53 protein-coding genes, 10 tRNA genes and 3 rRNA genes are annotated in these 53,713 nt (G+C 52.1%); 1 reads left to right on the top strand and 65 read right to left on the bottom strand.

Features of this window, described 5'->3' with window-relative positions:
- Positions 1-353: 353 nt before the first annotated feature.
- From JCR24_RS14430 to metG, 55 genes are all read right to left on the bottom strand, one after another.
- Positions 354-426 (bottom strand) — tRNA-Ala (locus JCR24_RS14430).
- Positions 427-438: 12 nt separating this feature from the next.
- Positions 439-512, bottom strand: a tRNA-Pro gene (locus JCR24_RS14425).
- Between the two features lie 4 nt (positions 513-516).
- Positions 517-590 (bottom strand) — tRNA-Arg (locus JCR24_RS14420).
- A gap of 3 nt (positions 591-593) precedes the next feature.
- Positions 594-679 (bottom strand) — tRNA-Leu (locus tag JCR24_RS14415).
- 16 nt (positions 680-695) lie between these two features.
- Positions 696-770 (bottom strand) — tRNA-Gly (locus tag JCR24_RS14410).
- Positions 771-781: 11 nt separating this feature from the next.
- A tRNA-Leu gene (locus JCR24_RS14405) sits at positions 782-866 on the bottom strand.
- Between the two features lie 10 nt (positions 867-876).
- Positions 877-952, bottom strand: a tRNA-Lys gene (locus JCR24_RS14400).
- Positions 953-1,365: 413 nt separating this feature from the next.
- Positions 1,366-1,441, bottom strand: a tRNA-Val gene (locus JCR24_RS14395).
- Positions 1,442-1,449: 8 nt separating this feature from the next.
- Positions 1,450-1,566 (bottom strand): 5S ribosomal RNA (gene rrf, locus JCR24_RS14390).
- 220 nt (positions 1,567-1,786) lie between these two features.
- A complete protein-coding gene (gene lysS, locus JCR24_RS14385) occupies positions 1,787-3,271 on the bottom strand; it encodes a lysine--tRNA ligase (protein WP_238980853.1) in 1,485 nt (494 codons plus the stop codon).
- Positions 3,272-3,361: 90 nt separating this feature from the next.
- Positions 3,362-4,363 carry a tRNA dihydrouridine synthase DusB gene (gene dusB, locus JCR24_RS14380; protein WP_011229588.1) on the bottom strand — a complete coding sequence of 334 codons (1,002 nt, stop codon included), beginning with the start codon at positions 4,361-4,363 and terminating at the stop codon, positions 3,362-3,364.
- A gap of 16 nt (positions 4,364-4,379) precedes the next feature.
- Complete coding sequence (locus JCR24_RS14375; RefSeq protein ID WP_011229587.1) at positions 4,380-4,601, bottom strand: helix-turn-helix domain-containing protein; 222 nt, start codon at positions 4,599-4,601, stop codon at positions 4,380-4,382.
- Positions 4,553-5,080, bottom strand: a complete 528-nt coding sequence (folK, locus tag JCR24_RS14370; protein WP_238980852.1) for a 2-amino-4-hydroxy-6-hydroxymethyldihydropteridine diphosphokinase — start codon at positions 5,078-5,080, stop codon at positions 4,553-4,555. The genes JCR24_RS14375 and folK overlap by 49 nt, the downstream gene beginning before the upstream one ends.
- Positions 5,081-5,470: a dihydroneopterin aldolase gene (gene folB / locus JCR24_RS14365; protein ID WP_238980851.1), complete on the bottom strand. Its 390-nt coding sequence runs from the start codon at positions 5,468-5,470 to the stop codon at positions 5,081-5,083.
- A complete protein-coding gene (gene folP / locus JCR24_RS14360) occupies positions 5,433-6,284 on the bottom strand; it encodes a dihydropteroate synthase (protein WP_238980850.1) in 852 nt (283 codons plus the stop codon). Before folP ends, folB begins: the two co-directional genes overlap by 38 nt.
- Positions 6,284-7,159: an aminodeoxychorismate lyase gene (pabC, locus tag JCR24_RS14355; RefSeq protein ID WP_238980849.1), complete on the bottom strand. Its 876-nt coding sequence runs from the start codon at positions 7,157-7,159 to the stop codon at positions 6,284-6,286. The genes folP and pabC overlap by 1 nt, the downstream gene beginning before the upstream one ends.
- Before the next feature lie 5 nt (positions 7,160-7,164).
- Positions 7,165-7,740, bottom strand: coding sequence for an aminodeoxychorismate/anthranilate synthase component II (gene pabA / locus JCR24_RS14350; protein ID WP_023634495.1), 576 nt, complete (start codon positions 7,738-7,740; stop codon positions 7,165-7,167).
- Between the two features lie 5 nt (positions 7,741-7,745).
- Complete coding sequence (gene pabB / locus JCR24_RS14345) at positions 7,746-9,167, bottom strand: aminodeoxychorismate synthase component I (RefSeq protein WP_011229581.1); 1,422 nt, start codon at positions 9,165-9,167, stop codon at positions 7,746-7,748.
- Between the two features lie 114 nt (positions 9,168-9,281).
- A complete protein-coding gene (gene cysK / locus JCR24_RS14340) occupies positions 9,282-10,208 on the bottom strand; it encodes a cysteine synthase A (RefSeq protein WP_011229580.1) in 927 nt (308 codons plus the stop codon).
- 86 nt (positions 10,209-10,294) lie between these two features.
- A complete protein-coding gene (hslO, locus tag JCR24_RS14335; protein ID WP_025039044.1) occupies positions 10,295-11,179 on the bottom strand; it encodes an Hsp33 family molecular chaperone HslO in 885 nt (294 codons plus the stop codon).
- A gap of 14 nt (positions 11,180-11,193) precedes the next feature.
- Positions 11,194-11,970: a type III pantothenate kinase gene (locus tag JCR24_RS14330; protein WP_238980848.1), complete on the bottom strand. Its 777-nt coding sequence runs from the start codon at positions 11,968-11,970 to the stop codon at positions 11,194-11,196.
- Between the two features lie 127 nt (positions 11,971-12,097).
- Complete coding sequence (gene ftsH, locus JCR24_RS14325; protein WP_012820459.1) at positions 12,098-13,996, bottom strand: ATP-dependent zinc metalloprotease FtsH; 1,899 nt, start codon at positions 13,994-13,996, stop codon at positions 12,098-12,100.
- A gap of 94 nt (positions 13,997-14,090) precedes the next feature.
- A complete protein-coding gene (hpt, locus tag JCR24_RS14320; RefSeq protein ID WP_012820458.1) occupies positions 14,091-14,636 on the bottom strand; it encodes a hypoxanthine phosphoribosyltransferase in 546 nt (181 codons plus the stop codon).
- Positions 14,637-14,649: 13 nt separating this feature from the next.
- On the bottom strand, positions 14,650-16,044 hold the full coding sequence (gene tilS, locus JCR24_RS14315) for a tRNA lysidine(34) synthetase TilS (RefSeq protein ID WP_238980847.1): 1,395 nt from the start codon (positions 16,042-16,044) through the stop codon (positions 14,650-14,652).
- Positions 16,045-16,112: 68 nt separating this feature from the next.
- Complete coding sequence (locus JCR24_RS14310) at positions 16,113-17,087, bottom strand: serine/threonine protein kinase (protein ID WP_238980846.1); 975 nt, start codon at positions 17,085-17,087, stop codon at positions 16,113-16,115.
- Positions 17,050-17,826, bottom strand: a complete 777-nt coding sequence (locus tag JCR24_RS14305; protein WP_020754013.1) for a vWA domain-containing protein — start codon at positions 17,824-17,826, stop codon at positions 17,050-17,052. The genes JCR24_RS14310 and JCR24_RS14305 overlap by 38 nt, the downstream gene beginning before the upstream one ends.
- A 29-nt stretch (positions 17,827-17,855) precedes the next feature.
- Positions 17,856-20,336 carry a stage II sporulation protein E gene (spoIIE, locus tag JCR24_RS14300; RefSeq protein ID WP_238980845.1) on the bottom strand — a complete coding sequence of 827 codons (2,481 nt, stop codon included), beginning with the start codon at positions 20,334-20,336 and terminating at the stop codon, positions 17,856-17,858.
- Between the two features lie 197 nt (positions 20,337-20,533).
- Positions 20,534-20,605, bottom strand: a tRNA-Glu gene (locus JCR24_RS14295).
- 12 nt (positions 20,606-20,617) lie between these two features.
- Positions 20,618-20,694, bottom strand: a tRNA-Met gene (locus JCR24_RS14290).
- A gap of 173 nt (positions 20,695-20,867) precedes the next feature.
- A complete protein-coding gene (locus tag JCR24_RS14285) occupies positions 20,868-21,266 on the bottom strand; it encodes a S1 domain-containing RNA-binding protein (protein ID WP_011229571.1) in 399 nt (132 codons plus the stop codon).
- Between the two features lie 118 nt (positions 21,267-21,384).
- Positions 21,385-21,756, bottom strand: coding sequence for an FtsB family cell division protein (locus JCR24_RS14280; RefSeq protein WP_012820454.1), 372 nt, complete (start codon positions 21,754-21,756; stop codon positions 21,385-21,387).
- A 16-nt stretch (positions 21,757-21,772) separates the two neighbouring features.
- On the bottom strand, positions 21,773-22,405 hold the full coding sequence (gene yabQ, locus JCR24_RS14275; RefSeq protein ID WP_238980844.1) for a spore cortex biosynthesis protein YabQ: 633 nt from the start codon (positions 22,403-22,405) through the stop codon (positions 21,773-21,775).
- Positions 22,402-22,707, bottom strand: a complete 306-nt coding sequence (gene yabP, locus JCR24_RS14270) for a sporulation protein YabP (RefSeq protein ID WP_012820452.1) — start codon at positions 22,705-22,707, stop codon at positions 22,402-22,404. The genes yabQ and yabP overlap by 4 nt, the downstream gene beginning before the upstream one ends.
- Positions 22,708-22,829: 122 nt before the next feature.
- Positions 22,830-23,111: an RNA-binding S4 domain-containing protein gene (locus tag JCR24_RS14265; protein ID WP_012820451.1), complete on the bottom strand. Its 282-nt coding sequence runs from the start codon at positions 23,109-23,111 to the stop codon at positions 22,830-22,832.
- 13 nt (positions 23,112-23,124) lie between these two features.
- Positions 23,125-24,585, bottom strand: a complete 1,461-nt coding sequence (gene yabN, locus JCR24_RS14260; RefSeq protein ID WP_011229566.1) for a bifunctional methyltransferase/pyrophosphohydrolase YabN — start codon at positions 24,583-24,585, stop codon at positions 23,125-23,127.
- A gap of 6 nt (positions 24,586-24,591) precedes the next feature.
- Positions 24,592-26,142: a putative polysaccharide biosynthesis protein gene (locus JCR24_RS14255; RefSeq protein WP_015373705.1), complete on the bottom strand. Its 1,551-nt coding sequence runs from the start codon at positions 26,140-26,142 to the stop codon at positions 24,592-24,594.
- 275 nt (positions 26,143-26,417) lie between these two features.
- On the bottom strand, positions 26,418-26,954 hold the full coding sequence (spoVT, locus tag JCR24_RS14250; RefSeq protein WP_011229564.1) for a stage V sporulation protein T: 537 nt from the start codon (positions 26,952-26,954) through the stop codon (positions 26,418-26,420).
- 208 nt (positions 26,955-27,162) lie between these two features.
- Complete coding sequence (gene mfd / locus JCR24_RS14245; protein WP_238980843.1) at positions 27,163-30,696, bottom strand: transcription-repair coupling factor; 3,534 nt, start codon at positions 30,694-30,696, stop codon at positions 27,163-27,165.
- A gap of 89 nt (positions 30,697-30,785) precedes the next feature.
- Positions 30,786-31,016, bottom strand: coding sequence for an anti-sigma-F factor Fin (gene fin, locus JCR24_RS14240; RefSeq protein WP_011229562.1), 231 nt, complete (start codon positions 31,014-31,016; stop codon positions 30,786-30,788).
- A gap of 110 nt (positions 31,017-31,126) precedes the next feature.
- The gene (gene pth / locus JCR24_RS14235; RefSeq protein ID WP_238980842.1) at positions 31,127-31,687 is read right to left on the bottom strand and encodes an aminoacyl-tRNA hydrolase; all 561 of its coding nucleotides are present in this window, start codon (positions 31,685-31,687) and stop codon (positions 31,127-31,129) included.
- A 60-nt stretch (positions 31,688-31,747) separates the two neighbouring features.
- Entirely contained in the window at positions 31,748-32,380 is a 633-nt protein-coding gene (locus tag JCR24_RS14230) for a 50S ribosomal protein L25/general stress protein Ctc (protein ID WP_011229560.1), read from the bottom strand.
- 77 nt (positions 32,381-32,457) lie between these two features.
- Positions 32,458-33,405: a ribose-phosphate diphosphokinase gene (locus JCR24_RS14225; protein ID WP_238980841.1), complete on the bottom strand. Its 948-nt coding sequence runs from the start codon at positions 33,403-33,405 to the stop codon at positions 32,458-32,460.
- Positions 33,406-33,417: 12 nt separating this feature from the next.
- Entirely contained in the window at positions 33,418-34,794 is a 1,377-nt protein-coding gene (glmU, locus tag JCR24_RS14220) for a bifunctional UDP-N-acetylglucosamine diphosphorylase/glucosamine-1-phosphate N-acetyltransferase GlmU (protein ID WP_023634490.1), read from the bottom strand.
- 132 nt (positions 34,795-34,926) lie between these two features.
- Positions 34,927-35,217, bottom strand: a complete 291-nt coding sequence (gene spoVG / locus JCR24_RS14215; RefSeq protein WP_003247437.1) for a septation regulator SpoVG — start codon at positions 35,215-35,217, stop codon at positions 34,927-34,929.
- Positions 35,218-35,342: 125 nt separating this feature from the next.
- Positions 35,343-35,717 (bottom strand): RidA family protein, encoded by a 375-nt coding sequence (locus tag JCR24_RS14210; protein WP_011229557.1) that lies wholly within the window; start codon positions 35,715-35,717, stop codon positions 35,343-35,345.
- A gap of 42 nt (positions 35,718-35,759) precedes the next feature.
- Positions 35,760-36,581: a pur operon repressor gene (gene purR / locus JCR24_RS14205; RefSeq protein ID WP_014194574.1), complete on the bottom strand. Its 822-nt coding sequence runs from the start codon at positions 36,579-36,581 to the stop codon at positions 35,760-35,762.
- A gap of 55 nt (positions 36,582-36,636) precedes the next feature.
- Complete coding sequence (gene ispE / locus JCR24_RS14200) at positions 36,637-37,509, bottom strand: 4-(cytidine 5'-diphospho)-2-C-methyl-D-erythritol kinase (protein ID WP_013143962.1); 873 nt, start codon at positions 37,507-37,509, stop codon at positions 36,637-36,639.
- A 219-nt stretch (positions 37,510-37,728) separates the two neighbouring features.
- Positions 37,729-37,908: a small, acid-soluble spore protein, alpha/beta type gene (locus tag JCR24_RS14195; protein ID WP_013143961.1), complete on the bottom strand. Its 180-nt coding sequence runs from the start codon at positions 37,906-37,908 to the stop codon at positions 37,729-37,731.
- 250 nt (positions 37,909-38,158) lie between these two features.
- Positions 38,159-38,416: a biofilm formation stimulator Veg gene (gene veg / locus JCR24_RS14190; RefSeq protein WP_011229553.1), complete on the bottom strand. Its 258-nt coding sequence runs from the start codon at positions 38,414-38,416 to the stop codon at positions 38,159-38,161.
- A 183-nt stretch (positions 38,417-38,599) separates the two neighbouring features.
- Positions 38,600-39,499, bottom strand: coding sequence for a sporulation peptidase YabG (gene yabG / locus JCR24_RS14185; RefSeq protein WP_014194570.1), 900 nt, complete (start codon positions 39,497-39,499; stop codon positions 38,600-38,602).
- 139 nt (positions 39,500-39,638) lie between these two features.
- A complete protein-coding gene (gene rsmA, locus JCR24_RS14180; protein WP_096225976.1) occupies positions 39,639-40,520 on the bottom strand; it encodes a 16S rRNA (adenine(1518)-N(6)/adenine(1519)-N(6))-dimethyltransferase RsmA in 882 nt (293 codons plus the stop codon).
- A complete protein-coding gene (gene rnmV / locus JCR24_RS14175; RefSeq protein WP_014194568.1) occupies positions 40,513-41,076 on the bottom strand; it encodes a ribonuclease M5 in 564 nt (187 codons plus the stop codon). Before rnmV ends, rsmA begins: the two co-directional genes overlap by 8 nt.
- 257 nt (positions 41,077-41,333) lie before the next feature.
- Positions 41,334-42,539 (bottom strand): G5 and 3D domain-containing protein, encoded by a 1,206-nt coding sequence (locus tag JCR24_RS14170; protein WP_238980840.1) that lies wholly within the window; start codon positions 42,537-42,539, stop codon positions 41,334-41,336.
- Between the two features lie 200 nt (positions 42,540-42,739).
- Complete coding sequence (locus tag JCR24_RS14165) at positions 42,740-43,510, bottom strand: TatD family hydrolase (RefSeq protein ID WP_013143959.1); 771 nt, start codon at positions 43,508-43,510, stop codon at positions 42,740-42,742.
- Positions 43,511-43,646: 136 nt separating this feature from the next.
- A complete protein-coding gene (gene metG, locus JCR24_RS14160; protein ID WP_238980839.1) occupies positions 43,647-45,599 on the bottom strand; it encodes a methionine--tRNA ligase in 1,953 nt (650 codons plus the stop codon).
- A 395-nt stretch (positions 45,600-45,994) separates the two neighbouring features.
- Here metG and JCR24_RS14155 point away from each other — a divergent pair, with 395 nt between their 5' ends.
- Positions 45,995-46,294 carry a transition state genes transcriptional regulator AbrB gene (locus JCR24_RS14155; RefSeq protein WP_011229546.1) on the top strand — a complete coding sequence of 100 codons (300 nt, stop codon included), beginning with the start codon at positions 45,995-45,997 and terminating at the stop codon, positions 46,292-46,294.
- A gap of 16 nt (positions 46,295-46,310) precedes the next feature.
- On the opposite strand, the gene rsmI is transcribed toward JCR24_RS14155, so the two are convergent.
- The 10 genes from rsmI to JCR24_RS14105 all read right to left on the bottom strand — a co-directional run.
- Complete coding sequence (gene rsmI / locus JCR24_RS14150) at positions 46,311-47,222, bottom strand: 16S rRNA (cytidine(1402)-2'-O)-methyltransferase (protein WP_014194563.1); 912 nt, start codon at positions 47,220-47,222, stop codon at positions 46,311-46,313.
- Positions 47,223-47,237: 15 nt separating this feature from the next.
- Positions 47,238-47,987, bottom strand: a complete 750-nt coding sequence (locus tag JCR24_RS14145) for a tRNA1(Val) (adenine(37)-N6)-methyltransferase (protein WP_014194562.1) — start codon at positions 47,985-47,987, stop codon at positions 47,238-47,240.
- 60 nt (positions 47,988-48,047) lie between these two features.
- Entirely contained in the window at positions 48,048-48,410 is a 363-nt protein-coding gene (gene yabA, locus JCR24_RS14140; protein WP_011229543.1) for a DNA replication initiation control protein YabA, read from the bottom strand.
- Positions 48,411-48,425: 15 nt separating this feature from the next.
- The gene (locus JCR24_RS14135) at positions 48,426-49,253 is read right to left on the bottom strand and encodes a PSP1 domain-containing protein (protein WP_012820432.1); all 828 of its coding nucleotides are present in this window, start codon (positions 49,251-49,253) and stop codon (positions 48,426-48,428) included.
- A gap of 14 nt (positions 49,254-49,267) precedes the next feature.
- Entirely contained in the window at positions 49,268-50,260 is a 993-nt protein-coding gene (gene holB / locus JCR24_RS14130) for a DNA polymerase III subunit delta' (RefSeq protein WP_021322628.1), read from the bottom strand.
- Positions 50,261-50,339: 79 nt separating this feature from the next.
- A complete protein-coding gene (gene tmk / locus JCR24_RS14125) occupies positions 50,340-50,972 on the bottom strand; it encodes a dTMP kinase (protein ID WP_014194560.1) in 633 nt (210 codons plus the stop codon).
- Between the two features lie 26 nt (positions 50,973-50,998).
- Complete coding sequence (locus JCR24_RS14120) at positions 50,999-52,432, bottom strand: aminotransferase class I/II-fold pyridoxal phosphate-dependent enzyme (protein ID WP_025039043.1); 1,434 nt, start codon at positions 52,430-52,432, stop codon at positions 50,999-51,001.
- A gap of 170 nt (positions 52,433-52,602) precedes the next feature.
- Positions 52,603-52,809 (bottom strand): sigma factor G inhibitor Gin, encoded by a 207-nt coding sequence (locus JCR24_RS14115; protein ID WP_238980838.1) that lies wholly within the window; start codon positions 52,807-52,809, stop codon positions 52,603-52,605.
- 152 nt (positions 52,810-52,961) lie between these two features.
- Positions 52,962-53,078 (bottom strand): 5S ribosomal RNA (gene rrf / locus JCR24_RS14110).
- 535 nt (positions 53,079-53,613) lie between these two features.
- Positions 53,614-53,713: ribosomal RNA gene (locus JCR24_RS14105) — 23S ribosomal RNA — on the bottom strand; the annotation flags it as partial.

Raw genomic sequence — 53,713 nt, 5'->3', positions numbered from 1 at the left:
GAAAGTTGATTGGCTTTTTGCTTCAGCCGCAGCACCAAAGGCGCTAAACGACCTCCGCTTTTCGTCGCGCTTCGTTTCGTTCAGTTTTCAAGGAACGAGACCTCTTCTTGAACTTGCTTCGTTGCAGTCTTGCGCCGAGGAACCCAATTCCCCCGAATTCACTAGAAGACACAGGCGCAAAGTTGCTGCATTGAAACAACTTCTCTGCTGGTTTTCGTCGAAGAATCCCGCTTCTCTCCATTCACTTGCAGGACACAAGGTTGCTACTTTAGTTTGCTTCTCTGTAATCCTACCGAGGAACCTCACGTCTTCAAATTCCCTTGCAAGCGGCAGGCACAGACATAAAGCAACAGTGGAGCCTATCGGGATCGAACCGATGACCTCCTGCGTGCAAAGCAGGCGCTCTCCCAGCTGAGCTAAGGCCCCATATATCCGCTATCGGGAAGACAGGATTTGAACCTGCGACCCCATGGTCCCAAACCATGTGCTCTGCCAAACTGAGCTACTTCCCGCCAACGCGCTCGAGAGGATTCGAACCCCTAACCTTCTGATCCGTAGTCAGATGCTCTATCCAATTGAGCTACGAGCGCAAGTGCCGAGGGCCGGACTCGAACCGGCACGGTAGTGACCTACCCCAGGATTTTAAGTCCTGTGCGTCTGCCAATTCCGCCACCCCGGCTAAATGGGCAAATAAATGGAGCGGAAGACGGGACTCGAACCCGCGACCCCCACCTTGGCAAGGTGGTGTTCTACCGCTGAACTACTTCCGCTCGAATCAACATGCGGGTGAAGGGACTCGAACCCCCACGCCCGTAAAGGGCACTAGACCCTGAATCTAGCGCGTCTGCCAATTCCGCCACACCCGCAAATCAATTGTGGTGAGCCATGGAGGACTCGAACCTCCGACCCTCTGATTAAAAGTCAGATGCTCTACCTACTGAGCTAATGGCTCATGAGTTGGGTATACACTCACAGTGAACGATGTCCCTTCCTCTACTAGCATATTCGAAGATGCAGGATGCGTCGGGACAACTCGCAGCAAACTCAATGATGCAAAGCTCGTTGCTCTACCTACTGAGCTAATGGCTCATGGTTAGGATAACACTCTACAGCTTCGTTTCACTCTACCTGCCTCTTCCTCTCCCAGCCGATTCAAAGATGCCAAGTGCGTCGAGGCAACTCGAAGCAAACTCGAAGATGCAGCGCTCGTTACTGAGCTAATGGCTCATAGTCAAGTATACACTCACAATGAACGATGTCCCTTCCTCTGCTAGCATATTCGAAGATGTTGGATGCGTCGGGACAACTCGAAGTAGATTCAAAGATGTAATACTCGTCACTGAACTAATGGCTCATAATAGGTGATGGTGGAGGATGACGGGATCGAACCGCCGACCCCTTGCTTGTAAGGCAAGTGCTCTCCCAGCTGAGCTAATCCTCCACGGGATTGCCTAGCGACGACCTACTCTTGCAGGGGCGCTGGCCCCAACTACCATCGGCGCTGGAGGGCTTAACTTCCGTGTTCGGGATGGGAACGGGTGTTTCCCCTCCGCTATCATCACTAGACAATCAACAGACAAGTCATATTATAATTAAATTTATTTATTTGTCAATAGGCCCTTGTTTTTGATTAGTGCTGTCATTTCAACGTGCTATCATAATATAACACGTTGGGAGTGGTTTGTCAACTCGACTTCCTGTGTTTGTTTTTCAACAAAACAACGACAACTATTTTTACATAAATGAAAAGCCCCCTGCTGCTTGTCTTTGCAGGGAGCGATCAAATTTATTTATGACGCATTTGCGGGAAAAGCAACACGTCGCGGATCGACGGCGAGTTCGTCAGCAGCATGACCAGACGGTCGACGCCGATGCCAAGCCCGCCTGTTGGCGGCATGCCGTACTCGAGCGCTTCAAGGAAGTCTTCGTCCATTTCATGTGCTTCATCGTTTCCTTGTTCACGCTCTTTCAGCTGCGCCTCAAAGCGTTGGCGCTGATCGATCGGATCATTCAATTCGGTAAAGGCGTTGGCATGTTCGCGCCCGACGATAAACAGCTCAAATCGGTCGGTAAAACGCGGGTCGTCCGGATTTTTCTTGGCCAACGGTGAAATTTCAACCGGATGGCCATAAATGAACGTCGGCTGAATGAGGTGAGACTCGACTTTTTGTTCAAAAAATTCGTTGACAATATGGCCAAACGTCATATGTGGAGCAACTTCCACTCCATGTTCTTTCGCCAGCTCCCGCGCCTCTTCGTCGCTCATCTGCCGCCAGAAGTCGACGCCGACATATTCCTTGATCGCATCGACCATATGGAGGCGCCGCCATTCAGGCGTCAAGTCGACAAGATGTTCGCCGTACTGGATTTTTGTTGTGCCAAGCACTTCCGTGGCAATATGAGCGATCAAGTTCTCCGTTAATTTCATGATATCGCGGAAGTCGGCATACGCCTCGTACAATTCGAGCATCGTAAACTCCGGGTTATGGCGGGTGGAAATGCCTTCATTCCGGAAAACGCGCCCGATTTCATACACTTTTTCCAAGCCGCCGACGATGAGCCGTTTCAAATGCAGCTCGATGGCGATTCGCATATAAAGGGGCATATCCAATGCGTTATGATGCGTAATGAACGGGCGCGCCGCAGCGCCGCCAGCAACGGCGTGCATCATCGGCGTTTCAACTTCCAAATAGCCGTGGCTGTCGAGATACCGCCGCATCGATTGGATGATGAAACTGCGGGTGATGAACGTCTTTTTGCTCTCCGGATTCATAATTAAATCGAGATAACGCTGGCGATAGCGTTGCTCTATGTCTTTCAAACCATGGTATTTTTCCGGCAGCGGACGCAGCGCTTTCGTCAAAAATTCGTACGACGACACTTTGATGGAAAGTTCACCAACTTTTGTTTTAAACATTGTGCCGCGCACGCCGACGATATCGCCAAGGTCAGAGATTTTAAACAGTTCGTACTGCTGTTCGCCAACATCGTCTTGACGGACGTAAATTTGAATCTGCCCGGTGACATCCTGGATATGGGCGAACCCGGCTTTTCCTTTGCCGCGCTTTGTCATGATGCGGCCGGCGACGGCGACTTCAATTTGCTTTTCTTCAAGTTCCTCTTTCGACAAATCGCCGTACAGTTCGAACAGTTCTTGCGCTTTATGAGTGCGCTCGAACCGTTTGCCAAACGGGTCGACACCCAATTCCTCAATTTTTTTCAGCTTTTCCCTGCGGACGCGCAGTTGGTCGTTCAATTCTTCATGGCTCATACCTCATTCACTCCATTTAGCGATTTTTTACGAAAAATACTGCCAGCACCCGCTGGCAGTCTTCCGCTGCATGAACGTCATCTCCGTTGTTTAAACGGCTTCGGCGTTCGCCGCTGCTTGGACTTCCGCTTCCTCCGCCACGCGAAGCAACAGTGCGGCCAGTTCGTCCCGCGTTTCACATTCATTGATGGCGTTCCGGATTTTCGCTGCGCCGCGAATGCCTTTTAAATACCAAGCAGCGTGTTTACGCATTTCTTTGACGGCGATATACTCGCCTTTTAAGGCAATTAATCGGTCTAAATGCAGCAGGCAGACATCGATTTTTTCCCTCGGCGTTGGTTCCGGGATGAGCTCTCCAGTTTCTAAATAACGGACAGTGCGATAGATCATCCAAGGGTTTCCAAGCGCCGCCCGTCCGATCATGACGCCGTCGACCCCTGTTTCTTCAAGCATCCGCTTTGCATCTTGAGGCGTTTTGACATCTCCGTTGCCGATAACCGGGATGTTGACGGCTTCTTTCACTTGCTTGATGATGTTCCAGTCCGCTTTTCCTTCATACATTTGCACCCTTGTCCGTCCGTGGACGGCGACGGCCTTCCCGCCGGCGCGCTCAACGGCTTGAGCGTTTTCGACGGCGTAAATGTGCTTTTCATCCCAACCGATCCGCATTTTCACCGTGACCGGTTTTTCAACGGCATCGACGATCGCGGCAACGACATCATAGATTTTATTCGGGTCAAGCAGCCATTTCGCTCCAGCGTCGCAATTCGTAATTTTCGGCACTGGGCAACCCATGTTGATGTCGATGATATCTGCATTCGTATTTTTATCGACAAATTTCGCCGCTTTGACGAGCGTTTCTTTCTCGCCGCCGAAAATTTGCAAGCTGATCGGCTTTTCCCGTTCATCAATATATAACATGTTTAACGTCTTTTCGTTGTTGTATACGATTCCTTTGTCGCTTACCATCTCGGCGCATACAAGCCCGGCGCCGAATTCTTTGACGGTCAGGCGGAACGCGGAGTTGCATACGCCTGCCATCGGAGCGAGCACGACGCGGTTTTTAATTTCGACATCGCCAATGCGAAACATCGCAGATGCCTCCTTTCTACTTGTTCGATTCGAGTTTCGGCGGCGCCAGTTCTTCCACCGATATATTCAGCCGTTCGGCGATTTGTCCAACGAGCGAATCGGACGGCATCCGGTTCCCCCGTTCAATTTCACCAAGGATCGATACGGAAATGCCTAGTTCTTTCGCCAGTCTTTCTTGCGTATATCCTTTCAACTTTCGAAAAGCGCGAATACGTCTTCCCCATCTTTCCGCTTCCATACATGAACTCCTTTTTTGTCAGGTAGTCGGCCAATGATGTCGATTAACGGCTCGGAAAGGTTCGGTATTGCCACGTGGGAGTTGACTTCAAACAACGGGATGAGCACGAACGCCCGCTCCGCCATGCGCGGATGCGGGATCGTCAGCTGCTCTGTTTCAATATTTTCATGATTATACAGCAAAATGTCAAGGTCTAACGTCCGTGGTCCCCAGCGAATTTCCCTTTTTCTTCCAAGTTGTCGTTCGATTTGCTGGGTCACGTCAAGCAAGGCAAACGGCGACAACGTGGTCGCCACCTCGATCACCATGTTTAAAAACTTGCCTTGGTTGACATAGCCGACCGGATCGGTTTCATAAATCGATGAGCTCGATGTGATCAAAATTTCCTGATGATGATGGAGCGCTTCAATGGCAGAACGCAAATAGGAAACACGATCTCCGAGGTTGGAGCCTAAAGCGAGATATGCGATGTTTTCCATTTAACGACCCCTATTAATTTCGACTGCGACATGTTGATAATGGCCGCGAATCGGCGGATTCGGCTTCGTCACTTTGACAATGCAGCGCTCGACAACAGGAAAGGCAGCGAGCAAGTCGGCGGCGATCGCTTCAGCGACCGCCTCGATCAAGGCGAACGTCCGCTCCTCAACGATCGCCCGGCAGCGCTCGTACACATCGGCGTAGTTGACGGTATACTCAAGACAATCGCTCCGCCCGGCGGGCTGCAAGTCGAGCTCCAACGTCACATCGACCAAAAATCGCTGGCCAAGGATGTTTTCTTCGCGAAACACCCCGTGGTAGCCGTAAAACTCCATGCCTTGCACATAAATTTTATCGATGACCGCTCTCTCCCTTCCCAAGCATAGCATCCATCATTTTGGCCATGCGGGCAATCGGCAATACATCATGGACTCGGACGATGTGCACCCCTTTCATGATGCCGAGACAAACGGTCGCCCCCGTTCCTTCGACCCGCTCCTCAACCGGCACATCGAGCACATGGCCGATAAACCGTTTGCGCGATGTGCCAAGCAAAAGTGGGTATCCCAAAGCAGCAAACTCATCGAGACGCCGCATCACTTCCAGGTTATGTTCAACCGTTTTGGCAAATCCGATCCCCGGATCTACAATAATGTTTTCCTCTTTTACTCCCGCCTGTTTGACAATACGGATGCTCTCCTTCAAGTCGGCGATCATGTCGGAAATGAGATCGCGGTATGCCATATCGTGACGGTTGTGCATTAAAATGATCGGCACTCCGTACGAAGCGGCGACGTGGGCCATATCCGGATCGGCTTTGGCGCCCCAAACGTCGTTGATGATATGCGCTCCCGCTTCAATGGCCTGCCTTGCGACCTCGGCTTTATACGTGTCGACGGAAATCGGCACGTCCACCGCATCGGCGATCGCTTTGACTGCCGGAATGACGCGCCGTAGCTCTTCATCAAGCGGCACTGGATCCGCCCCCGGACGAGTTGATTCACCGCCGATGTCAATGATGTCTGCTCCTTCCGCCACGAGCCGCTTCGCGTGCTTGACCGCGTTTTCCACGTCGTAAAACCGGCCGCCGTCGGAAAACGAATCGGGCGTGACGTTGACAATGCCCATGATCAACGTTTTTTTGTTTAAGTCAAGCTCATGCCCGCGGCATTGAAGCCGAAGAGGGCGCATCGATGTTGTCATCAGTCGTTCATCCTTTCTGCCAATTCGTTCCTCGTCCATAACCGATGGGTCAAGCGTCGGTAATGGTGCTGCAAGGCCCGGACCACCGGACCATTTTTTCCTTGGTAAACGCAATGGCCAATGCGGCAAAGGGGTACAATTTCCTGCACAGAGTTGGTGATAAATGCTTCATCAGCCTGCAACAAATGGGACAGCGGATATACCCCTTCTTCAACTGGGATGCGCAACTGCTTGAGCAAAGCAATGATGAATTGTCTTGTGATGCCGTTTAATATGCCGACAGCCGGCGCTGGCGTGTAGACGATGCCGTCTTTCACCCAAAAAATATTGGAAACGATCCCCTCCGCTACCGCACCATCTGAATTCAAAAAAATTCCTTCCGCATGTGGTCGATGTCCGAGCTCCCATTTCCCAATCATATTGTTTAAATAATGGTGCGACTTTAGTCGCTCATTGCCTTCCGGGCTGTTTCGCCTTGCCGCGAGCACCACCCCTTCTTTTCCTTCCGGAGGGACGAGCGGCGGAAGCGGCTTCATATAGACGATGACGGTCGGGTTTCGGTAACGTTCGATCGGCAAGCCGAGATCGCCGACCCCGGCCGATACATTGAAGCGCACATAAGCGTCGCGCAAGCCATTGGCCTCGAGCAACTGCTCGATGATCGCCACCGCTTCGGCGCGGCCGAACTGCCTTTCGATGTGAAGCTCAGACAGCCCTTTGTTCAATCGGGCCAAATGATCGTCAAGCAAAAAAGGGTGGCCGCTATACGTGCGGAATGTTTCAAATAAGCCGAGCCCATATAAAAAGCCGTGATCAAACGCTGATAACTGCGCTTCTTCGCGCGGAACGACCGCGCCGTTGATATACACGTACATGACTGTCACGCCTTTTTATACGTGTTGATAAAGTTTTTCAACAGTTGCATCCCATGGCTTGTCATAATCGATTCCGGGTGAAACTGCACGCCTTCCACCGGCAGCGTTTTATGGCGAATCGCCATCACTTCATCCTCTTTCGTCCAAGCCGACACGACGAAACAGTCCGGAAGCGTCTCTTTCTCGACGATAAGGGAATGGTAGCGCGTTGCCGTAAACGGGTTCGGCACGCCGCAGAAAATCGTCTCCCCATCATGGTAGACGGACGATGTTTTCCCGTGCATCAGCCTTGGAGCGCGGACAACGCGGCCGCCGAACGCCTGGGCGATGGCTTGATGCCCGAGGCAGACGCCGAAAATCGGAATTTGGCCGGCAAAGCGATCGATGACTTCCAGGCTGACCCCTGCCTCATTCGGTGTGCATGGACCAGGGGAAATCATAATAAAATCAGGGCGGAGTCGTTCGATTTCAGCCACCGTAATTTCATCATTCCGTTTGACAATCAGCTCTTCTCCCAACACGCCCAAATATTGCACCAAATTGTACGTAAATGAATCGTAGTTATCAATCATGACGATCATCATTCTCACCTCATGCTCGGAAATAATGCCTCTGCTTCGCTCAGCTCTTTCGCTTTCCAAAGGGCAGCCGCTTTCTTTACACATTCCTTGTACTCATGCTCTGGGTTGGAATCGATGACGATGCCCGCTCCTGCCTGTACATGCGCCAATCCGTCTTTGACGACCATCGTTCGAATGGCGATGTTTAGCTCCATGTTTCCTTGAAAATCGATCCAACCGATCGAGCCCGTGTACAAGCCGCGGCGGACCGGTTCCAACTCTTCAATAATTTCCATTGTTCGCACTTTCGGGGCGCCGGTGATCGTCCCGCCGGGAAACATGGCGCGAATGACGGAAAACGCATCGTGCTCCATCGTCATGGTGCCGGATACGTGAGAAACGATATGCATCACATGAGAATACTTTTCGACGGTCATCCATTCGTCAACTCGAACCGTCCCGTATGCACAGACGCGCCCAAGGTCATTCCGTTCAAGATCAACGAGCATGGCGTGCTCGGCCCGCTCCTTTTCACTCGCAAGCAACTTGCGAGCAATTTGTTCATCCTCTGCCGCCGTCCGACCGCGCGAACGTGTGCCGGCAATCGGCCGCGTCTCAAGACGCCATCCCCGCTTGCGGACGAGCAACTCCGGCGAGCCGCTGACGACTTGAAATTCCGGGGTATGCAAATACGCCATGTAAGGGGACGGATTCAGCATCCGCAACTGCTTGTAGACGGCAAATGGATGCGTCACCAGCGGCTGCGACTGACGCACCGATAAGTTGACTTGAAACACATCGCCCGCCGCAATATAGCGTTGTACGCGGCGAACCGCATCCATAAACCTCTCTTTTGTCATTGAAACAGACGGCGCAGCTGTCGAGGCAGCAAGCGGCCAGACCAGCGCTTCATTCCGATCCTCGAGCCACATCCGTGCATGCCGCGCAAGCCGCCGGTTTGCTTCGCTTTCCTCCCCTTCATTCGCGTAGGCAAGCAAATGAAGCTGTTCAGTTTGGTGATCATAAATCGCTACGTCGTCAAAGAGGAAAAAATACATGAGCGGCAGCCGCAAATCATCTTGCGCGAGCACCGGGAGCCGTTCCATATAGCGAACCGCATCATAGCTAATGAAACCGATCAGCCCGCCTTGGCAAGGCAACGACTCCCCCTCATCCGGCACGGCGAAACACCGAAGCCATTGCCGGAGCCCTTCGAGCGGCGAGCCATCCAGCACCGTTTCAACCCCGCGCTGCTTGATGATGAGCCGCCGCTCGTCAGCGCGGATCACTCCGATCGGGTCAAGGCCGATAATGCTGTACCTTCCCCCTTGGCCGCTCTCAAGCAACACATGATGAGGCCGGCTATAGGCCAGCTGTTCGTACTGGCGGAACCAATCCCGTCCGCGATAATCGATAGTTCGTTTCAGTCGCCTGCGCCGCTGTTCCATCCTCGTCAGCTCCTTACGATGTCCATAGTTACTTTTATTGTACAATGATTGTCCGTCTGGGTCACCATCCTCGTAAAAAAATTCGACAGGGTTGCCCCTGCCGAAAAAGTCTGCTTAGTCTTCAAATTGGTAAAGAGGCGTGCTCAAATAACGTTCGCCGTTGCTCGGGATGATGGCGAGCACTTTTTTCCCTTTGCCGAGCTCTTTCGCCACTTTCAATGCCGCATGAATCGCAGCGCCGGACGAAATGCCGCCGAGAATGCCTTCCTCGCGAGCCGCGCGGCGGGCCGCCGCAAACGCTTCTTCCGTCGTTACCGTAATAACCCCATCGTAAATGCTCGTATCCAAAATATCTGGAACAAAGCCAGCGCCGATCCCTTGGATTTTGTGCGGGCCCGGTTTTCCTCCCGACAAGACTGGGGAATCGGCCGGTTCAACGGCGTAAATTTTAATGTTTGGGTAAGCTTCGCGCAACACTTTGCCTGCTCCGGTGATCGTTCCGCCCGTGCCAACGCCGGCAACAAACGCATCAAGCTGGTCGCCCATTTGCTCCACGATCTCTTTCCCGGTCGTCAAGCGATGGATTTCCGGGTTCGCCTCGTTTTTAAATTGCTGTGGCATAAAGTAGCCGTGCTCGCGGACGAGCTCTTCCGCCTTTGCGATTGCTCCGCGCATCCCTTGTGCACCCGGTGTGAGCACAAGCTCGGCTCCATACGCCCGCAGCAGGTTGCGGCGCTCCAAGCTCATCGTATCCGGCATGACTAATACCGCCTTATATCCTTTCGCCGCCGCGACCATCGCCAATCCGATCCCAGTGTTGCCGCTTGTCGGCTCAACGATCGTGTCGCCCGGCTTCAGCTTGCCCGCTTTTTCCGCCGCTTCAATCATCGCCAACGCAATCCGGTCTTTGACGCTGCTGCCCGGGTTCATAAATTCCAGTTTCAAATACACATCCGCGCTGTCTTCATCAACGATGCGGTTCAGTTTCACGGCCGGCGTATCGCCGATCAATTCGGTTATCGAGTTGACTGTGCGTGCCATTGTTCCACCTCTAATCCCCATTAATTTTATCGACTTTGTCTCCAATGTATCAACTATTGGCGTAATTGTCAATCATTTTACTGTTTTCATTCTTTTTTTGCGAGTTGTTTCAACTGTTCCAGCTCCGCTTTGTCGAAATGGTACGTTTCATTGCAAAAATGGCACGAAGCTTCCGCCTGCCCTTCTTTGTCGATGATGTCTTGGATTTCCTCGGGCCCTAGGCTGATAAGGGCATCAGCGATCCGCTCGCGCGAACAGCGGCAGACGAATGACACCGGCATCGTCTCGAGCACACGGACGCCTCCATCTCCCAACAGTTGTTCGAGCAGCTGTTCCGGGCTGAGCCCTCTTTCGATCATGCGCGACACGGGCGGAATTTGTTTCAGCCGCTCTTCAATGCGAGTGATCGTGTTCTCCTCCGTCCCGGGCATCAACTGGATAATAAATCCTCCGGCGGCTCGGATGGTATGGTCGGGATTGACGAGCACCCCGACGCCAACCGATGACGGAATTTGTTCGGACGAAGCAAAATAATACGTAAAATCATCGCCAAGCTCCCCGGAGATAAGCGGCACTTGTCCGGTGAAAAAGTCGCGCAGCCCAAGATCCTTCACAACCGTCAACATCCCATTTTTGCCAACCGCCCGTGCCACATCAAGTTTCCCGTGCTCGTTCAGCTCAAAATGCACATGCGGATTCGTTACATAGCCACGCACTTCCCCTCTGGCGTTGCTGTCGACTAAAATGACGCCGATCGGGCCGCCGCCGTCAATTTTAATCGTCAACGTTTCCTCGCCTTTCAGCATCGCTCCCATCATAACACCGGCGGTCAACGCCCGGCCGAGAGCCGCTGAGGCGGTCGGCCATGTTTGGTGGCGGCGTTGCGCCTCGGCGACAGTTTCCGTCGTTCTTGCGGCATACGCTCTCACTTGTCCATTGTAAGCGAGTGCTTTGACTAAGTAGTCTCCCATCTTCATCAAGCCTTTCATCCTTTTTTCTCGGTGTTTTTCTCGTACAACAATTTTAAGCCAGTCAGCGTCAAAAACGGATCAACGACATCGATGATGTCCGATTCGCTGGCAATGAGCGGAGCCAAACCGCCAGTCGCAATCACCTTCGGCAGGATTTTGCTTTTCGCCTTCATTCGCGACACGATGCCTTCCACTTGTCCGACATAACCGTATAAAATACCGGCTTGCATGGCGCTGACCGTATTTTTGCCGATGATATCATCCGGGCGGGCGATTTCAATGCGCGGCAATTTCGCCGCCCGCGCAAACAGAGCCTCTGTCGAGATCATAATTCCCGGGGCAATGGCCCCTCCCATATATTGTTTATGTTCATTAATATAACAATACGTCGTCGCCGTGCCAAAATCGACGATAATCAGCGGACTGCCGTACAAATGGATGCCGGCGACCGCGTTGACAATCCGGTCGGCGCCCACCTCACGCGGATTGTCATATTTGATGTCGAGCCCGGTTTTAATGCCCGGACCGACGATGAGCGGTTTGATATGGAAATATTTTAGACACATGCGTTCAAGAGCAAACATAATCGGCGGCACGACCGAGGAAATGATGATGCCTCGAATGTCGGAAAACTGCAAGCCGACATGGTTCAAGAGCGCTTTGATCATCATGCCGTATTCGTCTTCCGTTTTCGAGCGGCTTGTTTCAATGCGCCAATGATGTTTCAGTTCGTCCCCGTCATACACCCCTAACACCGTGTTTGTATTGCCGACGTCCAATACAAAAATCATCGCTTCATTCCTCGCTTTTCCTCGATAAATTCCCATTCTTTATCATATCATACTTACGGGAAAAAAACTGTCCTTCTTTCCCTGGGCCGCCGGCAAAAAAAAAGATGCCTCCGAACAGAGACATCGATTACTCCTCTTTCTTTTGGATGTTGATTTTCACATCGCCGTCGCTTTTGCCGGCCTCCTCGCGCCCGTTCCGGTCTTTGGGCAGCGTGCCATGTTCGAACAAATGTTTAATTTGCTCCGCATCGAGCGTCTCGACTTCCAACAGCGTGTTGGCGATCAAATCCAATTTGTCCCGATGTTGGGTCAAAATTTGTTTCGCTTTTTCATAGCACTCTTTAATGATGCGCTGAATCTCTAAGTCAATTTCATAGGCGATTTTGTCGCTGTAGTTTTGCTCGTTGTGTAAGTCACGTCCTAAAAACACTTGCCCGCTCGGTTGGCCGAATTGAAGCGGACCAAGCTTTTCGCTCATGCCAAACTCCGTCACCATCCGGCGCGCGATGTTTGTCGCCCGCTGAAAATCGTTGTGGGCCCCTGTACTCACTTCATTGAACACGATTTCCTCGGCAACGCGCCCGCCGAGCAGTCCGGTGATTTTATCCATCAGTTCGGCTTTCGTCATAAAGTAGCGGTCTTCTTTCGGCAGCATGACCGCATAGCCTCCGGCTTGGCCGCGCGGCACAATCGTCACTTTATGCACCATTTCCGCATCGGCGAGCACCATGCCGATGACCGTATGCCCAGCTTCGTGAAACGCGACGATGCGCCGTTCTTTTTCCGAAATGACGCGGCTTTTTTTCGCCGGTCCGGCAATCACCCGGTCCGTCGCCTCGTCGATGTCGCTCATATCAATTTTCTTTTTGTTGCGGCGCGCTGCAACGAGCGCCGCCTCATTCAGCAAGTTTTCCAAGTCGGCGCCGGAAAATCCAGGCGTCCGCATCGCGATCGTCTTCAAGTCAACCGATTCATCGAGCGGCTTGTTGCGGGCATGCACGCGCAGCACCGCTTCGCGCCCTTTGACGTCCGGGCGGTCGACGGTAATCTGCCGGTCGAAGCGACCCGGGCGCAACAGCGCCGGGTCTAAAATGTCCGGCCGGTTGGTGGCCGCGATAATAATGATCCCTTCGTTGCCGTTAAAGCCGTCCATTTCGACAAGCAGTTGGTTGAGCGTCTGCTCACGCTCGTCATGGCCGCCGCCAAGGCCGGCGCCGCGCTGGCGGCCGACGGCGTCGATCTCATCAATGAAGATAATGCACGGGGCATTTTTTTTCGCCGTCTCAAACAAGTCGCGCACCCGCGATGCCCCGACCCCGACGAACATTTCCACGAAATCCGACCCGCTGATCGAGAAAAACGGCACGCCCGCTTCTCCGGCAACCGCGCGCGCCAACAGCGTTTTCCCGGTTCCGGGCGGCCCAACGAGCAATACCCCTTTCGGAATGCGGGCGCCAAGTTCCGCAAACTTGCGCGGATCTTTTAAAAACTCGACGATTTCCACCAACTCTTCCTTTTCCTCATCTGCCCCAGCCACATCGCGGAAGCGGACTTTCCGCTTGTCATCCGTATACAGCCGCGCCCGGCTTTTGCCGAAATTCATCACCCGGCTGCCGCCGCCCTGTGCCTGGTTCAAAAGGAAGAAGAACAAAATAAAAATAATCACAAATGGGATGATGGAAGTGAAAAACGTCACCCATCCGCTCGTTTCGTCCGCTGGCACGACTTCCACCCGCGTCCGCGCCGCCGCCGCATCGATGCGGTCAAGCACTTTGTCACTGTTCATGACGTAGGTGGAAAAGTACTGCCCTTCGCTATATGTTTTCAACTGGCCTTTGATTTCATATACGCCGCGCTCCGGCTTAATGGAAAACGACTTGACATCCCCGTTTTCCAGATGAGTGATGAACGCATCGTACGTCATCGGCTCCGTTCGCTGGTTCGTGCCGTTAAAAAAGCTGACGACGCCGATCACGACGAGGAAAATCAGCAAATAAAAGATGGTATTGCGGAAAATCCGGTTCATTTCTTGCCTCCTCCCATATGAAACACACTATACTCAATACTATCATAGAAATTTGTTTCAATACAAACAATTCGGCCGTCGCCCAGCAACCGTTCTACTTTTGGTACACTTCCGGCTTTAAGACGCCGATAAACGGGAGGTTGCGGTATTTTTCCGCGTAATCGAGCCCATAGCCGACGACGAATTCATCCGGGACGGTAAATCCGGTGTAATCGGCTTGAATGTCCGCCTTCCGTCCAGACGGCTTGTCAAGAAGCGTGACGATTTTGATCGAATTCGCCTTCCGGTAGCGAAACAAGTCGACCAAATAGCTGAGCGTCAGCCCACTGTCAATAATATCCTCAATGATCAAAATATCCCGTCCTTCGACGGAGGTGTTCAAGTCTTTGACGATTTTCACTTCGCCGGATGAAACGGTCGCATTGCCATAGCTTGATACGTCCATAAAATCCATTTCTAAGTATGTATCAATATGTTTGAGCAAATCGGCCATAAACGGCATCGCCCCTTTGAGAACGCCGACAGCGAGCGGAAAACGGCCTTCATATTCTTTCGTTAACAAACCGCCGAGTTCTTTGACTTTTGCCTGAATTTCCTCTTCAGTGATCAACACTTTTTGAATATCGTCTTTCATCCCCATCTTATTTTTCCTCCTAGCTGTTCATCGCCTGATATTGCAGCAAAATATAGCGAGCTTGCCCACGGTTTTGCGCTTCGAAAGCCGATTTTTTCAAGCCAGGCACCCAAAGGATGCGACCGTCGGCATCTTCGACAATCGGCCAGCGATCCCTTTTCATCCGCGGAATTTTTGCTTCAATGAAAATTTCTTTCAATTTTTTCGTGCCTCCCGTCCCCTTGAGCACCATCCGGTCGCCGCGCCGACGCGTCCGCACGCGAAGCGGCAAGGAGACGGAAGCAGGATCCACGACGAACCAATCATTCCCGGCCTGCTTTCTTGGATAGTGTTCCCCAAATTCACTGATGATTGCATAGCCGTTTGGGAGGGGCAATAGCGCCGGAACCGGCAGTTCAAACCAATAGCCTTTCTCGCCGCTTTCTGCGTCAAAAGTAAACAAACAGCGGTCGTACGAGCGAATCACTTTGAGCCCTTTTGGCAAATCGATCATTCCGGAAGGGCGGCCGCGCTCACAAAGCATCAGTATATGGCCGATATGTACGGAAGTCAATGTCGGCGGAACGCCGCCATAAAGACGGAGAAGCAACAGCTGCAGCACCCGGCGCTGCAGCGGTCGCGGCAGCTCCAAAAATGGTCCGATGGAAAGCGCCGCATCGCGATGTTGTTTTTCCATTACTTTATTCAGCGCGTCCGCGGCTAATTCCTCCAAAAATTGCTCATCTTCCGCCATCATTTCGCTGTATTGCTGAAACCGCTCGTGCAGGCGCGGATTTTCCTGCCGCAGCAACGGGACAATATGATGGCGGAACCGGTTGCGCGTATAATCGTCTTTTTCATTGCTCGGATCGCGGCGTGGAGACAGCCCCATCTGCCGGCAATACGCTTCAATCTCCGCCCGGCTGACAGCCAAAAACGGACGGATGAGATAGCCGCCGTGAAACGGCCGTTTGACGGGGATACCAGCGTATCCTTTGCTTGTGCTGCCGCGCACAAGCCGCATTAAAATCGTCTCGACTTGATCGTCGCCATGATGGCCTACGGCGACGTACCCCGCTTGATGCTTTTCCATCAGTTCGGCAAAAAAGCGGTAGCGGCAGATCCGCGCCGCCTCTTGGGCGCCGAGACCTGCGCTGCGCTGAAAGGCCGGGACGTCGATTTGCGCAGTCTCACATAAAATACGGCGCTCCACGCAAAAACGTTTCACAAACTCCATCTCTTCTTCTGACTCCCGCCCACGAAACATATGGTCAACATGGGCCGCTATGACCTGAAGCTTCCATTCGTCGCGCAGCGACAAAAAAACGTGCAGCAACGCAAGCGAATCCGGGCCTCCGGAGACGCCAACGATGACGGCCGCTCCTTCTGAAAGCAGTTGATGCCTGTGGATAAAGGCGCGCACTTTGTCGATCATCCGAGCCAACCTCTTTGCGTTTCTTTCAGCTTCATCGTAACACGTCCGCCCTGTTTTCTCAAAAAAAATTACATCGCCAGCTGCCAATATATATAAAAGGCATAGGCGCCCAGCAATGTGGCGGCGATGACCACCGTTTCGACAATCCCTCTCGCTTGGCGGCGCCGTTTCACCTGCCGCCCCGACCGACGGCTTGGCACTGCCCTTCTTTCGTTTTCCGCCGATGTATGGCGGGAAGAGGCGGCCAATAAGTCGCGACGCATATCGGCCGCCTTTCGATATCGGCCGTCAAGCGCCTTTTGCAGCACCTCCTTGTATCGGGTTAAAAAGCGGTCCGTTTCGATGATGGACAACAGCTGCGCCCGACCGTCACCCTTTTTCTCAATCGGCCCCGGGCAGCAAGAAGAAATCATCACCATCGCCGCCGCAAACAAGTCGTAAGATGGCTCCGCTTTGCGCGATCCAAGCCCCCAATAGCCGCGGTCATACAGCTCAGTAAACTCTTTTACCGCCCTTCCTTGCAGCGTCGTCCCGCCCACATCAAGCAACCGAACCGACGGCGGCGACCCGGTAACGATCAAATTATCCGGCTTTAAATCCCCAAATACCCATCCTTCTTGATGAAGCCGATCAAGCACCGACAACAGCTGCATCACGAGCACGGGCGCCCATTCTTTTCCACGGCGGCGGATGAAAGCAGCGAAATTCTCCCCTTCAATATACTCCATCACATAAAACGGGATCGTCTCCCGCGCAAACGGGCTTTGCCAGTCATCGGCTTCCAGCAAAGAAGGCCCGAGGGCGGCTCCCTGGACCTTAGCAAAACGGCGCAATATATTCATTTCCGATGCCAATGACGCATAGTCATCGCTCAACTTGACGGCGACGCGAGTCCGGCCGTTCTCCGCCAAATAGACGACGCCGTTCGCCCCGCTGCCAAGCCGCCGCAGCAGCCGGTAGGAACGGCCGTGCCATTTCCCAGTGATGACCGTACCAGGCGGCAAATTACAAAGACGATTCTTCGATGTATGGCTCATCGCCATCGCCGATCCAGCTCCTTAACGACCGTTTACGCTCAAAATAGGCGATTGCCTCACGCAGCGCCGGTCCGGTCGGCGTCAGCCCGCCCGACGCCAATTTCGGAAAGATAGTGGACAACTCTTCAATCCTTGGCGTCCAGTCGATCATTTTTTCGGCGTGCGCCCGTTTTCCCGGGAAGATGAACACCGAAAAGCGGTTTTCGCCCATGCGCGCATTTAAGCTGAGCGATAAATCGATGAGCGCCTCTTTGACGGTCGGCAGTTTTGTTTTCATGCTCCCGCTCGTATCGATCAAAATGAGCACATCAAGGGCAACCGTTTCCCCGAGTTCATCGACGACTTCCATCACTTGGCCGCGCTTGTCCGGCGGCAAGTCCTCAAGCGAAACGTCAGAACCAAAGATTTGTTTCAACTCGCGATTGACGAGCCCTTGCAACGTCTGAGTCATCGCTTGGCGCGTCACCATTTGCACGGTTTGCGACAGCTGTTTCGCGTACACGACTTGGCTCATCCCGCCGCCAGCCGCGGCGATCGCTTCAATTTCCCGCCGTCCGTTTTCATCCATCGCACCTTGGTCCAAGATGCCGATCACGTTCACCGTAATGCCTTGCTCACGGGCTAGCGCCGCCATGGCGGCTGGGTCCTCACCATGGTTGGAGCAGCCATCGGTAATGAGCAAAATTTGCCGCAACGTTCCCTTTCGCACGTTCGTTCCCCTCCTTGGCGAATGTATTACCATCATCGCCGCAGGGGAACGTTTTTATACGCTAGCTATTGCGCCTTTTTCATATACATGTATGCCGGAATCGTCGCCCATTTCGGCGTATTGTGCCGAACTTTGGCGACAACGACGGTCATATCGTCTTCAATCTCGCCGCCGCATTGGCGGATCACTTCTTCCATGATCAAATCGGCGACTTCCTGCGGGTCGTTCGTCTTTAATTCTTGAATTTTCCGCTTCATCCAAACATCATGGTTTTCGACGTTCATCGGCCCTTCAAACACACCATCGCTCATCATAATGAGCAAGTCGCCCGATTTCAGCTGCTCGGTGACAACGTCAAATTCCACTTCTTTAATGATGCCCATCGGCAAGTTGCTCGCTTCCACTTTCATCACCTTGTCACCGCGCTTAATAAAGCTTGGCGTCGATCCGATTTTCAAAAACTTCGTCGCCGCGTTTTGCAAGTCGATGATGGCCAAATCCAGCGTCGCATACATGTCTTCTGTCGTCCGCAATGCCAAAATCGAATTGATCGATTTGATGGCAATCGACTCGTCCATTCCCGTCTGCAAAATCTTTTGCAACAGGCGCAGCGTCTCGCGGCTTTCGTCATGCGCCCGCTCCCCATTGCCCATGCCATCGCTGATGGCAACGGCGTACTTGCCGGTAGCAAGTTCAATCGTTGCATAACTGTCGCCAGAAATGAACCCCCCTCCTTTGGCGGCAAACGCGACGCCCGTTTCGACGACGAACGCTTTCGTCGAGCCGAAGGCGACGCGGCAGTAGCCGTTCGGGTAGGCGGCGCACTCTTCGCGCTTGACGACGATCGTCTCTCCTAAAATATCTGACAGCATCGGCGCAATCAGTTTTTCGCACTCACCCCGCCCTTCGCAGTAAGGAATGCTCATTTCAATATCGATATTTCCTTTTTCCAAACTGTAAATGTCGACATGGCCCACTTCGATGCCAAACTCTTGCAGCGCATGGTAAATTTGTTCTTCCTGCAAATAATGGTTTTCCTGTTCTTTCTGCATTTCTTTGGCGAAATCGTCCATCACTTGCGAAACGCCCAACAGCTGTTCAGCGACAAGCTTCCGGCTTTCGTGGATTTGCCGTTTGAGCTTGCGGTTTGCTTGATAAGCAACCATCTCTTTTTCAATCGCGTCGACGACTTTGCCGGCCTTGACGCAATACCGCTCCCACTCGCGCAGCAACTGATGGTTTTGCGACAATGTTTTTTCGTCCGCCTCGCCCATCATTTGCTTCATGTACGCATAGGTTGTACGAAAGTTGTCCGCCCAGCATTGCGTCTTCTTAAAGCACGTTTGGCACGTTTTTTCCGTGATGTCGCTCAAAAAATAGTCGACTTCACGGTCGCTGTATTCATTAGCATCCGGAAGCGGTTCGGGCGAAAAGCTTTCCGCCAGCGCCTGAAAGACGTTGGAAAACTGCGAGACGCGTTGCACTGTCATATCGCGGATTTTCCGGACGTATTGTTGTTGCTCATGGATATATTCTGCCGTGCCGGGAATGTATTTGGCGATTTTCTCCGTCAGTGAACGGGATGTACCAAAAAACAGCATAATTGCGATGCCGGATTCAAGCAACGTCGGCACAAGCTCACTCTTCCCTTCGCCGTATAAACCAAGCAACAGCGTCGCGACGAGGAGGCCGAACGCCACCCCAAGTTTTTTCCCTTCCCTCAGCAACCCGCCAAGCAGCCCGGCGAAAGCAAGCAAACTCATTTCCGACAAGTTGCCGACATTTGCCAAGCTCAGTACAAGCCCGGTGACAACGCCGACGGTGGAGCCGGTCGCCGCCCCGGCGACAAACGCGAACAACAAAACGAGGTAGCGCGACATCACATGCTCAAGCGACAAACCGTACACAGCCCAACCGATCATCCCGGTCAACATCGAGGCGAGCAAAATGATCAACGAAATGATCTCTTCCGCTCGCAACGCATGTTTATGCTTCTGCACTGTCAACAACGGGATGCTTTGCATAAAAATCAAGGTCAATACAAGCGACAGCCCGGCTTCGACGACCGCCATGGCGGCGCCGTAGACCGATCGCTCTCCGAGCCAATAATAGGAGATCAGCCATTTGGCGGAAAGAGACAGCACAAACACAACAAATGGAACGATTTTCAGTGACTCACTGATCACCCTCCGCACCCATCCGTAAATAAAGAGAAAGCCAAAAATGGAAATGCCGACAAACAGCGCCACATCAAGCGACAGCGTCAAAGCACCGGCCAACAGCGAGATCAACGCAAAAGCGGCCTTGTCGCGGCGCAGCATATAGACCGAAACGAAAAATGGCAAAGCGAACGGGGTCAGCTTCGATAAAATCAACGCTCGTCCAAGCAAAAAGCCGACAAGAAGAAGCAAAAAGCCTTGATGGATGAACAGATGACCGAGGCGCAGCTTCACATGGCGCATCCAGCGCGACACCGTTGCTTGCGTGTCATGAATCGGCACTTCCGAAATGCTGCGGCGCACCGTCCCTCTTTCTACTCTTTCCATTCCCGATCCTCTCCTTTACCTTTCTATTACCCCCTATTATATCGCTTGAATTGTCAGAAATTTGTCAAAACCACAGAGAAAAATAAAAAATCGTTCGACGTTTTCCACGGCAAAACGCGGTCAACAGGCTTGTTCCGACAGAAAGAGACAAAAAAGAAAAACGAGCATGTCGCTTGATGGCGCATGCTCGTTTGCGATGACCCGTACGGGATTCGAACCCGTGTTACCGCCGTGAAAGGGCGGTGTCTTAACCACTTGACCAACGGGCCATGTTTGATTGTTGGTGGCGGTGGAGGGGATCGAACCCCCGACCTCACGGGTATGAACCGTACGCTCTAGCCAGCTGAGCTACACCGCCGTGTGACAACAGTTTATATCATAACGGAGGAGATGACGATTGTCAATACATATAGGCGGAAAATGCAGAGGGGAAATATATCCTCTTATTCCATACAGAAACAAAAAAGCATCCATAGCGACGGATGCTTGTTTCCGAATTTGTCATCCTTCAAACAATCTTTCAGCAGCAAGTTACCCTCGTCTCGCTCCACGACCTCCCCGCTTCGACTCCGTATGACGGCGCAACGATGCCAATCGGTCTTCACTCTCTTTTAAGAATCGGCTGATTTTTTGTTCTAAGCTGTCCGCCGCGGAGCGGTCGTTTGTCCGATGGCGCGGCCGCTGCGAAGAAGGCGTGTCTTTTGCTTTGCGAATGGACAGGCCAATTTTTCCATCTTGACCGACGTTGATGACTTTGACATACACCATATCGCCGACTTTCAGATGATCGTTGATGTCTTTGACATAGTTATCGGCTACCTCGCTAATGTGAACGAGTCCTGTGACCCCCTCCGGCAGCTCCACAAACGCCCCAAATTTCGTAATGCCCGTGACCTTGCCTTGTAACTTGCTGCCTACTTCAATCGACATAAAAAAAGTGCTCCTCCTTAAAACGCTTTAAAGATGGTGTTTTTTTTATTATAGCGAATGAAAAAAATGCGTGTCAATATGACGAATGCCCATAGAAAACGGGCATTCGCAGGCAAAATTATTTTTCCGGCAAGACGAAAATAATTTCTCCATCTTTCGATAAGTAATATTTTTTCCGCGCCAGCTCGGCGATATAGTCATCATCATGCAACTTTTTCATTTCCTCTTTCAGTTGCTTTTCCTTCCGTTTAAGCTCCGCAAGCTGCTCTTTCAGCTTTTGCTGTTCCGCCGTTTTTGCATCGATCGCCTTCGCTTGCGAGTGCAAGGTGTAGACAAGAGCGGAGGCGAACATCGCAAACAACAACGACCAGACAACCAAACGGACAGCGACAGCCCGCCGTCTTCTCGCCGCCTTCTGCTTTTTCTCCTCATGCTCCGCTATGTACGTCGACGACAGCTTCGTCACATTCGTTCTCCGGGGCACGTTCATCGCGTTTACACCTCTTTTACTCGCGCCGTTTCGCAAACCACATGCTTATTTTCTCTTTTGTATTCTTGATTTGTCCAGCAAATCCTTTTAAACGTCGAAAAAATTTTTCCACCCCGGCTCGTCTTTGCGGCGGCACCCGCCGCCAAATCATGATGCCCGTCCAACGCAGCGGAGCAAGCAAAAGGCGGATCATCTTCCAAACAGCCAGCAGCACAAACCGAACGATCCACAACAAAAGCCGCCAAGCGAACAATAGAAGTGCCAGCGCCATTTGCCCAAGGAGGATGAGCGGGCGCATGACCATGAGGCGGAACAGCTGAACGAGCGTCTGTCCGAGTCTTACCGCAAGCCCAATGAACCACTCGAGCACCCGAACATAAAAGGAGCGGAGCAAGCTTTGATAAGCGGCATATCCGCATAAAAGCGCGAGAAACAAATAAAAGCGAAGCTCGCCTTCATTGACGAAAAGAAGCACATAAAACACGATGAGCGCCTGCACCGCCCAAAACAGCACGTCATTCACAAAGACGAGCCAGTGCGCCCGCTCATGCCGTTTCAACATCCGACTGTACGTATCCCACGCCAGGCCAAGCCAGCCGCCCATGCCAATCATCGCCAGCATGGTGTACAGCTGTATGCTGACATTCATTTGAACAACTTGCTAAAGAATCCTTTAGCCTTCTCCTGATGGTCATCTAAATAAACGAGGTCGAAAATGCGCCCTTTAATCGAAACAACGCCTTTGTCGACATCTAAGTTTTTCATCTGCAAGTTTTGCCCGCGGATGGCCAAAAAGCCCATGACCGTCTCAAGCAAAAACTCCTCGTTGTCAAAGCTCTCGACTTGTTTCACCCCGGTGATGTCAAGAAGGCGCCGGCCGCGCATGATCACATCATGTTCCTGGACCGGACCTTTGTTCGTGCTTCCGCCAAATTCATCGTGTCGACTCATGTTCATCCCCCGCATTTCCATTTAGTATAGAAAGCCGGCAAGGCCAACCGCCTTTTCTCATCCGTTGTTTGTACCATATGTATGTCAGCGGGGGATGGTTTAGAACAAGCCTGCAGGACAAATTAGACGTCGTCTTGTTCCGGCGCCGGGGTGGTCCGTTCTTCGCGGATCAATTCGTACAGCCCGGTTGCCTCCTCTTTTTTCGTTGTTTCTTTTAGATCCGTCACTTTTACCGTTACCCGCTTTTGCCCAAATTGAATCGTCAATTCATCGCCGACTTTCACATCAGAGCTCGCTTTGGCGACATGGCCGTTGATCCACACTCTCCCTTGATCGGCGATTTCCTTCGCCAACGTGCGGCGTTTGATGAGGCGGGACACTTTTAAAAATTTATCAAGGCGCATTGCATGATCCCCCTTACCGTTCGTTTTCTTTGGCTTCTTCCCAAAAACGATCGAGTTCGGCAAGCGAAAACGAGGTGATCGACCGGCCGCTTTTTCGCACTTGTTCCTCGATATAAGCGAAACGGCGGGCAAATTTGTCGTTGGCCATTTGCAACGCTTCTTCTGGTTGAATCCCGTAATAACGGGCAAGGTTGATGAGCGCGAACAATAGATCGCCAAACTCGCCGACAAGCCGATCGCGACGGCCGCCGGACGTTTCGGCTCGAAACTCGGCCATTTCTTCTTCGACTTTTTGCCATATCGGCGCGGCATCATCCCAGTCAAACCCGACTTTCGCCGCTCGTTTCTGCAGCTCGTACGCCCGCATCGTCCCCGGCAGACTTTTCGGAATGTCGGCAAGAATCGATTCCGAAAGCCCGCCCCCTTTTTCTTTCTCCTTGATCTTCTCCCAGTTGGCAACGACTTGTTCGGCCGTCTCGGCCGTGACATCGCCAAACACATGCGGGTGGCGTCGGATCATTTTCGCCGTCAGCGTGCGGATGACGTCGTCGATCGAAAACAACCCTCGGTCGGCGCCGATTTGCGCATGGAGCATCACTTGCAGCAATACGTCGCCGAGCTCCTCGACCATATGATCATCGTCACCCTCGTCAATCGCCTCGAGCAGCTCATACGCCTCCTCAAGCAAATAGCGCTTCAGCGACGCATGCGTCTGCTTCCGATCCCATGGACAGCCGTTCGGCCCTCTCAGCGTGGCGATGACGCGGCGCAGCGTCTCAAACCGGTGGTAAAGCAACGGCTCATCCTTCACCGGCGGCACGTAGACGCTTGTCAAGTTGTCAAGCTCCGTCTCGCGGTCCAACTCATAAAGCGGCACGCGCTTTACTTGCTCGTCCTTCGTGCCTGCCGCGGTGACAATGTAGATCGGGTAATCGTCGGGAAGCTGCTCCATCAAAGAAAGCTTCACGTTCGAGGCCACAAACGAATCGTACACTTGACAAAAAACAGCATGCAGTGAAGGCGACCATTCTTCTCCTCGAAAAGTCGTCGCATCAAGCAATTGAAACCCTTCAATTGGATCGATGCGCACCGCCGTAAACAGCGCATCCAAAAAGCTTTGACCACCTTCGATCACGATTCGGCAGACGCCGCGCCGCTCAGCTTCGAAAAGAAGCTGCACCGTCCGCTCGGCAACAAGCGGATGGCCGGGAACAGCGTAAAACACATCGCCGCGCTTCGCCTGTTCCGTCAATTGATCGACGATGTCAGCGTACACATCAGCAAACTGCTCGTGTTTTTCATACACTTCATCAAATGACGTAAACGCAATCCCTTCCTCCGTAAGCCATTTGACCACCGGGTGTTCTTTCGTCCGCAAAAAGAGCGGATGCGCCCGCTTTAGCTTTCGGTACACACCGATCGGCAGCTGTTTTACATCTCCGGCGCCGAGGCCGAACACATAAATCGTATTCATCGCCGATCACCTGCCTCCTAATCGTAGACGGAATTTATTAGCCAATGGGAAAGCTGCCAACTCCTGTTCAGAAAAAACATGTCCTTTCACAATACACGCAAGGTAAACGACAGCACCGATGGCAACGCCGCCAAGCGCCTCGGCAGCCGCCCATAGCCGCCCCTCGCTCGAGCTGTCCATCAGCCACCTATACCCATGCAAGACGACGGCCATCATAGCGGCCGCTTTCACGGTTGGGTACATGTATTTCCGGCCCGCCGTCCGATATTCACGCGGCAAAAAGGCGCATAAAAAGCCTGCCATGAGCGCATAAGCACCCGTCGTCGCCGCGGCGGCGCCAAGCGCTCCAAACCGCGGAGCAAGCCAATGCATAAGCGCGGCCTTCCCCGCCACTGCCAACGCCACGCCGGCAGCGGCCGTCCATTCCCTCCCCATTCCTTGCAATAATGCAGAGGCGGTCAACGCGATCGTAGTAAAAAAGACAGAGGAGGACAAGACGGCGAGAACCGACGAACCGTAGTCATTCTCGAACAACATCGCATTGATCGGTCGAATGAGGCAAATGAGCCCTAACGAAGCACCAAGCCCAATGACAACGGCAAGCCGGATGGACAGCGCTCCATAGGCGAAAACGGCACCTTGGCGGCGCGCTCCGGAAAGAAGTGGAACAAGCGCCAATGAAAACGACGTGCCGACGACCGTGCCGAGCTGAATGAGCGGCTGACCGCGGTCGTACACTCCTTTTAGCCGCTGCACCTCATCGAGCCTTGCCCCCGCTTCCTGTAGAAGCGGAACGAATAAAAATGAATCGACGAGTGGAATCAGCGTCAACGCCATATTCGTCAAGCAAATGACCGTCCCCGCCGTCAATAAACGCCGGCCCACCTGTCGATCCCAAGCTGGCGGCGTGCGGCCCGACGTTTTTAGGCGCCGACGCCGGGACAGGAAGAAAAGCAAAATGAAAAGCGCCGCCGCCATGCCTATTAGCGTCCCTGCGACCGCTGCCATGCCGCAAGCATAGACGTCGGCGCCGCGCTGCACCGCTCCATACGACAGCCCTAAAATCGCCGCCACCCGCACGAATTGCTCGCCAACTTGGGACGCCGCCGTCGGCGTCATATCATGCCGCCCTTGGAAATAGCCACGCAACAACGCGATGGGCGGAAACAGCAAAAACGAAAATGAAAGCAAGCGCACGAGCGGCGTAAGCCGTCCATCGCCCATCGCCGAGGCAATCACCCCCGCCCCTAGATACAGCGAAGCAAACAGGATGACGCCAAGGACGCTTAACACCAACAAGGCGACGCGCACACTAGCGGCAGCGCCCGCTTCATCCTGTCCCGCCAACCGCTCGGCGACAAGCTTCGAGACGGCAACCGGGTAGCCGGTCAGCGAGAGTGCGACGACGATGCCATAAATCGGGTATACTTGTTGGTAAATATAAAAACCAATGTCCCCGACCATATTTTGATACGGAACACGGTACAAAGCGCTTAATAGTTTTGCGGCCAAAGCGGCGGCCGTTAAGATCGCCGCCCCTTTCCATACGTTTCCCATCCAGTTTCTCCCCTCGCATAGACAACCCACTCAAACCTAGACGCCGGAGGGCAATAGAAGCCGCCAAGCGCCATGATGGCTACGCTCGATATTATAGCGCAACTTCCGCCTGTTGGACAAAGGTGATGGTCAACTCGCACGGCTTCATGCGCTGTTCCGCAAGCCAGGCGGACGAAAAAAGCAGGATGTGGAAGCGATTCCGGGATTCAAGGCATCTCGCCCCCATTTGCCGGGCGGAAAAAAAGGCAGCCTGTGAAGCTGCCTTGTTGTTTCGCCTATTGTTCCATTTGTCGAGCCAAAAAGCTGGCGGCTGTTTCTACTGCTTTATGCTCCACTTCACCAAGCGTTTTCTCCCGCGATAAAATGATGACGGCTCCGATCGGATCGCCGTTGGCGACAATCGGGCCGATCGTATACGATTTCAACGTTTCCGTCATCCCGTCAACGAGCTCGACTTCCCCTTCCTCCGTATGGAGGATGGAATTGCGGTCTTCCATGGCTTTTTCCACCAACGGGCTGACGCTTTTGTTCATATACTCTTTTTTCGAAACGCCGGCGACAGCGATGTATACATCGCGGTCGCAAATGAGCACAGGCTGGCCGAGGCTGTCAAACAGCGCTTCGGCGTACTCTTTGGCAAAGTCGCCTAATTCACTGATCGGCGAATATTTTTTCAAAATGACTTCTCCATCGCGGTCAACAAATATTTCGAGCGGATCTCCTTCGCGAATGCGCAACGTTCTGCGAATTTCCTTCGGAATAACAACTCTCCCTAAATCATCAATGCGACGAACAATACCGGTTGCTTTCATGCCTTGTATACCCTCACTTTCATCTAGGATTTGAAGGATACTCCGATGAACCCTTGCAATGGGGAATTCACCATTGTTGTCATTAGTATCCTTCACAATCCACGTTCTATACGTGATGAAAGTGATTTTGGCCATTTTAGATAAAATTGCCCATCCTTCATTATCGCCACATGCAGGAAACGATAAACATCATAAAACTTTTTCTTGATTATGCCGTCACCGACTTCTCTTTTTCCACCCCAGACAGCCGCCGCAGCGTCTCTTCTAAAATCATCAGCCACTCGTGCGGCTTCATTTCCTTGATATAGAGCACAATTTTCAACTTCGCTCCGTCCATGCCAAACCCGAATAAGCGGCCATGCCGGCGTCCAATGTCAGATAGACGCTGGATTTCCACCGTTTTCGATGCCGGTTCAGTAAACAAGATGTCAATTTGCTGCTTATGTTGCTTCATCGATTCGACGCCAAGCTGCTTGGCCAACACCTTCAACTCCGCAATTTGGAACAAATACGCAACTTCATCTGGATAATCGCCGAAGCGGTCGACCATTTCCTCACGCAGCTCCTCAATGTCTTCGAGCGTCTCCACTGCCTTAAATCGCTTGTACATCTCGATCTTTTGCAATTCGTCTGCAATGTATGTGCTCGGAATATAGGCGTCGACTTCGACATCGATGACGACATCCGGCTGCTCGTCTTCTCGCTTGATGCCGCGCCGTTTCTCGATCGCTTCTTTCAACATTTGCGAATACAAATCGAATCCGACCGAGTCGATAAAGCCGTGCTGTTCGGCGCCGAGAATGTTGCCCGCGCCGCGGATCGACAAATCGCGCATGGCAATTTTAAAACCAGAGCCGAGCTCGGTAAACTCTTTAATGGCTTGCAGCCGCTTTTCTGCCGCTTCATTGAGCACTTTATCTTTCCGATAGGTGAAATACGCATAAGCGACGCGGTTGGAGCGGCCGACGCGCCCGCGCAGCTGATACAGCTGCGACAATCCCATCCGGTCGGCGTCATAGACGATAAGCGTGTTGACATTCGGAATATCGATGCCCGTTTCAATGATCGTCGTCGTCACCAGCACATCGTATTGCCCTTCCAAAAACGCCAAAATCGTCGATTCGAGCTCCGTTTCCGACATGCGGCCATGCACGTAAGTGACGCGCGCTTCCGGGACAAGCTGTGCGATTTCTTCCGCTTTCAAGTCGATATCTTCAATATGGTTGTAAAGGAAAAACACCTGCCCGTCGCGGGCGAGCTCACGTTCAATCGCCTCTTTGACGAGTTCGGGCGTATATTCCATGACATACGTTTGCACCGGGAACCGGTTTTCAGGCGGCGTCTCGATGATCGACAAATCGCGCACGCCGATCATCGACATATGCAACGTACGCGGAATCGGCGTCGCCGTTAAGGTGAGCACGTCGATGTTCGCCTTCAGCTGCTTAATTTTTTCTTTATGCGCCACGCCAAACCGCTGCTCCTCGTCGATAATGAGCAAGCCTAAATCTTTAAACTTCACGTCTTTCGACAGCAGCCGATGCGTTCCAATGACCATATCGATCGTCCCATCTTTTAGCCCTTTGATGATCTCGGCTTGTTGCTTTTTCGTCCGGAAGCGGTTCAACAGTCCGACGTTGATTGGGAACCCTTGAAACCGTTCGCGCACCGTTTCGTAATGCTGTTGGGCTAGGATCGTCGTCGGCACAAGAAAGGCCACTTGTTTGCCGTCCATAATGGCTTTAAACGCCGCCCGCAACGCCACTTCCGTCTTCCCGTAGCCGACGTCGCCGCAAAGGAGGCGGTCCATCGGTTTGTCGCTCTCCATATCACGCTTAATTTCCTCAATCGACCGAAGCTGATCTTCCGTCTCTTGATACGGAAACGCCGCTTCAAATTCGCGCTGCATCTCGGTGTCCGGCGAAAACGCATATCCTTTGCTTGCCTCACGCTCGGCGTACAGCTTGATTAAATCTTCAGCAATATCCTGGACGGATGATTCCACTTTCTTTTTGACCTTTTTCCATTCCGAACCGCCTAGTTTGTAAATTTTTGGTTCTTTTCCTTCCGAGCCGACGTATTTTTGCACTTGATCCATTTGGTCGACCGGAACATACAGCGTATCGCCGCCTTGGTACTGGATATGAATATAGTCTTTATGCACCCCGTTGATTTCTAACGTCTCGATGCCTAAATATTTCCCGATGCCATGGTTGACATGGACGACGTAGTCGCCGACTTGCAATTCGGCGTAGCTTTTGATCCGCTCGGCGTTGGACAGCTTTTGCCGGCGCACCGGGCGTTTGACCCGTTTTTTGAACAGCTCTTCTTCTGTGATGACGGCAATTTTTTGCAACGGCAATTCAAACCCGGTATTTAAATCTCCTTCAAGGAGCTGGCATTTGCCATGCAGCAAAGCCGCATCGCGCGCGAGCGGCAGCGCGTCAATCTCATAATCTTGAAGCAATGATTGCAGCTTTTTCACCCGGTCGGCATTTGGCGCCAAAAACACGACCGCATAGTTTGCCTTTGTCCATCGCTCGACTTCGGATTGAAGAAGCGCCATTTGCCCATGGAAGTTTTGCATCTGTTTGCACGTAATATTGACGACGTTTTGTGGGTGGGCATACGGAACATGGCGCAAAAACAACGATAAGTATACCCGCTGGAATCGATGTTTTTGCAATAATTCAGAAAACGAATGCGAAAGCGGCACGCCATGAATCATTTTCCCGCCGTCAAGCAAACTCGTATACCATTCCGCCTCTTCGCGGTCCAACCGTTCCGCCGCCTCTTGCAGCCGGCTCATTTCATCCATGAGCAGCACGCCGTCTTCTGGCAGGTAATCTAGCAAACTCGCAACCTTTTCATAAAAAAGGGACATATATTTATATTGTTGCTCGATTTCCTGCCCCTCGCGCAATTGCTCAAGTTCAGCGTGAATATGTTCATACATCCGCTGTTTGGCGGCCTCATCTTTCATCGTCTCCAAACTCGACGCAAGCCCCGCTTCAATCCGCTCGATTCCTCGGCGCCGCGTCTCGCCATCGAGAATGATTTCATCGGCCGGCCCGATCATGATGCGCTCGATTTGCCCTTGCGAACGTTGGTCGTCAGGAGTGAACGTCCGAATCGATTCGATTTCCGTATCAAACAGCTCGATGCGGTACGGAAGCTCAGCGGTCAATGGATAAATGTCGATGATGCCGCCGCGGACGCTGAACTCTCCGGGGGCGGAAACGGTGCCGACCCGTTTGTACCCCATTTGCACAAACTTCTGTTTACAACGTTCTACATCGAACTCTTGTCCAACGGAGAAGGTGAACAAATACTGCTTCCAAAGCGACGGCGGCGGCAACAAACGCCGCAAGCCGGCGACCGGGCAGACGACGACTCCTTTTCCGCCTTGCGTCCAATGGTTCATAATCTCTAAGCGCTGTGCCTTCAGCTCCGGGCTGGCGACCGCCATCTCAGCGGCGATCACTTCGTTCACTGAATAAAGGAACACGTCTTCCGGCCCGAGCAACGAAACGAGATCGTCATACATTTTTTGCGCCTGAAACAAATTGTGAGACACGACTAACAGCGGCCGGCCTGTCTCCTTGTAAAGCGTGGAAATAAAAACAGACCGGGCCGATCCGGACAGCCCGGCGACAAGCTGTTCCTTCAAACGGACATGGAGCCCTTCAATGATCGTACGGACATCTTGGTTTTCAGCTAAATAGCGATGCAACGAAAGCACCCCTATTCTCCCTCCTCTCAACGCCAGTTTCTTTCCGTCTCACTATTCTTTCGCAAACGCAAAAACGCTTTGGTCGCCCAAAGCCGCCCTTAATGGATGAATTTTTCGTATTGATGCCATTCCGGGTTTCGCGCCAACGCCTCTTGACAGTCTTCGCAAATCGTTTTCACATGAATGTCACCGTTCGGTTCATACGAAATCATCTCGAGCCGTTCCTCTTCCGTTAAGTGGTGGAATCCCAGTTTCTCGCTGTATATCGGCATTTGCTCAATCGTTCCGACTTTTGCACCGCAATGGCGGCAATAGTAATGTAGCGCCATTCAAGCCAACCTCCTCACTGGGCACCTGCTGTTCCGTCCACAAGGCAGGAAAAGCCGACGCTTCGGCCGCCTCCCGTACTCACATTGTGCACCAGTTCAGAGGAAAATATTCACTCGTTAAAATCATTCATCACTTGAATAAATGGCGCCTTCACCGCCTGTTCACACGCATCGGCCGCCCGCAGCACCGCTTTGTCCACCGCCGGTTTCTCCTCTTCTGTAAATCGGCCTAGCACGTAGTCCGTGACCGGCTGACCGCCGGCCGGCCGGCCGATGCCGATGCGGATGCGCTTAAACTGCTCGGTGCCAAGGTGGTGAATGAGCGATTTGACGCCGTTATGGCCGCCGGAACTCCCTTTTAAGCGAAGGCGGATTTTCCCTAGCGGGAGATCGAGGTCATCGTAAATGACGATGACATCATCGATGGCAATGTCGTAGTAATCCATAAGTGGGCGAACACATTCTCCTGATAAATTCATATATGTCAACGGCTTGCATAATGCTACTTTTTCGCCAGAAACGGACGCCGTTCCAAACAAGCCGCGAAATTTAGCGGTTTTTAACGATACATTCCAGCGCTTCGCCAGTTCGTCGATGACGAAAAAGCCGACATTGTGCCTTGTTTGCTCATACTCCTTGCCCGGATTGCCGAGCCCGACAAACAGCTTCAATCCTCGCGCTCCTCTCTTTGCATGATACTACAAAAGACGTAACCGAAACGGTTACGTCTGTCACTCTTCTGGCGTCGTTTCTCTTCCTTCCGCAGCGTCAGGCTGTCCTGCCTCTTGCTGTTCGCCGCTATCGATTTCTTCCTCTTGTTGCGGCGGCAAGATCGTGGCGATCACCTCGGAAGGTTCATGATTGATTTCAAATTTGCCGTCCGTTTTCACATCGCCCACGGTGACGGTATCGCCCACTTGCAGGCCGGAAATGTCCACTTCAATCACTGGCGGGATGTTCGCCGGCAAGACGCGGATCGACAGCTCATGCAAGTTTTGCTGCAGCACACCGCCGTCTTTCACGCCAGGCGCTTCACCCACCAAGCGGACTTCCACATCAATATCGACCTCCGTTGACATGTCAACCGCTTGAAAATCAGCGTGAAGAAGATGACCGCGCAACGGGTCGCGCTGCAGTTCGCGCAACAACACGGAATGTTCCTCACCGCCGACTTTCAGCGTCAGCAAGCTTGTGCGCCCGCCTTCACGAAGCGCTTTCTCCAGCTCTGCAGTGCTGACGAAAATCATTTTGTTTTCGACTTTTTTGCCGTACAAAATCGCTGGAATGCCGCCTTGTGAACGAATGCGGTGCAATGTTGAACGTTTTTTGTCTGCGCGTTCCTTCGCTTCCAACACAATCGCCATGTTTCCTCACCTTCCTGAATTAGAATCTATTGTCTACTTTATCCTAAAACAAGAAGGGCTAAACATGTTTTCTTGCGTTAGTCGAACAGGACGCTGACAGACTTCATTTCATACACGCGCGTAATCGCTTCAGCAATAAGCGGAGCCACCGACAGCTCTACAATTTTATCAATTTTTTTCTCTTCTGGCAAGGCAATTGAATTGGTGACGACAAGCTCCTTGATTCTGGAATTTTGGATGCGCTCAATCGCCGGACCGGACAGCACCGGATGGGTGCAACATGCATACACTTCTTTCGCCCCATTCTCGGCGAGGGCGTTGGCTGCAAGGGTAATCGTGCCGGCCGTATCGATAATGTCATCAATCAAAATGGCCGTTTTCCCCGCCACTTGCCCGACAATGTTCATCACTTCCGCCACGTTCGGCTTCGGCCGGCGCTTATCGATAATGGCAATCGGCGCTTTCAAGCGGTCGGCGAGCTTGCGCGCCCTTGTGACACCCCCATGGTCCGGAGAGACGACGACAATATCTTCCAATTGTTTGCTTTTGAAATAATCCGCCAAAATGGGCACACCCATCAAATGATCGATTGGAATATCGAAAAATCCTTGAATTTGGGGGGCATGCAAATCAAGCGTGATGACGCGCGACGCTCCGGCCGTCTCGAGCAAGTTGGCGACCAGCTTCGCTGTAATCGGTTCGCGCGAACGCGCTTTCCGGTCTTGACGGGCATAGCCGTAATACGGCATCACGATATTGATCGTGCGGGCCGAGGCGCGCTTTAACGCGTCGATCATGATAAGCAACTCCATCAAATGCTCATTGACCGGCACGCTCGTCGATTGAATGACGAACACATCGTCGCCGCGGATGCTTTCTTCAATGTTGATTTGAATTTCCCCGTCGCTGAAACGGGAAACGGAACATTTGCCAAGCTCGATTCCCATGACTTCTGCAATTTCCTTCGCCAACTTCATGTTCGAGTTCAGAGCGAACAATTTTAATTGATGCTGACAGTCAGACATGATAGACCTCCGCTAAGATTTTTTCTTGCCTGGCAGGCGATCGACATAATTTTCTTTATTGACTTGCCGGGCGCGGGCAATGGCGAGCGCGCGACCGGGGACGTCATTCGTGATCGTCGATCCGGCGGCGACGTAAGCGCCTTGTCCTACCGTAACCGGTGCAATCAAATTGACATTGCAACCGATAAACGCCCCATTTTCGATTTTGGTCATATGCTTATTCACGCCGTCGTAGTTGACCGTAATCGACCCGCAGCCAAGATTGACATCGGCGCCGACTTCAGCATCGCCGATATAACTCAAATGCGGCGCCTTGCTTCCTTTGCCGAACGTCGATTTTTTCACCTCGACGAAATTGCCGATCCGCACCTCATCGTCGATTTTTGACAGCGGTCGAATATGGGCGAACGGGCCGATCGTCACATCCGAACCAATCTCGCTGTCATGGGCGACCGAATGGCGAATCGATGTGCGATGGCCGATATAGCAATTTTTAATTTCCGAATTGGGCCCAATGACGCAATCCTCACCGATCACCGTCTCGCCTTCAATCACCGTGCCGGGGTAAATGACCGTGTCGCGTCCGATCATCGCCTCGGCGGAAATATAAGTGGAAGCCGGATCGATGATCGTGACCCCGTTTTTCATATGCTGACGGCAAATTCGAGCACGCATGATCCGCTCCGCTTCAGCGAGAGCGATGCGGTCGTTTACGCCGATCGTTTCCTCAAACGACGGCGCCTGATAGGCGGATACAACGCCGCCGTCGGCTTTGATAATTTCAATCACATCCGTTAAATAATATTCACCTTGAGCGTTGTGGTTGGTCACTTTTGTAAGCGCTTGAAACAATGTCTGGTTGTCAAAGCAATAGATTCCCGTGTTAATCTCGCGAATGTTCCGCTCTTGCTCGCTCGCATCCTTATGTTCGACAATTTTCTCGACATGGCCAGCCTGGTTGCGGACAATGCGGCCATATCCGGACGGATCATCAGCGATGGCCGTCAATACGGTCGCCTTCGCCTTGGCGGCCATATGATGCTCGACGAGCGTCTCCATCGTCTCAGCGGTGATGAGCGGCGTATCCCCACAGACGACAATCGTCACTCCTTCAAGGCCGCGCAAATGCGGAGCCGCCTGCATGACTGCATGCGCCGTCCCGAGTTGCTCCTCCTGCAGGGCATATTCACACTGAGAGCCGAGCTGTTCTTTCACTTGTTCCGCCCCAAATCCCACTACCGCAATCGTTTTTTCCACCCCAAGCTTCGACACTTGGTCGATGACGTGCTGAACCATTGGCTTGCCGCAAACGGGATGAAGCACTTTATACCACTTTGATTTCATCCTCGTCCCTTGTCCGGCCGCCAAAATGACCGCATATCGCTTCATGTGAAAGGCCTCCAATTACCCTTTTATCCATAATTGAATATATATGAATCAGTGGCACTTTTCAAGGAAACAATGCGGTTGCCAAAAAAATAGAGAGCTTGGTGAATTTCACCTAAGCTCCCTTTCATATGTTTACGAAGCGCCAGCTTCTTCAAGTTCTTCTTCCAACTTCCCGAGGCGGTGATATTCAGCGAGGATCGCCTCCTGGATTTTCCCGCGCGTGGCGGAATTGATCGGATGAGCGATATCACGGAACTCCCCATCTGGTGTGCGCTTGCTCGGCATCGCGACGAACAGCCCATTGTTTCCGTCGATGACGCGGATGTCATGGACGACGAACTCGTTGTCCAACGTAATGGAGGCGATCGCTTTCATCCGTCCTTCGGTATTGACGCGGCGTAATCTTACGTCTGTCACTTCCATTTTGCTCACCACCTTTTCCCCTATATGAGACTCGATGTAATGAATTCCACGTGCTCGAGTCATTTCCTTCTTTTTTCGAAAAATTTTTTATAAATTTTTATGTAGGGAAAAAGTGGGGCTAATCATTACGGAACGAGGGCAACGACTTCAATTTCGACAAGGACATCTTTCGGCAGCCGGGCTACTTCCACGCACGAGCGCGCCGGCTTATGGTTCGGGAAGTATTGGCTGTACACTTCATTCATGGCCGCGAAATCATCCATATTTTTCAGAAATACGGTCGTTTTCACCACCGTATCGAGCGAAGCGCCGGCCGCTTCCAATACGGCCTTCAAGTTTTGGAACACTTGATGCGTCTGCGCTTGAATGTCGCCTTTCACCAATTCCCCTTCTGGAGTGAGCGGGATTTGCCCCGAGCTGTAAAACATGTTGTTGACGATGATCCCTTGCGAATATGGGCCGATCGCTTGCGGCGCCTTCGTTGTCTCTACCTTTCTCATGAGCCAGTCTCCTTTCTTGATTTTTATGTCAAGCAGCGAGTGCTATAAAAACGCTTTGTAATTGCCTTCTTTGACAGCGATCCGCTTTTCTTTTACGTCGACCTCGGACAGTTTGACGAGTGAAATGTATTCGTCGACCAACCGTTCTTTCGCCTCCTCCGACTCGACGAGCACGCCAATGCCGGAGACATTGCCGTTAAACTCCTGCAGCAAACTGATCATGCCGTTGATTGTACCCCCCGCCTTCATAAAATCGTCGACGATGAGCACATTGGCTCCTTCCGCTAAGCTGCGCTTCGATAGGACCATCGTTTGGATGCGTTTGGACGAGCCGGATACGTAATTGATGCTCACCATCGGTCCTTCTGTCACTTTATTGTCATGGCGGACGATGACAACGGGCACATACAAAAAGTTGGCGATGGCATACGCGAACGGAATCCCATTGGTGGCGATCGTCATGACGACATCCACCGGACGGTCGGCAAACATCGACGCATAAAGGCGGCCGATTTTGTTCATAATACGGGGATCGCCAAGAATGTCGGTCATATACAAATATCCGCCGGGAAGAAGCCGATCCGGACGCGACAGTTGTTCACACAAATACGCAACCACTTCTTCCGCTTCCTCAGCAGCCATTTTTGGAATGTATTGCACGCCACCGGCAGCGCCGGGCAGCGTCCGAACGGTTCCGATTCCTTGCTGCTCGAACGTCTGCTTAATGATGGCCAAATCTTCGCTGATCGACGATTTGGCCGATTCGTACCGCTCGGCAAAAAATGTAAGCGGAATGAGCTGATGTGGCCGTTCAAGAAGATAATGCGTCATATCAACTAAACGGCCGCTTCGCCTTAGCTTCATAGCCGACCTCCTGAAACCGAATATTATAAATATATTTTAACAAAAATGTACGTGTTTAATCAAGAGAATGTCGTTCTCCTAACATTCTCACCGCAAACACTTGGTCACAAAAGCCGCGCAACCCATTGTATACCCGCTGCATTCTCGAATCGTGCTCGATCAGTCCAAACACGGTCGGCCCGCTGCCGCTCATCAGCACCGCATCAGCGCCAAACCGCTTCATTTGTTCTTTAATATGCGCGACTTCCGGATATTTTTTCAACGTCACTTCCTCAAGAACATTGCCGACCAACCGGCAGATCGCCGCATAATCTTGCCGCTCGATCGCTCTCACCATCGCATCGACGTCTGGATGGCTGACACGCTCAAGTTCCAAGTTTCGGTACACTTCCGCCGTCGATACACCGATCGGGGGCTTGGCCAGCACAACCCAGCACGGCGGCGGCGAAGCGATCGGAGTGATGATTTCCCCGCGCCCCGTCGCCAAGGCGGTTCCGCCGTAGACGCAAAAAGCGACATCTGATCCGATTTTCGCCCCGAGCTCTGCCAGTTCATCCATCGTTAATCCAAGTTGCCAAAGCTTGTTCAACCCACGCAGCGTCGCCGCCGCATCGCTGCTTCCTCCCGCCAATCCGGCGGCCACCGGAATATGCTTCGTAATCGAAATGGCCACCCCTTGGCGGATCGAAAACGTCTCTTTAAGAAGCTTAGCCGCCTGATACGCCAAGTTGCGGCAATCATCCGGCACAAAGCGGTTTTGCGAAACGATGCGGATCGCATCTTCCTCCGGCAACGCGACAAGCTCAATGCGATCGGCCAAATCGATCGTCGTCATCACCATTTTCACTTCATGGTAACCATCCGGGCGCTTATAAAGAACGTCGAGTGACAAATTGATTTTCGCCGGCGCTTTTATCGACAACCTCACTCATCCTCACCTGCTTCCACGCGCAATCATGAATAAGCGGATCGGCATCCATCGGCTGCTTTCCATCTCCGCCGTCTTTGCCCCGTCTCATCCGCCTTTCTTTCGTCAACCCATTTTATCATATTACCATGTTCTGGCGACGACGCCAAACAATATATGTATGCAAAAAAGGGCGCCCCGTTCGGGACACCCTCGCCGCAACACGCCCCGCTACCGGCGCTATTCCGTTGTTCCGGCCAGCTGCCGCTCCGCCCGTTCAATCGCCAATCTGACCATGTTTCCTGCGTCTTTCGCGCGGATGGCGCCCCACCCCTCACGTTGCACGACATCGTAAAAGCCCAACTCTTTCGCCAGCTCTTCTTTCAAGCGTTGCGACATAATCCCGCGGCGTCGACCCAATGTCAGCAACCCCTTTCCATGTTCATTGGCGCTATGGCATGAAACGTTTGGCAACCCGCCGGCGCATCAACAAGCCGGCTTTGCATTTGGCCGGGCAAAAGGCGGCTGCGGCAGTTTTAGTATGAAATAAAGAGGGCGGTTTTATCATAGTTCCGAAAGAAAACTCCCGCTTCAAACAAAACGAAGTGGGAGTCGTTCACGTCACCTATTTATGACAAAACAAAAAACAAAAAGCAGCAAACAAATCTGTCTACTGCCCCCCTGCTTGCTCATCATCCCAAAACGTCAACTTTACCGTCTCTGTCAATACGTCGGCGTAGCTGAACGATACGCGTTCAAACGAATTCTCTTTTTGATCCAGCTCAATGACAAATACGGATGGATATGTTTCCGCCAAAATACCACAACGCTCAATCATTTTTCTGCGTCCGCCGTTGGCCCGCAGCGTCAACCGTTTCCCGATATTGGAATCCAGCGTTTTTTTAATATCGGATAAAGTCTTTGGCATTCATCATCCACCTCACTATTTGTAATTATAACAAAGATGATGTCTAAAGTCAAAAAATAAAAATTATATCAGGGCATTTTTATTTCTGTCAATGTATATTTTTCTACAATATCCTTCTTTTTATGTGTGATGTGGAACTTTTTTGTAAAAAAAATGTGACGGACGTATAGAAAAAACCGCCCATCAACTGCGGCGGTTTTCCTCTCGATTCTCAATGAGGCGAAACGGCATCCCGGTGCGGAGCACGCCTTTCGTTTCCACCCCACCAAGCCCCTTTTCCCCAGTTAACGTGTTGCGCAACACATCCCATACGTCGACCGTTTCGGTGAACGGGGTGAAGCTGAGGCGCGAAACGATATAGACGGGGTCCAAAGCATGAATGTTCACCCGCGCTGGTGAACTGGCAAAATTCGCCCCAGCGCGGATGAGCGACTCAAAGTGCGACTGGCAGGCGCCGGCGAAAATGATCAGTTGGTCCAAATGGGGCACTTTTTTGCGCGCCTCTTTCACCGTTTGCACAAAATGGCGCGAATGGCGGTACGCTTTTAACTCATGCACCTTTCCTTTTGACTTCGAATACGAATCATGCCCGGTGATGACTAAAATATCAGGGCGAAACTGCTCGATCCAGTAGCCAACTTTTTCCGGCATTTCGCTTTCCTCGCAGTAAATGCCGTGCACCGGCACGCCGATCCGCTCATACAAATCCATACATTTGCGCAAATATAACGGGTCGCCATCCAAATGAAGAACGCGCCCCGGAATTTGAAAAAAATCTTTCTCCACCCGGTATCCGCCGGTCGCCCGATATTCGACTTTTTGCTTGATCGCCTGATAATCTTGGCGAAAAAGCCGATACGATTGTTCGATCAGCTCGATTTCCCGCTTTTTCCGTTCCTGTTGCTCCTGCTCATCGATGACGACTAAATCGCTGCACGGAGCGTCCGCGACGAGGCGCACGTCTTCACCATACAAAATCGCTTCCCACTCGCCGTTTTTTTCTTTAATATCAATCACTCGGAACAATAAATCACATTGGTAAGACTTGCGGGCGACAATATCGCCGATTTTAATGACGTCCATCACCGCTCACTCCATTGCATAATCGTTGTCATCCATACGATATGCACGTGCGGACAATAGGTGATAGACGCCTGTTTGGACGGCTTTGGTTGACGAAAAGACCGCTGCCCCCTAGAGGAGCGCTTTCTTTACGACTCCTTCATTTGCCGAAAAGCGGTGCCAACGCGTTGCTTAATGAAGCAAACTCAGCGATGTCAAGCGTCTCTCCGCGGCGGCGCGGGTCAATGCCCAAAGCAACGAGCACTCGTTCAATTTGCTCTTTGTTCTCTTTTCCTCCCGGCAAATTGTTTGTTAAGTTGTTGAACAGCGTTTTGCGGCGCTGGGCGAAGCTTGCCCGCACCACTTGGAAAAACACGCCCTCATCGTCGACAACAACAGGCGGATGCTGCCGCTTTACGAGCCGGATGACAGCAGAATCAACGTTCGGCTGCGGCATAAAGACGGTGCGCGGCACCGTCATGACGACTTCCGCTTCGGTATAATACTGCACAGCGATCGTCAGCGAGCCGTAATCTTTTGTCCCTGGCTTAGCGGCAAGACGGTCGGCGACTTCTTTTTGCAGCATGACGACCATGCCTCGGATCGGCAACCGCTCGGTAAGCAGCTTCATAATGATCGGTGTCGTCACATAATAAGGTAAGTTGGCGACGACCATCCGGTCGCTTACATCAGCCAGTTCCTCGGCGATGACGGCATGCAAGTCGGCCTTTAATACATCTTGGTGAAAGATGCGCACATTGTCATAAGGAGACAGCGTGTCGGCCAAAATGGGCAACAGTCGGCCGTCGATTTCGAAAGCGACGACTTTTTTCGCCCGTCGCGCCAATTGTTCCGTCAACGCTCCGATGCCCGGTCCGATTTCAATCGCTCCTGTATCAGGGGAGATGTCGGCAACATCCACGATTTTCCGCAAAATGTTCGCATCGATCAAAAAGTTTTGCCCAAGGCTCTTTTTAAACGAAAAGCCATATCGCTCCAAAATTTCTTTCGTCCGCCGCGGTGTTGCAATATCTTTATACATCGTCTGCCTCCTCCTGCATCACGTGCGCTAACGCGGCATAAAAAGCATCACGGGAAATGCGGAACACTTGCAGCCGCTTATGAAACTGCCGACCGTTCGCATAGCCGATTTTCAGCTCCTCGCCGAGACGCTGCCGCCGCCGGCGCGCCATCGCACCGCCGATCAACCCAGCCTCGATCAGTTCAGCAAACGTAATTTCTTCCTTCCAATCCGACGCCTCTTCATACACGTTGGCGAGCGCCCGACGGATTTCGTCAGGGGACGCGTGCTCAACCCCGATGCCCTTGCCGTTTTTCGCTTTGGCTGCCTCGCGCGGCAAAAAGGCATGCTTGCACCCCGGCACCTGTTCGGCAATCGTGCGGCGAATTTTTTCGCCGGGAAAATCGGGATCGGTAAAAATGATCACGCCGCGGCGCTCTTTCGCCAGCTTGATCCGCTCAATGACATCCGCGCCCACTGCTGCTCCGTTTGTCTCGATTGTATCGGCATCGACGGCGCGCCGGATCGCCGCCGTATCATCTTTTCCTTCCACAACGATCACTTCTTTGATCTTCATCCTCCCATTGCAGAAACAACGGAATCGTCTCTTTTTCCTATTTCTGCAATGCCTCCTTTCCGGTAAAATCAAAAGTAAGGCGAATCATCGCCGAAAGCCGCTTCATTCCCTTATTATTTTTTGAATTTCGCTGAAACTTTTTTTCCGTTTGCATCGTCTAATTTAGCAGAAACGGCGCGCATTGTCGCGGCACAATGCCATTATAGCGAAAAAAAGCAGAGGGAAAAAACCCTCCGCTTCGTTCTCCCATCGCATCTCTATGGCAATACCCGTATTTTCACGCGCTTTCTGCCCCAACGAAACGCATCCGACCGTTCCGGGAAAAACACATCAATTTTATATCCGCGGATGCCTGAGCCGGTGTCAGCGGCAATGGCATATCCGTATCCTTCCACATACACTTTCGACCCAAGGGGGATGATGGACGGGTCGACCGCAATCACTTTAGCGGAAGGATTTTTGCGCAAGTTGATGCCCGTGCTTGTTATGCCTGAACAGCCTGCACAATAGGCAGTGTAGGCGGTGGCGGTGACGTAAAATTCCTTCGCGGCATGGTCCGAGCCGCGCGAGGACGGGCGGTCGGGCGCGGCAGCTGAGCGCACAGTTTTCGTGCCGATGGCGACAATGCGCGCCTTGCTTTCTTTTAGCGTTTTCGCAGCGATTAGTTTGCGCGCCGTTTCTTTGCCGTTTTCCAATGTCACCTCATACGTTTTTTGAACCATCCCTTTTTCTCCAGGCTGAATGACGCGCCGCTCTCCTTTCGGCAATGAGTCGTCCCGTTTTGTCACCACGGCAAAGTCGACGGGTTCTTCCACTACATCGGTGACTTTTTTTACTCGGACCACGCGAATGGTCATCTGTTCTTTGACCATTTCGTGCAAGGAGGGCTCTATCCGATCGAGTTGACCTAGCTGAATCCCTTGCTGCTTCAAAAAGTCAGCGACCGTAGTCGAAGTTGTCCATACCTGCTGTTGTTTACCGCCGACATTGACGTGGACTGGAAACGCCTTTTCAACGCCGATGTCCATGCCTTTTTGAATTTTCGCCGAAAGCGCCGGCGCCACTTTGTCATACGGCCCGACTGCCACGTGCTGCGAACGGAGCAGCTCCGCGACTGTATCGGCTGTCGTCCATATCTTTTTCTTTTTTCCATTGACCGTCAGCGTCACTTCTTTGCTCGCTTCCCAAACGATATGGAGATCGTCGGTGATCGGTGAGTGGAGAGACGGATAAACATAATCTTCTTTGCGCGGTTGAATGTTTTGCTCCGCAAGCAGCTCTTTCACCGTTTTCGCATGAGTGCGAATTTCTTGTTTGTTTCCGTTTTTGATCAGCGTCACATCGTCTTTGGCCATCTCATATCCAGCAACCCCTGTCGTCGCGGAGATGGCGAGAAACCCGCCCGCTGTGACGGTCACGTTTTTCCTCCATAAGTCCAGCCATTTCCTCCCATTCGGCAACATCAGATGAACGCCTCCTTTTTCTACGGAATTCCCCTCTCCCTTTAACATGTACGCACGAGCATACTCTATTATGCAGAAAATTCAGTGAAAAAGGAAGGAAGACTTGTCGACACGCGGTTGGCTCATATCGGCTGAATTTGTAGAATTTTATCGTCTTCGCCGCACCTTCGACAAGCTTCCCCGCTGTTCGACGCCTAATTTTAGCGGTCGATGGCGAACAATTTTTTGGCATTTTCCGCCGTTGTTTCCGCTACTTCGGCAAAAGAAATGTTTTTGATCTGTGCGATCGCTTCGGCAACGTATTTGACATAGCTCGGCTCGTTTCGTTTGCCGCGGAAAGGGTGAGGCGTTAAATATGGACAATCGGTTTCGATCAATAAATGGCTCAGTGGAATCTCCTTCGCCACTTCCTTCGGTTTTTTCGCATTTTTAAACGTGACCGGTCCGCCAAGGGAAATGAGAAAATTCATGTCCATGCACTGTTTGGCCACCTCGACGCTGCCGCTGAAACAATGCATAATCCCGCCGACTTCGGCGGCGTTTTCCTCTTGCAAAATTTTTAAAATATCTGCCGTCGCCTCACGGTTATGAATAATGATCGGCAACTTCACCTTTTTAGCCAGCCGGATTTGCTGCCGGAACACCTCTTGTTGCACGTCTTTCGGCGATTTATCCCAATGGTAGTCAAGCCCCATCTCGCCGAGCGCCACGACTTTCGGGTGAGCGGCGAGCTGTTCAATCATCTGCAAATCATCGTCCGTCATCTCGATCGCATCAACCGGATGCCAGCCAACCGCCGCATAAATAAACGGATACCGCTCGGCCAGCTCGATCGCCCGATCGATCGTCGGACGGTCAAACCCGACGACGACAATGTGTGAAACCCCTTCATCGCGGGCGCGTTCAATGACTTGTTCCAAATCTTCTTCGTATTGGACTGCATTCAAATGTGCGTGCGTATCAAACAGCATACTAATGCCCTCTTTTCCACCTTGATGTTAAGTGTAGCATAGAAATTGGTTACATACGTCACATTTCGTTAACATTTCCATTACAAAATAGCGACAAGGAGGTGTCAAGCGCAACACCCCCCTGCCAAGCAAACCGTTATTTGATTTTCGTTCCATTCGGCACGTGTTGATCAACCGTCGCCAGCGAAAATTCCCCGCCGTTGCCTCCGGCTAGAATCATGCCTTCCGACCATTCGCCGCGAAGCTTGGCTGGTTTTAAATTGGCGACGCAAATGACTTTTTTGCCGACTAGTTCTTCTGGTTTGTAAAACTCAGCAATGCCGGAGATCACTTGCCGCTTCTCGCCGCCAAGGTCAAGCTGAAGCTTCAACAGCTTATCGGCGTTTTTTATCCGTTCGGCATGGATGACTTCAGCGACGCGCAAATCGATTTTGGCGAACTCGTCAATCGAAATTTCCGCCGCCTCCGCTGCTTTTTTTTTCTCTTTTACCGGTTCGGCGGCCGGTTTGCCCCCTTGCATATGCGCCTTAATGTACTCCACTTCCGCTTCGATGTCGAGGCGCGGGAAGAGCGGTTCTCCCTTTTGCACTTTTGTCCCTTCCGGAATGAGGCCGAAATCGTACAAGCTATCCCATTCTTTTAATGAATGATCCGTGATGCCGAGCTGAGCGAACATGCGCTCCGGCGTGCGCGTCAAAAACGGCTGGAGCAGCACTGCCGTATGGCGAAGCGATTCAGCCAAGTGGGTCATGACGGCGGCAAGCTCATCCCGTTTCTGTTCGTCTTTCGCCAATACCCATGGCTGCGTTTCATCGATATATTTGTTCGTCCGGCTAATCAACTGCCAAACAGCGGCGAGCGCGACGGAAAACTCCATTCCCTCCATCGCTTCTTCATATTGACGCACCACTTCGCGCGCCGTTTGCACCAACTCTTGGTCAAACGGTGTTTTCGGCCCGCGGTATGGCGGAATAACGCCGTCGAAATATTTCTCGATCATCGCCACGGTACGGTGCAACAAGTTGCCTAAGTCGTTGGCCAAGTCATAGTTGATGCGCTCAATAAATCCTTCCGGCGTAAACACGCCATCAGCGCCGAACGGCACTTCCCGCAGCAAATAATAGCGGAGCGCATCAAGCCCATACCGGTCGATGAGCGTCACTGGGTCGACGACATTGCCTTTCGATTTGGACATTTTTCCATCCTTCATCAGCAACCAGCCATGGCCGAATACTTTTTTCGGCAACGGCAAGCCGAGCGCCATCAACATAATCGGCCAATAAATCGTATGGAAACGGACGATTTCTTTGCCGACCAAATGGACGTCCGCCGGCCAATATTTGCGGAACTTTTCATCGTTGTCCGTGCCGTAGCCGAGCGCTGTGATATAGTTGGCAAGCGCGTCGATCCAGACATAGATGACATGCTTCGGATTGCCTGGCACTTTAATGCCCCAATCGAACGTCGTCCGGGACACAGCCAAATCCTCAAGCCCCGGCTTAATGAAGTTGTTGATCATCTCATTTTTCCGCGATTCCGGTTGGATAAAATCGGGATTTTCTTCGTAATATTGCAACAAGCGGTCGACATATTTGCTCATCCGGAAGAAATAGGACTCTTCTTTCACTTTCTCAACAGGCCGGCCGCAGTCCGGACAGTTGCCGTCCACAAGCTGCCGCTCAGTGTAAAACGATTCGCACGGCGTACAATACCAGCCTTCATATTCGCCCAAATAAATATCGCCTTGTTCGACAAGACGGGTAAAAATTTGTTCGACGACTTTTTTATGCCGCTCCTGCGTTGTGCGAATAAAATCGTCGTAGGAAATGTCGAGCTTCTTCCATAGCTCCTGAATGCCAGCGACGATCTCATCGACGTATTGCTGCGGCGTTACTCCTTTTTCTTCCGCCTTGCGCTGAATTTTTTGCCCATGCTCATCGGTGCCGGTCAAATACATGACATCGTAGCCGCGCATCCGTTTATAGCGAGCCATGGCGTCCCCCGCCACCGTTGTGTAAGCATGACCGATATGCAGGCGGTCGCTCGGGTAATAAATCGGCGTCGTCAAATAAAACGTTTTTTTCTCCATCGGTTAGGCCCTCCCTCGTACTGTTGAGCACAAAAGCCCCCGTCCGGCGACGAGAGCGGCGTTACTTCTATTTTACATAATTTTTTCATTCTACAAAAACATCTATTTCTCGTGGGCTGAAAAAATATACCCAAACCGGCAAAAATACGGCCGCGTTTTCAGCCATCGCTGCGAATTTGTTATACAAGGATAGAGTTTAGATGGGCAAATTCATTCGTTTTCTCCTTTCTTTCTAAACAAACTTTTTTTGAAATAACAATATACATTTTTTTTAAATTTTACATATTAAAGGATTGACGCTTAATGGAAACACTGATATGATTAGGTTGTAGGAAATTTGTCGAATATTGACGAATAAACGACAAAAAACTTTTTTGCGGAGAGGAGAATCGACGATGAAATCGACAGGGATCGTGCGTAAAGTCGATGAGTTAGGCCGCGTCGTCATTCCAATTGAGCTGCGACGTACGTTGGATATTAACGAAAAAGATGCGTTGGAAATTTATGTTGACGATGACCGCATCATTTTGAAAAAGTATAAGCCGAACATGACGTGTGTTGTCACCGGCGAAGTGTCGGACGACAACTTCAAACTGGCCGGCGGCAAAATCATTTTAAGCCGCGAAGGCGCAGAAATTTTGCTGCAGGAGATCCAACAGCATCTAGAAGCAGCAACAGACAAAGAAAAAGAATAAAAAAGTTTCTCTGGCTTCAGAGAAACTCTTTTTTTTCTTCTTCTTGCTGTTGATGATACTGCCGATAAACGTCGCGTTTCGACATATTTCGATCACTGGCCGCCTGTTTCACCGCCTCCTTGACGGAAAGGCTGTGCTCGCGAATATAATAATCGACATGTTCGACAAGCGAAAGCGGCTGCCACCATTCCTCTCCCTCTTGCTCTTGTTTATTCCCGTCTCGCGCCCCTTCGACAATGAGGCAAAATTCACCGCGGGTGTCATGTTCTTCCGCCCAGGCGACCGCATCGCTTAAATCGCCGCGGATGAACTCCTCAAACCGTTTCGTCAACTCGCGGCCAAGAGCGATGCGCCGATTGCCGAATATATCATACATAAGAGCGAGCGTTTCTTTCAAGCGGTGGGGCGCCTCATAAAAAATTAACGTCTCCGCCGCTGTTTTTAATGACAGCAGCTGCTCTTTTTTCTCTTTTTTCGCCCGTTCCAAAAAGCCGACAAACAAAAAGCGGTCCGTGGGCAGCCCGGAGGCGACAAGCGCTGTCAATGCCGCGTTCGCTCCAGGAAGAGGGACGACGCGGCAGCGCTCGGCAAGCGCCGCAACAATAAGCTCATAACCCGGATCGGAAATGCCGGGCATCCCGGCGTCGCTCACCAATGCCACCGTTTTTCCTTCCTTCAGCCATTCGACAAGCTGCCGGCCGCTCGCGTATTTATTATGCTCATGGTAGCTGACGAGCGGCGTATGAATGCCGAAATGGGCGAGCAGCTTTTTCGTCTGCCTTGTGTCCTCGGCGGCGATGACGTCAGCTTCCTGAAGCGTCCTAACCGCACGAAACGTCATATCCTCCAAATTGCCGATCGGCGTCGGCACGATGTACAGTGTCCCTTGCTCCGTTTGTTCGGTAAAACTTTTTTGCTGCCAAAGCATCCTTGTTCCGCCCCTTTAAGATGAAATAATGCCATATAAGATCCGCTTCGTCTCCTCAGTATATTCGTTATTCTCATTATACACGACAAGCGGAGGCAACACTTTTAAGTCCGGGCTTGCGTCTTTTGTCCCTTCAATTAAAATCATGTTCGCCTCTTTGCCCTCTTTCGGGTACACAAAGCGGAGCCGTTTCGGCTCAAGACGGTATTGGCGCATGAGCGTCACAAGATCAAGCAGCCGCCCGGGCCGGTGGACGAACGCCGCCTTCCCTCCTTGCTTCAACAGCTGGCTGCTGACTCGAATCACATCCTCTAGGGTGCAATAAATTTCATGGCGGGCGATGGCGATATGTTCATTTTTGCTCAGTTCGTCTTTGCCGACTGCCGGAAAATACGGGGGGTTGCACGTGACGACATCGTACCGGCTGTAACCGATCCGTTGCGGCGCTTCTTTAATGTCGCCGTGTATGATCTCGATTTGTCCTTCAAGCCCGTTGTATTGCACGCTTCGCCTCGCCATGTCGCAAAGCCGTTCTTGAATTTCGATGCCGATGATCGTCCCTTTTGTTCGCCGGCTCAACAAGAGGGGAATCACCCCGTTGCCCGTGCACAAATCAACAATCTGCCCCTTTTGAATCGGCATATAGGCAAAATGAGCAAGGAGCACGGCATCAAGGGAAAACGAAAATACAGATGGACTTTGAATGATGCGGAGCTCTTCGTTAAACAAATAATCGAGCCGTTCATCCTCGTACAATTCCACCATGACGCACGATCCTCCATTGAAAAAAATAACCTTTCCGAAACGGAAAGGGTGGCGCTGCCTTTAGTTTTTGTTCAAAAACGACAAGCAAAACAAACAATCGCCCTCGGTGCGAATGCTTCCGTAATGGATGTGACAAATATGAAACCCTTCTTGGTAAAGGCGGGCTAAATTGTCATACCCTTCGCCAATGTCGATGAGTTTTTTGCCATGTTTGTCCCCTTTTCGTTTGCCTTCTTCCCATGCTTCTGACAATTGTTCAAGCCGACGGCGCAAATGAGCATTTTCGATTTGCAGCTGGTGATTCTCTTCTAACAGCTCCGTTACGCGCTGTTTCAGCTGCACCAGCTCGCGGTAAAAATAACTAAGTTGCTCTTCCATATTGGCCACTGATCGAAACACTTCTTTTTTATCTACTTTTTCCACTGGCCCCACCCCAAATTAATCCGCGACGCGAATGGACAACGTCCCGTTTTTCATCAGCTCATCGAGTGTATATTCGACGACCCGTCCGAATTCTGGAAGCTCGATTTGCAACACCCGCTCTAAAATGTTCAAGCCGACGACTTTGCCGAAGCCGTGCGGTGTTTCGACATATTCCCCTAAATCCGGGAGTTGTTCTTTCGCCGTCTCATACTCTTCGTTTTCATATTTCAGGCAACACATCAGCCGGCCGCACAGCCCGGAAATTTTCGTTGGATTGAGCGACAAGTTTTGATCTTTCGCCATTTTGATCGACACCGGTTCAAAATCGCCTAAAAACGTCGAACAGCAAAGCATGCGGCCGCACGGCCCGATGCCGCCAAGCATTTTCGCCTCATCGCGCACCCCGATTTGCCGCAGCTCGATGCGCGTGCGGAAAATCGACGCTAAGTCTTTCACAAGCTCGCGGAAATCGACGCGCCCATCGGCAGTGAAATAAAAGATCACTTTATTGCGGTCAAACGTATATTCCACATCGACGAGCTTCATTTCCAGCCCGTGCTCCTCCACTTTGCGCAAGCAAATGTCATACGCCTCGCGCGCCGCCTTTTTGTTTTCTTCTACAATCCATTTATCTTTCTCATTCGCCACGCGGATCACTTTTTTGAGCGGCAGCACGATGTCGTTTTCGTCGACTTGTTTATTGGCGATGACGACTTTTCCGTACTCAATGCCTCGGACCGTCTCGACAATGACGAATTCGCCGACGGGAATAACGGCATCGCCAGGGTCAAAATAATAAATTTTCCCTGCTTTTTTAAAACGGACGCCGACTACCGTATACAACGGCTCTCCCTCCTTTACCGCTTTAATTGAAGAACGAGCTGCTCAACAAGCAACGCTGTGCTCATATTTGTTGTATTTAAACGCGTTTTCGCTTGTAAAATCGCTTCCATGCCAGCCAAAATCCGCCGCTGCGGGCAAGCAAGCGCCCATCGTTGCAGGCGGTCCAGCTGATCGCGGTATAACACGCCGTCCATCTGCCCGGCTTGAATATGCAATAAATCGCGGTATAAATATAAAAGCAAATCAAGTCCAAGGTCAAGCTGATGGTTTTCCAAAAAATGCGGAAACAAGCGGTCGTGGATGAAAAACAAAAGCTGCAGCTCCGGCTTGCCCAGCATCTCATACCATTGTAGCACTAATGTTCGCGCCTCGGCAAACCAACTATCTTGGGCAAGCGCCAGTGCTTCCTCGAAGCTGTTTGTCAAATGGGCAGCCAACAGCGCCAACGGCAACGGCACGTGCTCCTCGACAAGTCCCTGAGCGAGCTCTGCCGGCGGCAACGGCCGGAACGAAAGCACTTGACAGCGGGAAACGATCGTCCCTAGCAGGCGGTGGTATTGCTCAGTCAGCAATACCGCCACCGTCCCCGGATGCGGCTCTTCCAAAAATTTCAGAAGGCTGTTGGCAGCGCTTGTCGTCATTTGATCGGCGTGCTCAACGATGTACATTTTTTTATCCGACTCGACCGCTGTTTTCGAGAACTCTTGCTGCAGCCATTCGATTTGTTCCTTTTTGATTGATCCTCCGTCTGGGCTGATCACCCGGACGTCAGGGTGGTTGCCGGAGTCGATGCGCCGGCAGTTGCGGCACTCCAGACACGGGGAAACTCCGATTGGGGACAGACAAAACAAACGTTTCGCCAACAACAAACTGGCCGCTTTTTTGCCCGTCCCCCGCTGCCCCTCAAACAAGTACGCATGAGAAATCCGCCCTTTTTCCAAGCCGCTTTGCAGCATTTTCGCCACCACCGGCTGGCGTTTCGCTAGCTGTTCCCATCGCATCGCCATCACTCTTCCTTGATTTCTTATTTCTATTCTATCATGTCCACTAGGAATCATCACGGTCGGATTCATGGAAATGGCGCTGTCATCTTCCTTTCAAACGGGAAAGCACCGCGGCCGTTGTTTCAGCGAATACATCATCAAGCGGGCGGTTCGCGTCGATGACGACAATGCGGTCGGCAAACCGTCTGGCGAGTTCCCGATACCCTTCTCGCACCTTCTCATGAAAAGACAACGTTTCAAGGTCAAGCCGATTCACTTCCCGGCTGCGGTTTCGTCGGATTCGTTCAAGCCCAATTTGCGGATCGATATCAAAATAAATCGTCAGCGACGGCATATACCCATCAATAGCGAACTCATTAATTTTCCATACTTCCTCAATGCCAAGCCCGCGGGCAAATCCCTGGTAGGCGAGGGAACTGTCAACAAACCGGTCGCAAAGGACGACGCACCCAGCCTCAAGCGCCGGCACGATTTTCTCAAGCAAATGCTGCCGGCGCGCCGCCGCATACAAAAGCGCCTCCGTCCGCCCGTCCATTTCCGTATAATCACGGTTTAAAATGATTGAGCGAATCGCCTCGGCAATGCGCACCCCGCCCGGTTCCCTCGTCGCCACGACGTCAATCCCCCGCTCACGCAACAACGACTCCAATTTGCTGATCATCGTCGTTTTGCCGGCTCCTTCCGGTCCTTCAAACGAAAAAAAGCATCCGTTCATCACTCGCGGCATCCTTTCCATCCTTCCTATTCGTATACAACCAGCTGACCATCTTTCAGCCGGCTTCCGCCTTGTATGTGCGCCCGCTGACAAAGAAGCTGGCGGATCTGTTCAATATGGCCGCGGCCGATCCGTTCTCCGACCCACACGAGCGGCACCCCAGGCGGATATGGAATGACCGTTTCCGCCGCTATATGTCCTTCAGCTTCCTCGAGCGCCACAGCTTTTGTCCGCAAATGGCGCAGTTCATTATACGGGACTAAAACCGATAGCAGCGGTCCGAGAAAAGGCGAAGCGTCACACACCGGCGCCTCGCCATCTGGCAAATCGCGCCACGCTCGTTTGATTTTCTCCGCTGCTTCCTGAAGCCGCCCGGTTACCGCCAGCGGGCAAACGAAAAGCACGTTCATTCGATCAGCAAGCTCGACAAACACCCCTTCGCGCTCAAGCCAACGTTGCAGTTCATACCCGGTCAAGGAACAGCGCGTCTGCACCGTTACTTTCAGCGGGTCGGTCTGTACGCCAAAATGGCGGGAACAAACGACTGCCACCCCGTCAATATCGGCCAAGGCTGCTTTAAACTTCTCAATTTCTGCCACGATCGCCGCCGCATCGCTTTTTGAAAGCTGGGCGACATAACTCCGCGCCAAATCGAGCGACGCCATAATCGGGTAAGACGGGCTGCTTGACTGAAACAACTGCAAAAAATATTTCAACCGCTCAAGATCAACCCGCTCGCTGTTTACATGCAAAAACGCTCCCATCGTCATCGCCGGCAACGTTTTATGCGCCGACTGCACGACAACATCGGCGCCATAGCGAAGCGCCGATGTCGGAAAAGGGGGGCCGACAACGAAATGGGCGCCATGCGCCTCATCAACCAGCACCGGAATGCCATGTTCATGAACTAGACGGACGATTTCTGTCAAATCGGCGGCCATTCCATAATAATTTGGGTTCGTCAATACAACCGCAGCAACATCATCATGAAGCGCCAACGCCTCTTTGACCGCTTTAGGACGAATGTGCGAAGCGACACACACATCACGATCAAACTCGGGAGCAAGTAGAACAGGAGTGGCTTCCATGAGTTGCAATGCATGCATCACCGATTTATGGCAATTGCGTTGTACAATCACTTTCTTCCTCTTTCCATCACACACGGCGGCGATCATTGCCAAATTCCCTGCCGTCGAACCGTTCACAAGGAAAAACGTCTCCCTAACGCCATACAGCTCCGCCGCCAGCGCCTGCGCCTCGGCAATCACCGACTCAGGATGATGCAAGTCATCCAAGCCGGAAATTTCCGTCGCATCCAACGCCAACAGCGGCGCAAACATATCTCTCCCTCGTTTCGAAAACAAAGCGCCGTATTTATGTCCCGGCACGTGAAACGAAACCGGGCGGCGCGCCCAATGGTGCACGAGAGCGTCATATAAAGGAGTTTTCGTTTGATCCATCATCATCCTCTTTCCTTGCTGTCTGTCCCAGAACGGCCATCATCCGGGCAGACTGCCGAAATGCATGGGATATGCAGGAGAAACATCAAACATATAGTATCACAAACGCCCGAAAAAACGCACGAGTCGCGTCAATCGCAAATAAAAACAGGCCCAAATGCAGGACCTGATTACGAGTGAATTTTCGATGTAAACATTTTGCGCAGCTGCCGCACATAAAACGAGTAGTTCGGGTCGTCCGTATTCGTTTGCGCAATCGCCCGGTTGCAGTCCAAACAAAGAAAATGGCCAAAAAGGAAAATCCCTTCCTTTTTTTCCTGTTCACAAACGATGCATACATGTTCGCGTTGATTCCGGTCTGCTATTGATGTCCTCACGCTCTCCACCTCCCATCCTCTATGTTTCCCACATTGCTAACATTCTATACTAGTAGATGAAAGGAAGAGAGACATTGAGCGGGTCCTTATCGTTTTTTCCTCAAAAAACGAAAACAGCCAATTGCACCAATGCAACTGGCTGCTCGTTTATTGCCTAGCAGCGACCTACTCTTGCAGGGGCGCTGGCCCCAACTACCATCGGCGCTGGAGGGCTTAACTTCCGTGTTCGGGATGGGAACGGGTGTTTCCCCTCCGCCATAGCCACTAGGCAATGATGATCATCTTGGACAGTAATTATTATATCCATCCTGTTGGATTTGTCAACAGGATGTTCATTCCCTCAAAACTAGATAACCGTTGGAAGAAGCCGCTCGCCTGCGCTTTTCGCATTGTCCAGCTCCGGCTCGCCGCCGCTCGGGGTCAAATAACCTTCGCCTTCGGGATCGGAAATCCCTGCAGGCGAAGAACATTTGCCCGTCGCGGCGACCCGCTCGCCTGCGCTTTTCGCTGTCTAGTTCCGGCCGCCATCGGCTCGCGACGCTTCGGTCCTGCTGCGGCGGCGACACATTGCATACGCTCCTGTGGCACCACCCACGCAGAACCAAGCTTCGCTTGGTTCGAGCCTCCTCGCAGGCCCTCCAGCGCACCTCGCCGATAAGCGGGCGGCCTCCACTTTTCTTGCTGTCCAGTTCCAGCGCCTAGCTCTCTTCTGCCAAATAACCTTCCCCCTCGGGGTGCAAGCACCCCTGCGGGTGAAGAACATTTGGCTTCGAGAGCTAAACGCGGCGCTTCCACTTTTCTCACTAGGTTAAGCCCTCGATCGATTAGTATCCGTCAGCTCCACGTGTCGCCACGCTTCCACCTCGGACCTATCGACCTCGTCATCTTCGAGGGATCTTACCCG

It is taken from the genome of Geobacillus sp. YHL (genome assembly GCF_022341265.1).
Classification (GTDB): Bacteria; Bacillota; Bacilli; order Bacillales; family Anoxybacillaceae; genus Geobacillus; species Geobacillus thermoleovorans.
The sequence above is the reverse complement of the archived record's forward strand: the minus strand, read 5'-3'. Positions and strand labels throughout refer to the sequence as shown.

Excerpts from the sequence above, each read along its gene's own strand:
- lysS (WP_238980853.1), bottom strand. The coding sequence starts at position 3,271 with ATGAGCCATGAAGAATTGAACGACCAACTGCGCGTCCGCAGGGAAAAG.
- dusB (WP_011229588.1), bottom strand. The coding sequence starts at position 4,363 with ATGTTTCGCATTGGCGATGTCGAAATTAAAAACCGCGTCGTGCTCGCT.
- JCR24_RS14375 (WP_011229587.1), bottom strand. The coding sequence starts at position 4,601 with ATGGAAGCGGAAAGATGGGGAAGACGTATTCGCGCTTTTCGAAAGTTG.
- folK (WP_238980852.1), bottom strand. The coding sequence starts at position 5,080 with ATGGAAAACATCGCATATCTCGCTTTAGGCTCCAACCTCGGAGATCGT.
- folB (WP_238980851.1), bottom strand. The coding sequence starts at position 5,470 with ATGCTATGCTTGGGAAGGGAGAGAGCGGTCATCGATAAAATTTATGTG.
- folP (WP_238980850.1), bottom strand. The coding sequence starts at position 6,284 with ATGACAACATCGATGCGCCCTCTTCGGCTTCAATGCCGCGGGCATGAG.
- pabC (WP_238980849.1), bottom strand. The coding sequence starts at position 7,159 with ATGTACGTGTATATCAACGGCGCGGTCGTTCCGCGCGAAGAAGCGCAG.
- pabA (WP_023634495.1), bottom strand. The coding sequence starts at position 7,740 with ATGATCGTCATGATTGATAACTACGATTCATTTACGTACAATTTGGTG.
- pabB (WP_011229581.1), bottom strand. The coding sequence starts at position 9,167 with ATGGAACAGCGGCGCAGGCGACTGAAACGAACTATCGATTATCGCGGA.
- cysK (WP_011229580.1), bottom strand. The coding sequence starts at position 10,208 with ATGGCACGCACAGTCAACTCGATAACCGAATTGATCGGCGATACGCCG.
- hslO (WP_025039044.1), bottom strand. The coding sequence starts at position 11,179 with ATGGGAGACTACTTAGTCAAAGCACTCGCTTACAATGGACAAGTGAGA.
- JCR24_RS14330 (WP_238980848.1), bottom strand. The coding sequence starts at position 11,970 with ATGATTTTTGTATTGGACGTCGGCAATACAAACACGGTGTTAGGGGTG.
- ftsH (WP_012820459.1), bottom strand. The coding sequence starts at position 13,996 with ATGAACCGGATTTTCCGCAATACCATCTTTTATTTGCTGATTTTCCTC.
- hpt (WP_012820458.1), bottom strand. The coding sequence starts at position 14,636 with ATGGGGATGAAAGACGATATTCAAAAAGTGTTGATCACTGAAGAGGAA.
- tilS (WP_238980847.1), bottom strand. The coding sequence starts at position 16,044 with ATGATCGACAAAGTGCGCGCCTTTATCCACAGGCATCAACTGCTTTCA.
- JCR24_RS14310 (WP_238980846.1), bottom strand. The coding sequence starts at position 17,087 with ATGGCGATGAGCCATACATCGAAGAATCGTCTTTGTAATTTGCCGCCT.
- JCR24_RS14305 (WP_020754013.1), bottom strand. The coding sequence starts at position 17,826 with ATGATGGTAATACATTCGCCAAGGAGGGGAACGAACGTGCGAAAGGGA.
- spoIIE (WP_238980845.1), bottom strand. The coding sequence starts at position 20,336 with ATGGAAAGAGTAGAAAGAGGGACGGTGCGCCGCAGCATTTCGGAAGTG.
- JCR24_RS14285 (WP_011229571.1), bottom strand. The coding sequence starts at position 21,266 with ATGTCGATTGAAGTAGGCAGCAAGTTACAAGGCAAGGTCACGGGCATT.
- JCR24_RS14280 (WP_012820454.1), bottom strand. The coding sequence starts at position 21,756 with ATGAACGTGCCCCGGAGAACGAATGTGACGAAGCTGTCGTCGACGTAC.
- yabQ (WP_238980844.1), bottom strand. The coding sequence starts at position 22,405 with ATGAATGTCAGCATACAGCTGTACACCATGCTGGCGATGATTGGCATG.
- yabP (WP_012820452.1), bottom strand. The coding sequence starts at position 22,707 with ATGAGTCGACACGATGAATTTGGCGGAAGCACGAACAAAGGTCCGGTC.
- JCR24_RS14265 (WP_012820451.1), bottom strand. The coding sequence starts at position 23,111 with ATGCGCCTTGATAAATTTTTAAAAGTGTCCCGCCTCATCAAACGCCGC.
- yabN (WP_011229566.1), bottom strand. The coding sequence starts at position 24,585 with ATGAATACGATTTATGTGTTCGGCCTCGGCGCCGGAGATGTAAAACAG.
- JCR24_RS14255 (WP_015373705.1), bottom strand. The coding sequence starts at position 26,142 with ATGGGAAACGTATGGAAAGGGGCGGCGATCTTAACGGCCGCCGCTTTG.
- spoVT (WP_011229564.1), bottom strand. The coding sequence starts at position 26,954 with ATGAAAGCAACCGGTATTGTTCGTCGCATTGATGATTTAGGGAGAGTT.
- fin (WP_011229562.1), bottom strand. The coding sequence starts at position 31,016 with ATGGCGCTACATTACTATTGCCGCCATTGCGGTGCAAAAGTCGGAACG.
- JCR24_RS14230 (WP_011229560.1), bottom strand. The coding sequence starts at position 32,380 with ATGGCGATTGTGTTGGAAGCGAAGGAACGCGCAGACAAAAAACGTTCA.
- JCR24_RS14225 (WP_238980841.1), bottom strand. The coding sequence starts at position 33,405 with ATGTCTGACTGTCAGCATCAATTAAAATTGTTCGCTCTGAACTCGAAC.
- glmU (WP_023634490.1), bottom strand. The coding sequence starts at position 34,794 with ATGAAGCGATATGCGGTCATTTTGGCGGCCGGACAAGGGACGAGGATG.
- spoVG (WP_003247437.1), bottom strand. The coding sequence starts at position 35,217 with ATGGAAGTGACAGACGTAAGATTACGCCGCGTCAATACCGAAGGACGG.
- JCR24_RS14210 (WP_011229557.1), bottom strand. The coding sequence starts at position 35,717 with ATGAGAAAGGTAGAGACAACGAAGGCGCCGCAAGCGATCGGCCCATAT.
- purR (WP_014194574.1), bottom strand. The coding sequence starts at position 36,581 with ATGAAGCTAAGGCGAAGCGGCCGTTTAGTTGATATGACGCATTATCTT.
- veg (WP_011229553.1), bottom strand. The coding sequence starts at position 38,416 with ATGCCAAAGACTTTATCCGATATTAAAAAAACGCTGGATTCCAATATC.
- yabG (WP_014194570.1), bottom strand. The coding sequence starts at position 39,499 with ATGGACGTCATTAAAATCGGCGATATTGTCGCCCGCAAGTCTTACCAA.
- rsmA (WP_096225976.1), bottom strand. The coding sequence starts at position 40,520 with ATGTATAAAGATATTGCAACACCGCGGCGGACGAAAGAAATTTTGGAG.
- rnmV (WP_014194568.1), bottom strand. The coding sequence starts at position 41,076 with ATGAAGATCAAAGAAGTGATCGTTGTGGAAGGAAAAGATGATACGGCG.
- JCR24_RS14170 (WP_238980840.1), bottom strand. The coding sequence starts at position 42,539 with ATGTTGCCGAATGGGAGGAAATGGCTGGACTTATGGAGGAAAAACGTG.
- JCR24_RS14165 (WP_013143959.1), bottom strand. The coding sequence starts at position 43,510 with ATGCTGTTTGATACGCACGCACATTTGAATGCAGTCCAATACGAAGAA.
- metG (WP_238980839.1), bottom strand. The coding sequence starts at position 45,599 with ATGGAGAAAAAAACGTTTTATTTGACGACGCCGATTTATTACCCGAGC.
- JCR24_RS14155 (WP_011229546.1), top strand. The coding sequence starts at position 45,995 with ATGAAATCGACAGGGATCGTGCGTAAAGTCGATGAGTTAGGCCGCGTC.
- rsmI (WP_014194563.1), bottom strand. The coding sequence starts at position 47,222 with ATGCTTTGGCAGCAAAAAAGTTTTACCGAACAAACGGAGCAAGGGACA.
- JCR24_RS14145 (WP_014194562.1), bottom strand. The coding sequence starts at position 47,987 with ATGGTGGAATTGTACGAGGATGAACGGCTCGATTATTTGTTTAACGAA.
- holB (WP_021322628.1), bottom strand. The coding sequence starts at position 50,260 with ATGGCGATGCGATGGGAACAGCTAGCGAAACGCCAGCCGGTGGTGGCG.
- tmk (WP_014194560.1), bottom strand. The coding sequence starts at position 50,972 with ATGAACGGATGCTTTTTTTCGTTTGAAGGACCGGAAGGAGCCGGCAAA.
- JCR24_RS14120 (WP_025039043.1), bottom strand. The coding sequence starts at position 52,432 with ATGGATCAAACGAAAACTCCTTTATATGACGCTCTCGTGCACCATTGG.